The sequence below is a fragment of the Streptomyces sp. NPDC043427 genome, assembly GCF_056436655.1.
Genome location: NZ_JBWKCC010000007.1, coordinates 19,315 through 76,515, shown reverse-complemented (window position 1 = coordinate 76,515; position 57,201 = coordinate 19,315). Strand labels below are relative to the sequence as shown.

At 71.0% G+C, this 57,201-nt stretch carries 49 protein-coding genes and 3 pseudogenes (1 of these 52 only partly in view); 23 read left to right on the top strand and 29 right to left on the bottom strand.

Translation table 11 applies throughout. The annotated features are described in order from the left end of the window. The 4 genes from AC067M_RS14895 to AC067M_RS14880 form a co-directional block, all read right to left on the bottom strand. On the bottom strand, positions 1-1,992 hold the 5' portion of the coding sequence (locus tag AC067M_RS14895) for an ATP-dependent DNA helicase (RefSeq protein ID WP_478697400.1). 75 nt of this gene lie to the left of the window's left edge; only the first 1,992 of its 2,067 coding nucleotides appear in the window; it begins with the start codon at positions 1,990-1,992; its stop codon lies off the left edge, out of view. Positions 1,993-2,202: 210 nt separating this feature from the next. After that, positions 2,203-2,916 carry a GNAT family N-acetyltransferase gene (locus AC067M_RS14890; protein WP_478697399.1) on the bottom strand — a complete coding sequence of 238 codons (714 nt, stop codon included), beginning with the start codon at positions 2,914-2,916 and terminating at the stop codon, positions 2,203-2,205. A 61-nt stretch (positions 2,917-2,977) separates the two neighbouring features. Then, on the bottom strand, positions 2,978-4,897 hold the full coding sequence (locus AC067M_RS14885) for an IucA/IucC family protein (protein WP_478697398.1): 1,920 nt from the start codon (positions 4,895-4,897) through the stop codon (positions 2,978-2,980). After that, positions 4,894-6,402, bottom strand: coding sequence for an aminotransferase class III-fold pyridoxal phosphate-dependent enzyme (locus AC067M_RS14880; RefSeq protein ID WP_478697397.1), 1,509 nt, complete (start codon positions 6,400-6,402; stop codon positions 4,894-4,896). The genes AC067M_RS14885 and AC067M_RS14880 overlap by 4 nt, the downstream gene beginning before the upstream one ends. A 277-nt stretch (positions 6,403-6,679) precedes the next feature. Here AC067M_RS14880 and AC067M_RS14875 point away from each other — a divergent pair, with 277 nt between their 5' ends. Further along, on the top strand, positions 6,680-7,906 hold the full coding sequence (locus AC067M_RS14875; protein ID WP_478697396.1) for a trypsin-like serine peptidase: 1,227 nt from the start codon (positions 6,680-6,682) through the stop codon (positions 7,904-7,906). A gap of 184 nt (positions 7,907-8,090) precedes the next feature. Continuing rightward, positions 8,091-9,302 (top strand): trypsin-like serine peptidase, encoded by a 1,212-nt coding sequence (locus AC067M_RS14870; protein WP_478697395.1) that lies wholly within the window; start codon positions 8,091-8,093, stop codon positions 9,300-9,302. A gap of 67 nt (positions 9,303-9,369) precedes the next feature. Here AC067M_RS14870 and hflX read toward each other — a convergent pair whose 3' ends face one another. The 6 genes from hflX to miaA all read right to left on the bottom strand — a co-directional run bounded on the left by hflX (position 9,370) and on the right by miaA (position 17,581). After that, positions 9,370-10,863 carry a GTPase HflX gene (gene hflX, locus AC067M_RS14865; protein WP_478697394.1) on the bottom strand — a complete coding sequence of 498 codons (1,494 nt, stop codon included), beginning with the start codon at positions 10,861-10,863 and terminating at the stop codon, positions 9,370-9,372. Between the two features lie 135 nt (positions 10,864-10,998). Continuing rightward, positions 10,999-12,495 carry a M1 family metallopeptidase gene (locus AC067M_RS14860; protein WP_478697393.1) on the bottom strand — a complete coding sequence of 499 codons (1,497 nt, stop codon included), beginning with the start codon at positions 12,493-12,495 and terminating at the stop codon, positions 10,999-11,001. 121 nt (positions 12,496-12,616) lie between these two features. After that, positions 12,617-14,803 (bottom strand): RelA/SpoT family protein, encoded by a 2,187-nt coding sequence (locus AC067M_RS14855; RefSeq protein WP_478697392.1) that lies wholly within the window; start codon positions 14,801-14,803, stop codon positions 12,617-12,619. Positions 14,804-15,102: 299 nt separating this feature from the next. Further along, positions 15,103-15,996, bottom strand: a complete 894-nt coding sequence (gene dapF, locus AC067M_RS14850) for a diaminopimelate epimerase (RefSeq protein WP_478697391.1) — start codon at positions 15,994-15,996, stop codon at positions 15,103-15,105. A gap of 34 nt (positions 15,997-16,030) precedes the next feature. Next, the gene (locus tag AC067M_RS14845) at positions 16,031-16,534 is read right to left on the bottom strand and encodes a hypothetical protein (RefSeq protein ID WP_478697565.1); all 504 of its coding nucleotides are present in this window, start codon (positions 16,532-16,534) and stop codon (positions 16,031-16,033) included. Positions 16,535-16,642: 108 nt separating this feature from the next. Beyond that, the gene (miaA, locus tag AC067M_RS14840; protein ID WP_478697390.1) at positions 16,643-17,581 is read right to left on the bottom strand and encodes a tRNA (adenosine(37)-N6)-dimethylallyltransferase MiaA; all 939 of its coding nucleotides are present in this window, start codon (positions 17,579-17,581) and stop codon (positions 16,643-16,645) included. 182 nt (positions 17,582-17,763) lie between these two features. On the opposite strand from miaA, the gene AC067M_RS14835 reads away from it, so the two are divergent. After that, a complete protein-coding gene (locus AC067M_RS14835) occupies positions 17,764-18,081 on the top strand; it encodes a hypothetical protein (RefSeq protein ID WP_478697389.1) in 318 nt (105 codons plus the stop codon). A 25-nt stretch (positions 18,082-18,106) separates the two neighbouring features. Further along, a complete protein-coding gene (locus AC067M_RS14830) occupies positions 18,107-18,376 on the top strand; it encodes an antitoxin (protein ID WP_478697388.1) in 270 nt (89 codons plus the stop codon). Positions 18,377-18,459: 83 nt separating this feature from the next. Here the strand turns inward: AC067M_RS14830 and AC067M_RS14825 are convergent, their stop codons facing one another. Further along, positions 18,460-19,173, bottom strand: a complete 714-nt coding sequence (locus AC067M_RS14825) for a class III extradiol dioxygenase subunit B-like domain-containing protein (protein WP_478697387.1) — start codon at positions 19,171-19,173, stop codon at positions 18,460-18,462. Positions 19,174-19,267: 94 nt separating this feature from the next. Next, positions 19,268-20,806: a tRNA (N6-isopentenyl adenosine(37)-C2)-methylthiotransferase MiaB gene (gene miaB / locus AC067M_RS14820; protein WP_478697386.1), complete on the bottom strand. Its 1,539-nt coding sequence runs from the start codon at positions 20,804-20,806 to the stop codon at positions 19,268-19,270. Between the two features lie 336 nt (positions 20,807-21,142). On the opposite strand from miaB, the gene AC067M_RS14815 reads away from it, so the two are divergent. From AC067M_RS14815 to AC067M_RS14805, 3 genes are read left to right on the top strand one after another with little or no spacing between them, the layout of a single operon-like run. After that, positions 21,143-22,000 carry a UbiA prenyltransferase family protein gene (locus AC067M_RS14815; RefSeq protein WP_478697385.1) on the top strand — a complete coding sequence of 286 codons (858 nt, stop codon included), beginning with the start codon at positions 21,143-21,145 and terminating at the stop codon, positions 21,998-22,000. Continuing rightward, complete coding sequence (locus AC067M_RS14810; RefSeq protein ID WP_478697384.1) at positions 21,997-22,704, top strand: ubiquinone/menaquinone biosynthesis methyltransferase; 708 nt, start codon at positions 21,997-21,999, stop codon at positions 22,702-22,704. Before AC067M_RS14815 ends, AC067M_RS14810 begins: the two co-directional genes overlap by 4 nt. Positions 22,705-22,707: 3 nt before the next feature. Further along, positions 22,708-23,106: an aldehyde dehydrogenase family protein gene (locus AC067M_RS14805; RefSeq protein ID WP_478697564.1), complete on the top strand. Its 399-nt coding sequence runs from the start codon at positions 22,708-22,710 to the stop codon at positions 23,104-23,106. A 470-nt stretch (positions 23,107-23,576) separates the two neighbouring features. On the opposite strand, the gene AC067M_RS14800 is transcribed toward AC067M_RS14805, so the two are convergent. From AC067M_RS14800 to AC067M_RS14770, 7 genes are all read right to left on the bottom strand, one after another. Beyond that, the gene (locus AC067M_RS14800) at positions 23,577-23,855 is read right to left on the bottom strand and encodes a hypothetical protein (RefSeq protein ID WP_478697383.1); all 279 of its coding nucleotides are present in this window, start codon (positions 23,853-23,855) and stop codon (positions 23,577-23,579) included. Between the two features lie 21 nt (positions 23,856-23,876). Continuing rightward, positions 23,877-24,251 (bottom strand): VOC family protein, encoded by a 375-nt coding sequence (locus AC067M_RS14795; protein ID WP_478697382.1) that lies wholly within the window; start codon positions 24,249-24,251, stop codon positions 23,877-23,879. Positions 24,252-24,327: 76 nt separating this feature from the next. Then, complete coding sequence (locus tag AC067M_RS14790) at positions 24,328-25,077, bottom strand: PP2C family protein-serine/threonine phosphatase (RefSeq protein WP_478697381.1); 750 nt, start codon at positions 25,075-25,077, stop codon at positions 24,328-24,330. Positions 25,078-25,193: 116 nt separating this feature from the next. After that, the gene (locus tag AC067M_RS14785) at positions 25,194-26,477 is read right to left on the bottom strand and encodes an NAD(P)/FAD-dependent oxidoreductase (protein ID WP_478697380.1); all 1,284 of its coding nucleotides are present in this window, start codon (positions 26,475-26,477) and stop codon (positions 25,194-25,196) included. Then, positions 26,474-27,268, bottom strand: coding sequence for an amino acid ABC transporter ATP-binding protein (locus tag AC067M_RS14780; protein ID WP_478697379.1), 795 nt, complete (start codon positions 27,266-27,268; stop codon positions 26,474-26,476). Before AC067M_RS14780 ends, AC067M_RS14785 begins: the two co-directional genes overlap by 4 nt. Next, on the bottom strand, positions 27,265-28,047 hold the full coding sequence (locus tag AC067M_RS14775; protein WP_478697378.1) for an amino acid ABC transporter permease: 783 nt from the start codon (positions 28,045-28,047) through the stop codon (positions 27,265-27,267). Before AC067M_RS14775 ends, AC067M_RS14780 begins: the two co-directional genes overlap by 4 nt. Before the next feature lie 9 nt (positions 28,048-28,056). Beyond that, entirely contained in the window at positions 28,057-29,022 is a 966-nt protein-coding gene (locus AC067M_RS14770) for a substrate-binding periplasmic protein (protein ID WP_478697377.1), read from the bottom strand. A 242-nt stretch (positions 29,023-29,264) separates the two neighbouring features. Here AC067M_RS14770 and AC067M_RS14765 point away from each other — a divergent pair, with 242 nt between their 5' ends. Beyond that, complete coding sequence (locus AC067M_RS14765; RefSeq protein ID WP_478697376.1) at positions 29,265-30,458, top strand: CdaR family transcriptional regulator; 1,194 nt, start codon at positions 29,265-29,267, stop codon at positions 30,456-30,458. Between the two features lie 75 nt (positions 30,459-30,533). On the opposite strand, the gene AC067M_RS14760 is transcribed toward AC067M_RS14765, so the two are convergent. Together AC067M_RS14760 and AC067M_RS14755 are read right to left on the bottom strand one after the other, a co-directional pair. Next, positions 30,534-31,193, bottom strand: coding sequence for a response regulator transcription factor (locus tag AC067M_RS14760; protein WP_478697375.1), 660 nt, complete (start codon positions 31,191-31,193; stop codon positions 30,534-30,536). 46 nt (positions 31,194-31,239) lie between these two features. Further along, positions 31,240-31,566, bottom strand: a pseudogene (locus tag AC067M_RS14755) (sensor histidine kinase); the annotation flags it as partial. A 276-nt stretch (positions 31,567-31,842) separates the two neighbouring features. Between AC067M_RS14755 and AC067M_RS14750 the strand changes: the two are divergent. Together AC067M_RS14750 and AC067M_RS14745 are read left to right on the top strand one after the other, a co-directional pair. Beyond that, positions 31,843-32,328: a cation:proton antiporter regulatory subunit gene (locus AC067M_RS14750; protein WP_478697374.1), complete on the top strand. Its 486-nt coding sequence runs from the start codon at positions 31,843-31,845 to the stop codon at positions 32,326-32,328. Positions 32,329-32,332: 4 nt separating this feature from the next. Further along, positions 32,333-33,574, top strand: coding sequence for a cation:proton antiporter (locus AC067M_RS14745; protein ID WP_478697373.1), 1,242 nt, complete (start codon positions 32,333-32,335; stop codon positions 33,572-33,574). 68 nt (positions 33,575-33,642) lie between these two features. Here AC067M_RS14745 and AC067M_RS14740 read toward each other — a convergent pair. Next, positions 33,643-33,840 (bottom strand): annotated as a pseudogene (locus tag AC067M_RS14740) (pyrophosphohydrolase domain-containing protein); the annotation flags it as partial. Positions 33,841-34,113: 273 nt separating this feature from the next. Between AC067M_RS14740 and AC067M_RS14735 the strand changes: the two are divergent. Then, positions 34,114-35,112: a TAXI family TRAP transporter solute-binding subunit gene (locus AC067M_RS14735; RefSeq protein WP_478697372.1), complete on the top strand. Its 999-nt coding sequence runs from the start codon at positions 34,114-34,116 to the stop codon at positions 35,110-35,112. Positions 35,113-35,148: 36 nt separating this feature from the next. On the opposite strand, the gene AC067M_RS14730 is transcribed toward AC067M_RS14735, so the two are convergent. Both AC067M_RS14730 and AC067M_RS14725 read right to left on the bottom strand, forming a co-directional pair. Next, positions 35,149-36,555 carry a sensor histidine kinase gene (locus AC067M_RS14730; protein ID WP_478697371.1) on the bottom strand — a complete coding sequence of 469 codons (1,407 nt, stop codon included), beginning with the start codon at positions 36,553-36,555 and terminating at the stop codon, positions 35,149-35,151. 98 nt (positions 36,556-36,653) lie between these two features. Next, complete coding sequence (locus tag AC067M_RS14725; RefSeq protein ID WP_478697370.1) at positions 36,654-37,340, bottom strand: response regulator transcription factor; 687 nt, start codon at positions 37,338-37,340, stop codon at positions 36,654-36,656. A gap of 299 nt (positions 37,341-37,639) precedes the next feature. Between AC067M_RS14725 and AC067M_RS14720 the strand changes: the two genes are divergently transcribed. The 7 genes from AC067M_RS14720 to AC067M_RS14690 all read left to right on the top strand — a co-directional run bounded on the left by AC067M_RS14720 (position 37,640) and on the right by AC067M_RS14690 (position 43,585). Next, positions 37,640-38,416, top strand: coding sequence for an amino acid ABC transporter ATP-binding protein (locus AC067M_RS14720; protein ID WP_478697369.1), 777 nt, complete (start codon positions 37,640-37,642; stop codon positions 38,414-38,416). Between the two features lie 80 nt (positions 38,417-38,496). Then, entirely contained in the window at positions 38,497-39,339 is an 843-nt protein-coding gene (locus AC067M_RS14715) for a glutamate ABC transporter substrate-binding protein (protein WP_478697368.1), read from the top strand. A 76-nt stretch (positions 39,340-39,415) separates the two neighbouring features. Then, positions 39,416-40,081, top strand: coding sequence for an amino acid ABC transporter permease (locus AC067M_RS14710; protein ID WP_478697367.1), 666 nt, complete (start codon positions 39,416-39,418; stop codon positions 40,079-40,081). Then, on the top strand, positions 40,078-40,974 hold the full coding sequence (locus AC067M_RS14705) for an amino acid ABC transporter permease (RefSeq protein WP_478697366.1): 897 nt from the start codon (positions 40,078-40,080) through the stop codon (positions 40,972-40,974). The genes AC067M_RS14710 and AC067M_RS14705 overlap by 4 nt, the downstream gene beginning before the upstream one ends. Before the next feature lie 177 nt (positions 40,975-41,151). Beyond that, positions 41,152-42,753, top strand: coding sequence for an FAD-dependent monooxygenase (locus AC067M_RS14700; RefSeq protein ID WP_478697365.1), 1,602 nt, complete (start codon positions 41,152-41,154; stop codon positions 42,751-42,753). Positions 42,754-42,840: 87 nt separating this feature from the next. Next, on the top strand, positions 42,841-42,927 hold the full coding sequence (locus AC067M_RS14695; protein ID WP_311605579.1) for a putative leader peptide: 87 nt from the start codon (positions 42,841-42,843) through the stop codon (positions 42,925-42,927). Positions 42,928-43,075: 148 nt separating this feature from the next. Then, positions 43,076-43,585 (top strand): cupin domain-containing protein, encoded by a 510-nt coding sequence (locus AC067M_RS14690; RefSeq protein WP_478697364.1) that lies wholly within the window; start codon positions 43,076-43,078, stop codon positions 43,583-43,585. 182 nt (positions 43,586-43,767) lie between these two features. Here the strand turns inward: AC067M_RS14690 and recX are convergent, their stop codons facing one another. Together recX and recA are read right to left on the bottom strand one after the other, a co-directional pair. Then, complete coding sequence (recX, locus tag AC067M_RS14685) at positions 43,768-44,643, bottom strand: recombination regulator RecX (RefSeq protein ID WP_478697363.1); 876 nt, start codon at positions 44,641-44,643, stop codon at positions 43,768-43,770. 3 nt (positions 44,644-44,646) lie between these two features. Next, a complete protein-coding gene (recA, locus tag AC067M_RS14680; protein ID WP_478697362.1) occupies positions 44,647-45,780 on the bottom strand; it encodes a recombinase RecA in 1,134 nt (377 codons plus the stop codon). Between the two features lie 362 nt (positions 45,781-46,142). Here recA and AC067M_RS14675 point away from each other — a divergent pair, with 362 nt between their 5' ends. Next, complete coding sequence (locus AC067M_RS14675; protein ID WP_478697361.1) at positions 46,143-46,967, top strand: hypothetical protein; 825 nt, start codon at positions 46,143-46,145, stop codon at positions 46,965-46,967. A 46-nt stretch (positions 46,968-47,013) separates the two neighbouring features. On the opposite strand, the gene AC067M_RS14670 is transcribed toward AC067M_RS14675, so the two are convergent. Next, positions 47,014-48,261, bottom strand: a complete 1,248-nt coding sequence (locus AC067M_RS14670; RefSeq protein ID WP_478697360.1) for an AI-2E family transporter — start codon at positions 48,259-48,261, stop codon at positions 47,014-47,016. A gap of 60 nt (positions 48,262-48,321) precedes the next feature. Then, a complete protein-coding gene (locus AC067M_RS14665; RefSeq protein WP_478697359.1) occupies positions 48,322-48,516 on the bottom strand; it encodes a DUF3046 domain-containing protein in 195 nt (64 codons plus the stop codon). An 80-nt stretch (positions 48,517-48,596) separates the two neighbouring features. On the opposite strand from AC067M_RS14665, the gene AC067M_RS14660 reads away from it, so the two are divergent. Then, on the top strand, positions 48,597-49,541 hold the full coding sequence (locus AC067M_RS14660; RefSeq protein ID WP_478697358.1) for a hypothetical protein: 945 nt from the start codon (positions 48,597-48,599) through the stop codon (positions 49,539-49,541). Positions 49,542-49,563: 22 nt separating this feature from the next. Here AC067M_RS14660 and AC067M_RS14655 read toward each other — a convergent pair. After that, positions 49,564-49,773, bottom strand: a pseudogene (locus tag AC067M_RS14655) (AzlD domain-containing protein); the annotation flags it as partial. Positions 49,774-50,311: 538 nt separating this feature from the next. Here AC067M_RS14655 and AC067M_RS14650 point away from each other — a divergent pair. The 3 genes from AC067M_RS14650 to AC067M_RS14640 all read left to right on the top strand — a co-directional run bounded on the left by AC067M_RS14650 (position 50,312) and on the right by AC067M_RS14640 (position 57,034). Then, positions 50,312-55,264, top strand: coding sequence for an ATP-dependent helicase (locus AC067M_RS14650; RefSeq protein ID WP_478697357.1), 4,953 nt, complete (start codon positions 50,312-50,314; stop codon positions 55,262-55,264). Positions 55,265-55,364: 100 nt separating this feature from the next. Next, positions 55,365-56,207 carry an Fpg/Nei family DNA glycosylase gene (locus AC067M_RS14645; RefSeq protein WP_478697356.1) on the top strand — a complete coding sequence of 281 codons (843 nt, stop codon included), beginning with the start codon at positions 55,365-55,367 and terminating at the stop codon, positions 56,205-56,207. 62 nt (positions 56,208-56,269) lie between these two features. Then, on the top strand, positions 56,270-57,034 hold the full coding sequence (locus AC067M_RS14640) for an SDR family NAD(P)-dependent oxidoreductase (protein WP_478697355.1): 765 nt from the start codon (positions 56,270-56,272) through the stop codon (positions 57,032-57,034). The last annotated feature ends 167 nt before the right edge of the window (positions 57,035-57,201 follow it).

The window sequence follows — 57,201 nt, the reverse complement described above, 5'->3', positions numbered from 1 at the left end:
TTCCGCCCGCTTCGCCGCCGCGTCGATCGCCGCCAGCGACCTGCGGACCTGGTTGCGGTCCGTGGTGTACCAGAAGTCGGGCAGGGACGCCTTCAGATAGCTGCCGTACCGGGCCGTGGCCAACCGCTGGTCCAGTACGGCGACCACACCGCGGTCCCCGGACGCCCGTACGAGGCGGCCGGCACCCTGGGCCATGAGCAGCGCCGCGTGCGTGGCGGCGACGGCCATGAAGCCGTTGCCCCCGGCCTCCTCCACCGCCTTCTGGCGAGCGCTCATCAGCGGGTCGTCGGGGCGCGGGAACGGAATCTTGTCCATGACGACCAACTGGCAGCTGGGGCCGGGGACGTCGACGCCCTGCCACAGCGACAGCGTGCCGAAGAGACACGTCTGAGGGTCCGCCGCGAAGTTCTTGATCAGCTCACCGAGGGTCTCCTCGCCCTGAAGAAGGATCGGGAACTCGGGGATCCGCGAGCGCAACTCCTCCGCGGCGAGCTGGGCACCACGCATCGAGGAGAACAGGCCCAGGGTGCGGCCACCGGCCGCCTGGATCAGTTCGGTGAGCTCGTCGAGCATGTCCGCGCGGTCGCCGTCGCGGGCGGGGCGCGCCAGGTGCTTGGCGACGTAGAGGATGCCCTGCTTGGGGTAGTCGAACGGCGAGCCGACGTCGACGCCCTTCCACTGCGGCACGTCATCGCCCTCCGTGCCCTCGGGGGCGAGGCCCAGGGAGGCTCCGACGCCGTTGAAGTCCCCGCCGAGCTTCAGGGTCGCCGACGTCAGGACGACCGAGCGGTCCGTGAAGAGCTTCTCCCGCAGCAGGCCCGACACGGACATGGGTGCGACGCGCAGGGAAGCGCCGCTGTATCGATATGCGGCTCCGCCGCGGGGCTCATGGCGCTCGTACCAGACGACGTCCCACTCGGAGCCGTTCACGATCCGCTCCGCCACGTCGTGCACGCTCTCCACGGAGGCCAGCGCCTGCTTGCGGACGGCGTCCTCGTCCTGGACGGACTTGTCACGGGTCGCGCCGATCCCCGAGATGACGGTGCGGGCGGCGTCGCGCAGCGCCATGAGGGCGTAGCCGAGATCCTCCGGGATCTCCTCCAGGCGGCCCGGCAGCGCGAGCTCCATCAGTCGTTCGAAGCCCTCGGCGGCGGTCTGGAGCTGGTCGGCGGCCTTCTCGTTGACGAGTTTCGCCGCTCTGCGCACCGCGCGGTTGACCTGCCCCGGGGTGAGTTCTCCGGTGGCGACGCCGGTGACCCGGGAGACCAGCTCGTGCGCCTCGTCGACGATCAGCACCTCGTGCTGCGGGAGGACCGGTGCGCCCTCGATGGCGTCGATCGCGAGCAGCGCGTGGTTGGTGACGACGACCTCGGCGAGCTTGGCGCGCTCGCGGGCCGTCTCGGCGAAGCACTCGGCGCCGTACGCGCACTTGGTGGCGCCCAGGCACTCCCGTGACGAGACCGACACCTGGGCCCAGGCCCGGTCGGAGACGCCCGGGGTGAGGTCGTCCCGGTCGCCGGACTCGGTCTCGTCCGACCAGTCGCGCAGGCGCAGCAGGTCCTGGCCCAGCTTGCTGGTGGGCGCGGCCGCCTCGAACTGGTCGAAGAGGCCCTCCTCCTCGTCCTGCGGCATGCCCTCGTGGAGGCGGTGCAGGCACAGGTAGTTCGACCTGCCCTTGAGCATCGCGAACTCCGGGCGGCGGCGCAGCAGCGGGTGCAGCGCGTCGACCGTGCGCGGCAGGTCCCGCTCCACCAGCTGGCGCTGGAGGGCGAGCGTGGCCGTCGCCACGACGACCCGCTCCCCGTGCGCGAGTGCGGGCACCAGGTAGCCCAGCGACTTACCGGTGCCGGTGCCGGCCTGCACCAGCAGGTGGGAGCCGTCGTCGATCGCCTCCGCGACGGCTTCGGCCATGGTCACCTGGCCGGGGCGCTCCGTGCCGCCGACGGCGGTGACGGCGGCATGCAGGAGTTCGGGGAGTGAGGGCTTCGTCATAGCGCGACCACCCTACGACCCGGGACTGACAAACGGGTGATCACGGCGGAGGCGAGGGGTGGGATCAAGACCTTCAGTTTCTCGGTGGGATCGGATCGAGACGGTATCTGATCGGTTGGGGGGCCGGTACGGGACGTCTATGTACGTCTGCGCTCGTCCACGGGACGTCTGCGGGGCATCTACGCACGTCTACGGGACATCCACGGGAGGTCACAGCAGATCGCGCAGGGACCGGTCCCTGACCATCAGGGCGGCCCGCTTGCCGGGCAGCTCGACCTCGGCGTCGTACCGGAAGCCGGCGGCGAGGAACGCGGCGACGGAGGGGACGTTGCGCAGGTCCGGTTCCGCCACGACCCGGGCGCAGGCGGGCCGGCGGTCGAGCACGTGGTCGGCGACGGCCCTGAGCAGGGTGGCGCCGAGCCCCCGGCCGCGGTCGGCGCCGGCGCCGATCAGGAGGTGGAGCCCGGTGTCGTGCGGCCGAGCGGGATAGTGGCGGGCCAGCGGGTCGAGGTCGGCGCGGTAGACCTCCCAGTAGCTCATCGGCGTGCCCTCCAGGACGCCGAGGCACGGAACGCTGCGTCCGTCGCCCGCGAGCTGGGCGCGCAGGTACTCCTCGGTCGCGCTCCGGGGTCCGGCCAGGTCCCAGTAGGCCGCGACGGCGGGGTCGTTCATCCACCCGTGGATGAGGGGAAGGTCGCGCCCGACGCTGACGGGGACGAGGTGGAACTCGCCTACGGCGGTGAGGACCGGGCCCCACTCCTCGACCTGGTCGAGCAGCTCACCGAAGGAGGGCGCGTACTCCTCCTCCCACTGCCCCTTCCGCTCCTCCTCGATGAGCGCGAGGAATTCATCGGACAGTTGCAGATCGAGGGTGTCCTCACTGTCCGAACTGGTCGGGCTGTCCGAGTCGGCCGTGGGAGGCACGGTGGCTCTCCTCTCAGGAGGCGGGGTGGGGCATGGTCCTCGGGCGGGATCGGAGGCCGGGTCAGCTGTGCAGCGGGTTGGCGACGGTGACGTAGACGGACTGCGTGTCCACCGGACCGACGAGTTCGTCGAGACCGTGCAGGCGCGTCAGCAGATTGGCCTTGCAGCGCAGGACGGGTGAGTCGAGCAGCCGGGCGGGCAGCGTGCTGCGCAGCCGGCCGGGACCGGAGGCGGCGGCCTCGAGGAAGCGGCGGAACGCGGCGAGCAGCAGCGGTTCGTCGGCTAGGCCCTGGGATCCGAACGCGCCGACGAGGCCGAGCACGTTGTTGATCGCGAGGTAGTACGCGAAGCGTTCGTCCGTGACCTCGTCGGAGACGAAGGTGTCGCTGCGCTCTCCGATGCCGGGGAGCCGGGCGTCCAGCTCCGCGCGCCGGGACTCGCGGAAGTAATAGCCCTGGTTGTCACGGTACCGGCCGCCGGTGGGCCACCCTTCGCCGTCCAACAGGACCAGCGTGTTCTGCTGGTGCGCCTCCAGGGCGATCCCCGCCTCGCCGTCCAGCCACAGCACGGGGCGGACGACCTGCTCCAGGTAGCGCAGGAACCACTCGGCGGCGACGGCTCCGCGGGGGCGGCCGGTGCGGGCGGCGAGGCGGGTGACGACCTCGGCCAGCCGGGAACGCAGCACGGCTGACTGTCGCCGGGGCCGCGGTGAGACGAGCCCCGCGATGCAGGAGACGTCGTCGGTCGGGGCGAACGGGTTGTGCCGGATCATCACGTCGAGCCCGGTCACGGGCGTGCCGTCCGGTCCGTCCACGGCGAGCCAGGCCGGGTCGCGGACGATGTCGAAGCCCGGGTGCGCGGCCCGCCAACGCTCGGCCAGACCGGCCCGCAGCAGGCGGTGTAGCTCGACACCGCGGTGGAGCTCCTTCCGGAGGTTGTCGCGGCGCGAGTTGGTGATGCGCAGGCCCAAGGACAGCTTGAGCATGGCGGGGGCGCCGGACCGGTGCACCGTACGTACGGAGGAGGTGGGGTGCCATGGCGGGCCCTGCGCGCCGAGGTCGCGGAGCAGGCGGGCGTCGAGCATGGCCGCCACATCGGGCCGCTGCCGGACCTCACGCAGTTGCCAGGGGTGCAGGGGCAGGGCGGCGTAGCCGTCGGGCAGCGGTGGCAGACCGTCTCCGGCGAGTCGTGCCGTGAGCTGCGCCGCGGGGACGGCGCGCCCGCGCTCGGTCCAGGCCGAGTCGGTGGCGAGCACGGAGGGGGCGACGGACAGCCAGTGCAGGGGGAAGAAGCCCCGTGACTCGGGCGAGTACAGCCGTGCCTCCGCCTCGGAGAGCCCCTCGCGGCTCTTCGGGGTCGGGTGCAGCGGGTGCCCGAGCACGAGTGCCTGTTCGGCCGAGAGGAAGAGGTCGGGGCCGTCAGCGGGGCGTTCCCTGCGCTCGCTGATGAAGGTGACGGTACGGCGGAGGGAGTCGGCGACCCGGGCGACGAGGTCGGGGCCGTGGCCGGGGGCGGGTGTGGCGGATGGGGTGACGGCCGCGGAGGTACGTTCATCGGACTCGCCGGCCGTCTCCCGCGCGAGCAGCGCCGCCACCATCACCGCGTCGGCCGGCGGTGACTGCGTGGGAGCGTCGGCGAGGTGCGGGAGGCCGAAGCGGTGCCATCCGGTCGGGGACCAGTAGTGGACGGGGACGAGCAGGGCCGTGCCGCTGGCGGGCAGCGGGATGCGCAGGGTGCCGTCGCCGGGGGCGGGCAGGCCGGCCTCGCGGACCCAGCAGCGCAGCAGGTTCTCCACGGCGGCGGCCTGGGCGGCGGTGTACGGGTCGAGGTGTTCCAACAGATCGGTGACGGGACCGTGCGGCTGCTCCGCCTCCGGTGCTTCCGCCTGCTGCCGGACGGCCGGGGCGGGCACCGTCCGGGTGGCGGAGGGACTCGGAGTCGTGGTCTGGGAACGGTCGTCGTGCGTGGGGGTGAAGTTCAAGACGGTTCCTCGGAGAGTGCTTCTGGCTCGGGTGACGACGGACGGGGTGACCCCGCGGTACGGCCGCTGGGGCAGGGCGTACGTGTGTCCGCTCGGGCGTGCGGCCGGTCCCCCCGGAATCCGCGGACCGCTGCCAGCGCGTCGACGAGCCGGTCCAGGACCGCGGCCGCCTGCTCGTCGGTGATGGTCAGCGGCGGAAGCAGGCGGACGACGCTGCCGTGACGGCCGCCGACGTCCACGATCAGGCCCCTGCGCAGACACTCCCGCTGCACGGCGGCCGCGAGTGGGGGCGCGGCGGGGTGAGGCGTGCACGTGGGCTGTGCCGGGCACTGGGCCGCAACCGGGCCGACAGGCGGGAGCGGGCCGTCGGATCGAAGCAGGGAACCAGGCCGGGACATGCGTTCGGCATCCGGGTCCACCACCTCGACCCCGATCATCAACCCTCTCCCGCGCACCTCCCCCACCCACGAGAACTCCCGTGCCTGCTCCCGCAGTTGGCCGAGCATCCGGGAGCCGAGCCCCGCCGCCCGCTCGGCGAGGCGATGCGTGCGGACGTGGGCGAGCGTGGCCGTACCGGCGGCCAGGGCGAGTTGGTTCCCACGGAACGTGCCCGATGAGGCGCCCACGGAAGGGCCCGCGGAGGTGCCCGTTCGCCGCACGTCGAGGTCGTCCCGGTGCACCACCACGGCCAATGGCAGGCTCCCCCCGATGGCTTTGGACAGCACCATCACGTCAGGTGTGACGCCACTGTGCTCCACCGCCCAGAACGCCCCGGTCCGCCCCACGCCCGTCTGTGACTCGTCGGCGATCAGCGCAATGGACCGGTCGGCGGTGATCCGCCGCACGCGCCGCATCCAGGCGTCCGGTGCGGGGATGACGCCGCCCTCGCCCTGGACGGGTTCGAGGATCACGCCGGCCGGGTGGCGGACGTCGGAGTCGGGGTCGTCGAGGACGGACTCGGTCCAGCGGGCGGCGAGTTCGGCCCCCCGTTCGCCGCCGACGCCGAACGGGCAGCGGTAGTCCTGTGGATACGGCAGGCGCGCCCCGCGTGTGTCGAACGCCCCGTCGCCGGCCGTCCCGTGGTGGGCGCCGGTGAACGCCAGGATGCCGGTGCGGCCGGTCGCGTCCCGGACCAGGTCGAAGGCGGCCTCCACCGCGTCCGTACCGGCGGGTCCGCAGAACCGTACGCGCGCGTGCCCCGCGAGTCCGGGCGGCAGGGTGTGGAACAGCTCGGTGACGAAGGCGTCCTCGACGGGCGTCGCCAGGTCCAGGACGTCCAGCGGGGCGCCGGAGTCGAGGACCTTGCGGATCGCCTCCAGGACGACGGGGTGGTTGTGGCCGAGGGCGAGTGTTCCGGCGCCGGAGAGACAGTCGAGGTAACGGCGTCCGTCGGCGCCCTCGATGGTCAGTCCGCGGGCCCGCACCGGCACGACCGGCAGGGCGCGCGCGTAGGTGCGCGCCGCCGGCTCGCGCGCCGACTGGCGCCGCAGGATCCCCTCGGTCACGGCTGCTCCCTCACCCACGACTCCACCCCGCCCCGGACAGCAGGCACCCCACCGCTACAACCCCCGACGGCTCACCGGGTTACGGGTTGTTTCAAGATCCTTGCCGTGACGGAACCGTTGCCGTTCCATCGGAAGTCCCTCACAGCGAGCGCATATCGTGTGTTGCCGTTCCCGGTGGTCGTGCGGCCGGCCCGAACTCGGCGTGAGATCATCCTGAGTTCCGTCGGCGGCCCGCGGCCCCGGCGTCAAATCGGTTCACCCCAGGGGGAGTCAGATCATGCGATCCATACGGCCGTCGTCCACCGCTCGTCGAGGGAGGAACGCGCGCCGCAGAACCTCCCCCGTGCTGACCGCCGTAGCCCTTGCGTCGGCGCTCGCGCTCACCGCCACCGCCTGTGAGTCGGGCGACGACGCGGGCGCGGACGGCCAGGCCTCCGCATCCGCCGCCGCAGGCACCGGTGACGGGAAGATCAAGATCCCGGACGACATCAAGGAACAGCTCAAAGAGCACGGGATCGACCTCGACAAGTGGAAGAACGGCGCCTGGAAGAACTGGGACAAGGACGACTGGCTGCGCGAAGCCAAGGACTACGTCAACCCGATCATCGAGGGCCTGTGGGACCCGGACCGGATGCGTGAGGCCGAGGACCCGGACAAGGCTGTCGACGACAGCGACATCTCCGGTGACCAGGGCGTGACCGACCCGGAGCCGGCGCCGGTGCAGGCGAAGGCCGTATCGGCCGAGTACCACGCCAACGTCCCCGAGGCGGGCAAGGTGTTCTTCGACTCCCCCGAGGGCACGATGGTGTGCTCGGCGACGGTCGTGCAGGACCCGGCGCACCCGGGCAAGTCCAACCTCGTGTGGACGGCGGGCCACTGCGTGCACGCGGGCAAGAAGGGCGGCTGGTACCGCAACATCGCCTTCGTACCGTCGTACAACGACTCGGCGAAGACGACGGCGCAGCTGGAGAACGCCACCCAGGAAGATGTCGCTCCCTACGGCGTCTGGTGGAGTGACTGGGCGCAGACCTCGCAGCAGTGGATCGAGCAGGGCGGCCAGACGGGCGGCGACGGCGCCTCGTACGACTACGCCGTCCTCCATGTGACGCCGGAGAAGGGCGGCAACGGCAAGTCGCTGGAGGAGACGGTCGGTTCGGCGCTGCCGGTGGACTTCAAGGCCCCGGCGGTGGCGAAGGTGAAGAGCATCACCGCGACCGGCTACCCGGCGGCGCCGCCGTACGACGGCGAGACGATGTTCCAGTGCCAGGACAAGCCGGGCCGGCTCTCGCTCACCGCGTCCGACCCGACGATGTACCGCATCGGCTGCTCGATGACCGGCGGTTCGTCGGGCGGCGGCTGGGTCGCCACGGGCTCGGACGGCAAGCCGGCGCTGGTGTCCAACACCTCCATCGGCCCGGTGGACGCGGGTTGGCTCGCGGGCCCGCGGCTGGGTGACGTGGCCAAGGGTGTGTACGACTCGGTCAGCGACAAGTTCGCCAAGTAGCGATCCGACGGCGGTGGGGTGGCTGACACAGGCCCTTGTCTCACGGGAACCTTCACCATCTCACCGCTGTTCGTCCCGAATTCGCCGGGCATAGTGAGGTGTTGCTTCCGGCGGGCTCTGCCCGGAGGCCTCATCTCCATCTGACAAGCACATGACATAGCGTTTCAACGGGGGATTTCGCACCATGCGTTCCACACGTACGCCCGTCGCGCCCGCGCGCGGCCGGCGGCACACCCTCCTCGCCGCCACCGGCCTCGTCGCGGCCCTGGCGCTCACGGCCACCGCCTGTGGCGGCGGTGACGAGGACAAGGCGGGTGACAAGCCGGGTGCCACCACCTCACAGGCGGCCGACGCCGGCAGCGGCAAGGTCAAGGTTCCGGCCGACATCGCGGGCAAGCTCAAGGAGCACGGCATCGATGTCGACAAGTGGGCGAACGGCGGCTGGAAGGACTGGGACAAGGACAAGTGGCTCAGTGAGGCCGAGGACTTCGTCAACCCGGTGATCGAGGGGCTCTGGAAGCCCGACCGGATGACGTCCGCGAAGGAGGCCAACAAGACGGTCTCGACGAAGGACGCCGCGGCCGGCCAGGGCGTCAGCGACCCGGAGCCGGCGCCCGTGAAGGCCGCTGCGGAGAAGACGCCGTACCACGAGTACGCGGCCCCGGTCGGCAAGGTCTTCTTCGACTCGCCCGAGGGTGCGATGGTCTGCTCCGGCACGGTCATCAAGGACGTGAACCACCCGGGCAAGTCGAACCTCGTCTGGACGGCGGGCCACTGCGTGCACGCCGGTGGCGAGGGCGGCTGGTACCGCAACATCGTCTTCGTCCCCGCCTACAACGACCTCGGCAAGTCCGAGGCCCAGCTGCGCAACGCGACCGCCAGGGAGATATCTCCCTACGGCAACTGGTGGGCCGACTGGGCGTCGACCTCGAACCAGTGGATCCAGGGCGGCTCGGAGACGGGCGGCGCGGGTGCCGCGTACGACTACGCCGTACTGCACGTGAAGCCGGAGCAGGGGTCCAAGTCGCTGGAGGAGACGCTCGGCGGGGCGCTGGACGTGGACTTCTCGGCGCCGTCCGCCGCCGAGGTGACCAAGATGGGCGCCTGGGGCTACCCGGCGGCGCCGCCGTACAACGGCCTGAAGATGTTCAGGTGCATCGACCAGCCGGGCCGGCTGTCGCTCAGCGCGAGCCTGCCGACCATGTACCGCATCGGCTGCACGATGACCGGCGGTTCCTCCGGCGGCGGCTGGTTCCGGGTGGTGGGCGGCAAGACCAAGCTGGTCTCCAACACCTCCATCGGCCCGGCCGACAACACCTGGCTCGCGGGCCCGCAGCTGGGCCGGGGGGCCGAGGCGCTCTACGAGAACATGAGCAAGACGTACGGCGGTCGGTGACACCCACGCCCTGACAGGCCGAAGCCCCCCTCCGCGACCGGCGGAGGGGGGCTTCGCGCTTACTGGATCAGACAGCCGGCGCCGGGACGTACGGCGCGAGATCCGCCGCCAGTTCCTCGTGCACCCGCGCCTTGAGCAGCGTGCCCTCCGCCGTGTGCTCCGCGGAGATCACCTCACCCTCGTCATGGGCACGGGCGACCAGCTTGCCGTGGGTGTACGGCACGAGCGCCTCGATCTCGACGGACGGCCTCGGCAGCTCGTCGTCGATGAGCGCCAGCAGCTCCTGGATGCCGAGGCCGGTGCGGGCCGAGACGGCGATGGCGCGCTTCTCGATCCGCAGCAGCCGCTGGAGCATCAGCGGATCGGCCGCGTCCGCCTTGTTGATCACGACGATCTCCGGTACGTCGGTGGCGCCGACGTCCCTGATCACCTCGCGCACGGCGGCCAGCTGCTCGTCCGGGTTCGGGTGCGAGCCGTCCACCACGTGCAGGATCAGGTCGGACTCGCCGACCTCCTCCATGGTGGAGCGGAACGCCTCGACCAGGTGGTGCGGCAGGTGCCGGACGAAGCCGACGGTGTCGGCCAGCGTGTACAGGCGGCCGCTCGGGGTCTCGGCCCGGCGCACGGTCGGGTCGAGGGTCGCGAACAGGGCGTTCTCGACAAGGACGCCCGCGCCGGTCAGACGGTTCAGCAGCGAGGACTTGCCGGCGTTGGTGTAGCCCGCGATGGCGACCGACGGCACCTTGTGACGCTTGCGCTCCTGACGCTTGATCTCGCGGCCCGTCTTCATCTCCGCGATCTCCCGGCGCATCTTCGCCATCTTCTCGCGGATCCGACGCCGGTCCGTCTCGATCTTGGTCTCACCGGGACCACGGGTGGCGAGGCCGCCGCCCTTGCCGCCGCCCATCTGACGGGACAGCGACTGACCCCAGCCTCGCAGCCTCGGCAGCATGTACTGCATCTGCGCGAGTGCGACCTGCGCCTTGCCCTCTCGGGACTTGGCGTGCTGGGCGAAGATGTCGAGGATCAGGGCCGTACGGTCGATGACCTTGACCTTGACGACGTCTTCGAGGTGGATCAGCTGGCCGGGGCTCAGCTCACCGTCGCAGATGACGGTGTCCGCGCCCGTCTCGAGGACGATGTCGCGCAGCTCGTCGGCCTTGCCGGAACCGATGTAGGTGGCCGCGTCGGGCTTGTCGCGGCGCTGGATCACGCCGTCGAGCACAAGCGCGCCCGCGGTCTCAGCGAGGGCGGCGAGCTCCGCGAGGGAGTTCTCCGCGTCCTGCACGGTCCCCGAGGTCCAGACGCCGACGAGCACGACCCGCTCCAGGCGGAGCTGGCGGTACTCGACCTCGGTGACGTCCTCGAGCTCGGTGGAGAGGCCCGCGACGCGGCGCAGGGCCGCGCGCTCGGAGCGGTCGAACTGGTCGCCGTCCCGGCCTCCGTCGATCTCGTGGCTCCAGGCGACGTCCTCTTCCATCAGGGCATCGGCCCGAAGACCTTCGGGGTAGGCGTGCGCGAAGCGCTTGGTGTCCTGGGAAGGGGAAGAAGAGGAGGTCATTGGGTCCTTACGTCGATGGGGATTCCGATGCGGCGGTTCACTGTGTTCAACGCACGAGTACCCCGGGAGATTCCCGTGTCCCGTGCCGCGCCGACCTGAAGATGGTCGCACGGGACGGGGCGTCTCGTCACCGTGTTATTCGCCGCGCGCTTTCTTGGCCGCCACCGGCTTCCAGTCGGGGTGGCCGGGCATGGGCGGGGTCTTCTCGCCGTACAGCCAGTCCTGGAAGAACCCGCGCAGGTCGCGTCCGGAGACGGTGGATGCCAGCGCCACGAAGTCGGCCGTGGCCGCCGTGGCGTCCCGGTGGCGGCTCACCCAGGCCCGCTCCAGCTGCTCGAAGGACCTGTGCCCGATCTTCTGGCGCAGGGCGTAGAGGACCAGGGCGGCTCCGTCGTAGACGTTCGGCCGGAAGATGCTGATCTTGTGGCCGGGGTCGGGCGCCTTGGGCGCGGCGGGCGGTCCCCCGGCCGCGCGCCAGCGGTCGGAGGCGCCGTACGCCGCCTTCATGCGCGCCTCCATCGGCTTCTTCGCCTTCTCCTGCGCGTAGAGGGCCTCGTACCAGGTGGCATGCCCCTCGTTGAGCCACAGGTCGGACCAGGTGCGTGGGCTGACGCTGTCGCCGAACCACTGGTGGGCCAGCTCGTGCACCATGATCGACTCGACGTACCAGGCGGGGTAGGCGGGCTCGGTGAACAGCCCCTTCTCGAAGAGCGAGAGGGTCTGTGTCTCCAGCTCGAAGCCGGTGGAGGCGTCGGCCATGAGCAGCCCGTACGTCTCGAAGGGGTACGGGCCGACCTTGCTCTCCATCCAGGCGATCTGGTCGGGGGTCTTCTTCAACCACGGTTCGAGGGTCTTGCGGTCCTTCGTGGGCACGACGTCCCGCACGGGCAGGGCGTGGGGGCCGGTGCGGTGCAGGACGCTGGAGCGGCCGACGGAGACCTGGGCGAGCTCGGTGGCCATGGGGTGCTGGGTGCGGTAGGTCCAGGTGGCGGCTCGGCCGTCCCGGTCGACGCCGGTCGGCAGCCCGTTGGCGACGGCCGTGTAGCCGTCGGGGGCGGTGACCCGGATGGTGAACATCGCCTTGTCGGAGGGGTGGTCGTTGCACGGGAACACCAGGTGGGCGGCGTCCGCCTGGTTGGCCATGGCGAGGCCGTCCGTGGTGCGCACCCAGCCGCCGTCGCGGTCCTCGACGGACACGGGGTCGCTGGTGTGACGCACGGTGATCCGCATCCGGCTCCCCTCCGGCAACGGCCGAATGGGTGTCACCACCAGGTCCTCACCCGCTCCGGCGAAGGAGGCGGACTCCCCGTCGACCTCCACCGAGGTGACCTTGCCGTGGGCGAAGTCGAGGTTGACGCGCTCCAGGTCGGTCGTCGTCCAGGCGTCGATGGTGGTGACGGCCTGGAGCGGCTTGTCGTTGGCGCCTCGGTAGGTGAACGAGAGGTCGTACGAGGCGACGTCGTATCCGGGGTTGCCCAGGTGCGGGAAGAGCCGGTCGCCGACGCCGAGCGGGGCCACGGGGGCACTGGCGGCGACGAGACAGACGGAGACGGCGGAGGCGAGGAGCGCTGCTTTCAGGTGCCTGTGGTTCCGGCGGGCCTGGGTGCGCTGGATGCGAGCGGTGAGCGACATGGACCACGGCTATCAGCGCGCGCGTGCCTGACGGCGACGACGCGCGCCCGGCCCACTCGAAAGGGTTGCCCCGCGCTGCGTGTCCACGGCGACACACGCTCACGTCTACGCCCTTGCAGGCTCACGGCATCGTCGCGTGATGCTGCGCCCGGCTCACGTCGTACACGCCCGGTACGTTCCGCATGGCCCGCATGAGGGCGGGCAGGTGCGCCGCGTCGGGGAGTTGCACGGTATAGGTGTGGCGTACGCGCTGCTGGCTCGGGGGTTCGACCGTGGCCGAGACGATCTCGGCGCCCTCCAGGGCCATGGCCTCGGTGAGGTCGGCCAGCAGGTGGGGGCGACCGAACGATTCGGCGACCAGGGTGACCCGGCACTCGGCGCTGTCGCCCCAGCGCACGCCGACCTCCGCGCGCCCCGCGTTCCTCATCCGCGCCACCGCGGCGCACTCCACGCGGTGCACGGTCACCACGCCCCCGCGCACGGAGAAGGCGGTGACCTCGTCGGGCGGTACGGGCGTGCAGCAGCCGGCGAGCCTGACGGTGGCGCCCGGCTGGTCGACCACTACGTTCGCGGTGCCGGGTCGCGCGGCGGAGCCGTCGGGTGCCTCAGTCGTCCTGAAGGGTGTCTCGGCCGTCGCGTGCGCCGGGGCCGACGTCGCGTCCGGATCCGGCGCGCTCTCCTCCGCGTCCGTCCCCGTCGACCCCGGATGCGTCGCGAGCCACCGCTGGATGGCGATCCGGGCGGCGGGTGTGTGGGCGTGCTCCAGCCACTCTCTGGAGGGCTCGGAGGCAGGGTCGTCCTGGCCCATGAGGAGCTGGACGGTGTCACCGTCCTTCAGGACGGTGCTGAGCGTCGCCAGGCGGCCGTTGACCCGCGCGCCGATGCAGGCGTGCGCGTCCTCGCCGTACTGTGCGTAGGCGGCGTCCACGCAGGTCGCGCCCTCGGGCAGACCCAGCGTGCCGCCATCGGGCCGGAAGACGGTGATCTCGCGGTCCTGGGCGAGGTCCTCGCGGAGGGTGGACCAGAAGGTGTCGGCGTCGGGGGCGGCCTTCTGCCAGTCGAGGAGGCGGGAGAGCCAGCCGGGGCGCGTGGGGTCGACGCGCTCGCCGTCGCTCGACACGGTCTGCTCCTCCGAAGGAGGAGCGTAGGGATTGCCCAGCGCGACGACGCCGGCCTCGGCGACCTTGTGCATCTGGTGAGTACGGATGAGGACTTCGGCGACTTGGCCGTCCTCACGGGCGACGGCGGTGTGCAGCGACTGGTAGAGGTTGAACTTGGGGACGGCGATGAAGTCCTTGAACTCCGAGACGACCGGCGTCATACAAGTGTGAAGCTCTCCGAGCACGGCGTAACAGTCCGCGTCCTCGTTCACCAGCACGAGAATGCGCCCGAAGTCCGCTCCGCGCAGCCGGCCGCGTTTGCGGGACACGCGGTGGACGGAGACGAAGTGGCGTGGCCGGATGAGGACTTCGGCCGGGATGTCGGCGTCGCGCAGCACCGCGCGCATCGCCTCGGAGAACTCGGCGAGCGGGTCGTCGGCACGGGAGGCGTTCTCCGCGATCAACTCGCGCGTGTGTTCGTACTCCTCGGGGTGCAGGATCGCGAAGACGAGGTCTTCCAGCTCGGTCTTGAGTGCCTGGACGCCGAGCCGTTCGGCGAGCGGGATGAGGACGTCCCGGGTCACCTTGGCGATGCGGGCCTGTTTCTCGGGGCGCATCACACCGAGGGTGCGCATGTTGTGCAGCCGGTCGGCGAGTTTGATCGACATCACGCGGACGTCGCTGCCGGTGGCCACGAGCATCTTGCGAAAGGTCTCGGACTCGGCGGCCGCGCCGTACTCGACCTTCTCCAACTTCGTGACGCCGTCGACGAGGTAGCGGACCTCCTCGCCGAACTGCTCGCGTACCTGATCCAGCGTCACGTCGGTGTCCTCGACCGTGTCGTGGAGGAGGGACGCCGTCAAGGTGGTCGTCTCGGCGCCGAGTTCGGCGAGGATCAGGGTCACGGCGAGCGGGTGCGTGATGTACGGCTCACCGCTCTTGCGCATCTGACCGCGGTGCGAGGACTCGGCCAGGACGTAGGCGCGGCGCAGCGGTTCGAGGTCGGCGTCCGGGTGGTGGGCGCGGTGGGCCTCGACGACATGGCCGATCGCGTCGGGCAGCCGGTCACGGGAGGGGGAGCCGAGCAGCGCGACCCGGCCCAGGCGGCGCAGGTCGATCCTGGCGCGGGCCTTGCGTCGGGGCACGGCCGGCGTCATCGCGCCTGCTACCGGGCCTGGGCTCGCGGGATTCGTGGCCTCCGCACTCATGGGCACCTCCGGCTGCGTGGACCGGCGAACGGGGTGCCCCATGGCGGGCACGGCTCAGGGGATGGCAACGATTCCCCCGTCCGGGCCGGTGCTTGATGCTACCGAGCCCATCACGTGCGACTGACCGCCTCTCGCCGAGCGTGAAACGGATCACCCAATCGAGCGACGGTTTTAATGTTTACGCTTTTGCGCCACGTGACCTGGGACCTTCCGTCATGTCGAACCCTCATCCGGGCCCCGGAGGTCGTCTTGTGAACCACAGGGGCGCCGGAACCTGGGATTGCAAGCCGTCGGCCCGGTCAACGAAGCGATGTTTCCAGCCATTCGGGGGCGATCTCGCCCTCGGCGACGATCACGGCGGGACCGGTCATCTCGATCTCGCCGTCGGGCCGCTCGGTGATCACCAGGCGTCCGCCGGGGACGTCCACGGTGTACGTCGCCGGGGTTCCGGTGACGGTCGGGTCGACGCCGTCCCTGCGGGCGGCGGCCACCGCGACGGCGCACGCGCCGGTGCCGCACGAGCGGGTCTCGCCGGCGCCGCGCTCGTGCACGCGGATCGCGACGTGGGCCGGGCCGCGGTCGACGACGAACTCGACGTTCACCCCGTCCGGGTAAGCGGCGGCCGGGCTGAACGGCGGCGGGGTGTACAGGTCGCCGGCGTGGTCGAGGTCGTCGACGAAGGCCACTGCGTGCGGGTTGCCCATGTTCACGTTCCGCGCGGGCCAGCTGCGCTCGCCGACGCTCACCGTGACGTCCCCTTCGGGGAGGCGTGCCCTGCCCATGCCGACGGTGACGTCACCCGCGGCGGAGCCGCTGATGGATGCGGTCTTGGCGATGTGGACGCGCTTCACTCCTCCGCGCGTGGCGACCGCGATGTCCCCTTCGGTCACGTGCCCGGCGCGCTGGAGGTAGCGCGCGAAGACCCGCACGCCGTTGCCGCACATCTCCGCGATCGAGCCGTCGCCGTTGCGGTAGTCCATGAACCACTCCGCCTCGGCCGCCATCTCCCTGGCCTCGGGGTGCGCGGCGGACCGCACCACGTGCAGCAGTCCGTCACCGCCGATGCCCGCGCGGCGGTCGCACAGCGCGGCGACGGCGGCGGGCGGCAGGTCGATGGCGTTCTCGGGGTCCGGGACGATCACGAAGTCGTTCTCGGTGCCATGCCCCTTGAGGAAAGCGATCCGCGTGCTCATGCCTCGATCGTACGGTGCCCCTACGACAGGCAGGTCAGCGCAGCCGGGCCACGCGCCACACGGCCAGCACGACCACCGCGGCGACCACGACGACGTACGCCAGCACGACCCGCCAGTCCGGGCGGCGTCCGGAGCCCCGCTGGGACAGCCCGGGCCACGTGTAACCAACGCGGCGTGCGGCCGTCATTCCCCAGCCGGCCGCACAGGAGCTGATCAGCAGCCCCAGCATGGCGATCACGGCGCCGCTGTCACCGAAGTCGAAGGCCAGCGGGAAGGCGAACATCAGGGAGCCGATCGCGGCCAGGGCCACGATGGGCGCGAGCTGCCAGATCCGCAGCCGGCGCTGCGGGCGCAGCTCGACCTCGACCTCGGGCCCGCCGGCGAACATCTCCTCGGGTTCGGGACCGTCGGCGGTCACACCACCCTGGGTGTCGTCCGGCCCGTCAGGGCTCAGACGCACGTCCTCCGGCTCCGGTTCACCACCGCTGATGGTGACGGGCTCGGTGTCCTGTGCGGTGTCGCGAGGGCCGGCCTCCATCGCCACGCGCCCTCCCAACTCGGACTCCACTTGGTCGATCGAAGCTCGATGATGGCACGGCACCGGAGGCACGAATGGCGGCCTGAGCGTCCCGATGCCATGACGTGATCAGGCTGTAACCGGTCGTTCGACCAATGCCAGAGCGAGGTGAGGAAGTTCCGTGACATCCGCCGCCGCCCCACTCAACCAGTGCACCCGCGGATCGCGCCTGAACCACGAATCCTGGCGGCGCGCGAAGCGCTTGGTCGCACGGACGGTCTCGGCGCGCGCTTCGTCGTCCGTGCACTCCCCCGCCAGCGCGGCCAGCACCTGCTGGTAGCCGAGCGCGCGCGAGGCCGTACGCCCCTCGCGCAGCCCGTGCGCCGCCAGGGAGCGCACTTCCTCCACCAGTCCGGCCTCCCACATGCGGTCGACGCGGCGCGCGATGCGCTCGTCGAGCTCGGGGCGGGCGACGTCGACACCGATCTGCAGGGTGTCGTAGACGGAGTCGTGGCCGGGGAGGTTGGCCGTGAAGGGCTTGCCGGTGATCTCGATCACTTCGAGGGCGCGGACGATGCGGCGGCCGTTACTGGGCAGGATCGCCTGCGCGGCCTCGGGATCGGCGGCGGCGAGCCGGGCGTGCAACGCGCCGGAGCCGCGGAGCGTGAGCTCCTCCTCCAGCCGGGCCCGGACCTCGGGGTCGGTGCCGGGGAACTCGAGGTTGTCGACGGCGCCGCGGACATACAGACCGGAGCCGCCGACGAGGATCGGCCAGCGGCCCTCGGCGAGCAGCGCGTCGATCCGCTCGCGGGCGAGCCGCTGGTACTCGGCGACGGACGCCGTCACGGTCACGTCCCAGATGTCCAGGAGGTGGTGCGGGACGCCGCCGCGCTCCTCGGGCGTCAGCTTGGCGGTTCCGATGTCCATCCCTCGGTAGAGCTGCATGGAGTCGGCGTTGACGACCTCGCCGCCGAGTTGCCGGGCCAGGAATACGCCCAGATCGGACTTTCCGGCCGCGGTGGGTCCGACGACGGCGATGACACGGGGGGCGGGGGGTGCACTGCTCACCGCACCAGTCTCCCAAACGTCACGCACTGCCTCGAACGAGTTACGTGACGACACGGGTCCGGGGTCGTTGCCCGTTGCGAGGTTTCCCGCCGCCGGTTCGCAGGGGCGGCGACCCGGGCGGCGTGATCAGACGCACCGGGCGACGCGGGATTTCGTCCGCACGAGTAACGTATGGAGTTGATATGGGCGTTTTTGCGCGACTTTTCCGGAGGTCCAAGGCCACGGAGGAGACGTCGGCCGAAGCCGCACAGACCGCCGAGGCGCAGGCCGACCCCACGGCGGCCGAGCCCGCGGGGGAGACGGCCGAAGCCGACGAGCAGCCGACCCAGGCGAAGGAATCGACCAAGGTCGAGACCGAGGTCGAGGCCGACGCCGAGGACCCTTCGGAGGAAGCCGCCGAGACCCCGGCGGCCACCGCTACCGACGGCGTCGAGATCCCCAAGCAGCAGTCGGCAGGTGAGGCGGCCGACAGCGAGGCCGACGAGAGCGCCCGTACCTGACGGTCCCCGCGTGGGAAGGTGAGCCATGGGTTTGTTCCACACCATGAAGGCCAAGCTCGGCCCGGCCAAGGGCAAGGTCTCCGACCTCGCGCAGCGGCACGAGGGCCGGGTTCACCACGGCCTCGACAGGGCCGCGAAGGTCGTCGACGAGAAGACCGGGCACAAGTACAGCGGCAAGATCCGGACGAGCACCGACAAGGCCAAGGGCGCCATGGACCGTCTCGCGCACAAAGACGGTGACACGACGCGGGGCGCCCCCACCACACCGCCCGACTCGCCACCGCCGACATCCTGAACGACACATCGATCGGCGGACGGCCGCGACCCACAGGGGCTCGCGGCCGTCCGCCGTTCCGGTGTCGGGGTGCGACGGGGCGTCTACGACCAGGCCGCCACCACGTACCCCACGCCGTACGGCGCGTCCTCGTACAGGAGCGCGCCGGAGAGCCCCGCGCCCTCCGCCGCCCCCGCGAGCACCTGCCAGGCGGCGCGCCCCGATGCCTTCAGCTCCTGGGCCAGGTCGGGGTCCAGTGCCGCGACGGCCTCCACGTCGGCAGCACCCAGCGCCCGCGCGACCTCCGCGTCGAAGGGCGCCGCGCGTTCGTCGAGGTAGCCCGGCGCCTTCAACGTCCGGCACGCGCTGGCGTCGCCCATCACCAGGAGGGCCACCCGTCCGGCCTGGGCACCGATCTCCCGGCCGGCCTCGGCGCACCGCTCGGGCGCGAGGGGCTCGCCGACGCCGAGCCCCTCGATCGGGGCGTCGGACCAACCGGTCCGTTCGAGGAGCCACGCGGCCACGGCGAGCGAGAGCGGCAGCTCGCGCTCGGACGCACCGCCCGGGTTCCGGCCCAGCCGTACGTCCAGGTCCACGCCGAAGCCGCGGAACGAGCCCCGCGTGCCCTCCGGGTGCGGGCCCCGCCGGCTCTCCTCGGCGGGGCCGACGACGACGAGCCGGTCGGGCCGGGCGGCGGCAAGCACCCCGAGCGCGTCCGTGCAGGCGGCACGCGCGGCGTCCAGCTCGGGCGCGGCCCCCGCGGCGACCTCGGGCACGAGAAGGGGCGGACAGGGGCAGACTGCGGCAGCGACAAGCATGATCGGCAGGGTAACCCCGTACGCGATCCGGCAGGCAACCGAACCGAGAGCCACAGGTCCAGGTCCGGCACCGGCGGCGGCCCCGGAGTGGACCTCAGTCGCAGCCGCAGGCGCTGCCCGTGACGGCCGGGAGCGGCGCGGGGACGCCGACCTTGGGCAGCCCCAGCATGACTCCGGCCGGCTCGGCCGCCTTCGCTGCCTTTTCGACGTGCCGCTTCTCCCAGGCGTCCCCCGCGCGCGTACGGCGCACGTCGAGGACGGTGCCCTCGGCGAGGAGGTGGTGCGGGGCGGCGTAGGTGACCTCGACGGTCACCACGTCGCCGGGGCGCACCTCCTGCTCCGGCTTGGTGAAGTGGACCAGGCGGTTGTCGGGGGCGCGGCCCGAGAGGCGGTGGGTGGCGCCGTCCTTGCGGCCCTCACCCTCGGCGACCATGAGGTCGAGCTTGCGGCCGACCTGCTTCTTGTTCTCGTCCCAGGAGATCTCCTCCTGGAGGGCGACGAGACGCTCGTAGCGCGCCTGCACGACCTTCTTGGGGATCTGGTTCTCCATGGTGGCGGCAGGGGTGCCGGGCCGCTTGGAGTACTGGAAGGTGAAGGCCTGTGCGAACCGCGCCTCGCGCACCACATGGAGGGTCTGCTCGAAGTCCTCCTCGGTCTCGCCGGGGAAGCCCACGATGATGTCAGTGGTGATCGCGGCGTGCGGGATGGCGGCGCGGACCTTCTCGATGATTCCGAGGTAGCGCTCCTGGCGGTAGGAGCGGCGCATCGCCTTCAGGACCGTGTCCGAGCCGGACTGCAGCGGCATGTGGAGCTGCGGCATCACGTTCGGTGTCTCGGCCATGGCGGCGATGACGTCGTCGGTGAAGTCGCGCGGGTGCGGGGAGGTGAACCGGACGCGCTCCAGGCCCTCGATCGTTCCGCAGGCCCGCAGCAGCTTGCTGAACGCCTCACGGTCGCCGATGTCGGAGCCGTAGGCGTTGACATTCTGGCCGAGCAGCGTGATCTCGGAGACGCCCTCGGCGACCAGGGCCTCGATCTCGGCGAGGATGTCGCCGGTGCGGCGGTCCTTCTCCTTGCCGCGCAGCGCCGGGACGATGCAGAAGGTGCAGGTGTTGTTGCAGCCGACGGAGATGGAGACCCAGGCCGCGTACGCGCTCTCGCGCCGCGTCGGCAGCGTCGACGGGAACGCCTCCAGCGACTCGGCGATCTCGACCTGCGCCTCCTCCTGCACGCGGGCGCGCTCCAGCAGCACCGGCAGCTTGCCGATGTTGTGCGTACCGAAGACGACGTCCACCCAGGGCGCCTTCTTCACGATGGTGTCGCGGTCCTTCTGCGCGAGACAGCCACCGACGGCGATCTGCATACCGGGCCGCGAGGCCTTCTTCGGCGCGAGCCGGCCGAGGTTGCCGTAGAGCCGGTTGTCGGCGTTCTCGCGGACCGCGCAGGTGTTGAAGACGACGACGTCCGCGTCACCGTCCGCGCCCTCGGGCGCGCGCACGTACCCGGCGTCTTCGAGCAGCCCGGACAATCGCTCGGAGTCATGGACGTTCATCTGGCACCCGTAGGTGCGCACTTCGTAAGTCTTGGTTCCCTGAACGTCCACCACGAGACTCCGGTCGCTGCTGCTGGTCATCCCTCAAGAGTAGGCGTTCCTTGAGATGGCAACTGCAGTCCTTGTGTCTGACGCGTAGCGGTACCGCCACTACCTGTGCAAGGGGCTCCTGTTCCCAGCGCCGTTTGGCGGGCTCAGCAGGCCCTGGAGGCGCGTGTGCTCCGCGGTCACCTGCCAGAGGGAGCGCAGGATGGTGCGCAGGACAGTGCTGGAATATCAGGAACCCGGGGAGACACCGGGATCGCGCGACATCTTCCTGCCACCTGCGTTGCTCCGCCGGACCTCGGAAAGTACGACTTGTACGCGCCGGATGGAGCAAGGTACGGCCGCTCCAGCGAGCGACGCCCTGTCCGTCCGGTGCATTCCATACGGACTCCATGTCCGGCGCCGTCACCGGCAGAGCTTCCGGTCGCTGTATCCACGCCGACCGGAAGATCGCCCCCGGCAACAGGCATGACGCATCGACTCATCAAGGCTGCCCGGGATCGGGACATCCTCAGGCTGCGGTCGAACCTGCTGCACGCCATCCAATACGCCGCCCTGGACGGCAGCGAACTCTCGTACTTCGCCGTCGGCCCCAAGCGTATGGTCTTCGTCAACCGGAGCACCGCGGCTGACGTCGTCCTCTCCGACATCCACACCTTCGGCAAGCCGAACGCCGAGAACCCCCTGCGGCTGGTACTCGGGGACGGGCTGATCAGCAATCCGTTTGGGGTGTTCCTGTTCTGCTGGTACTTCGCCAAGGGCATCATGAAGAATGTCCCCGACTACGCAGGGGACAAGGCGGCCGGGCTGCGGACGATTCCGGCGCTCCTGCCGTCACAGCTCGCCGGCGCCTGGGTCGCCGCCACAGCGACCACTCTGGTGTACGCCGCGTTCCCGGTGCTCGTTCTGCTCACCGATATACCTGACCGGCTGGTGTATTCGGGCGTCATGGTGATCCCGGCCGTGGCTAACATGATCTCCATCGTCCGGGCCCGGACGCCAATCGACTACAACCTGGTCGGCCAACGGGACATGTATGTGTCCGTGGTATTTCTCAGCCTTCTGCTCTTCGGAGCGCGGCCATCAATCGGGACGGCTCTGATCGGAATCCTCGCCGTCGCGGTCATGGCCGGGGTGGACCTGTCCGGTTCGGACTCCAGGGTGAGTCACCACATCACCCGGGTTGATTCGGAGGTGGGCGTTCCCAGTGGAGGAGGGCGGAACAGGTGACGAGTGACCGCACACGTCGTGGCAAGGGCTCCGAAGTGCACGGGATCTTCCAGAAGATCGCCGGGTACTACGACCGGATGAACTTCATCATGACGCTCGGCCGTCATGAGAAATGGTGCCGGGAGGTGGCCGCACGCGTCGCACCCGCCAAGGGGGGACAGCTGCTCGACCTGGCCACGGGAACGGGTGTGATCGCTCTGGAGGCGGCCCGCAGACACCCCACCGTCACGGTGACCGGCGTCGACTTCTCGGAGGAGATGCTGCGCCGGGCCAAGGCCAAGCCCGGGGCCGGCGCGGTGCGCTGGCAGCACGCGGACGCGGCCAGTCTGCCGTTCGAGAGCGAGTCCTTCGACGGAATCACCGAGGGCTATCTCCTCAGAAACGTCGAGGACCTGGAGGGAGTGCTCCGCGAACAACACCGGGTCCTCAAGCCCGGCGGCCGCCTCGTGATCCTCGAAACGTGCCCTCCGAGTGGTCTGGTGGAGCCCGTCATGAAGTGGGGAATGCGCGTCATCGTTCCGCTGCTGGGGCAGGTCGTGGCGCGCGACCGATCGTCCTACAGCTATCTCGAATCCAGTACGCGTGCCTTCGAGTCACCGCAGAGCATCGCCGGCGCGCTGCGCGGGCTCGGGTTCAAGGACATCGGGTGGCGCAAGAAGTTCTTCGGTACGAACGTCATTCTGTGGGCCACCAAGGCGAATTGACGGCTGACAGCAGCAGACGGTCTGTACTTCGCTCCGACGGTCTTCAGCGATGTCACCGAGGACATGGACCTGGCGCAGGAGGAGATCTTCGGTCCGGTTGTCTCGATCATGGTCCATGACGGGGACGACGATGTCGTACGTCTGGCCAACTCCACGCGCTACGGGCTGCACGGTTCCGTGTGGTCCGGCAGCGACGAGCGGGCCGGCGCCGTGGCACGACGAGTGCGGTCTGGCCAACTGGAGGTCAACGGCGCGCCGTTCAACCCGGTAGCGCCCTTCGGCGGGTTCGCACACTCCGGCATCGGGCGGGAGTGCGGAGCGGAGGGGATCGACTCCTTCTGCGAGTTGCAGGCCCTGCACTACCCGGTGGAGGGCGGCCGGACCGTACGGGCCAAGGGGTAGGAGCGGCGCGCCCGGGACGTGGGTGCCTCCGCCCGGGATACGTGGAAAACCTGGTGCGTGGTGAACCGCTGCTTCGGGGGTGGGGCCGGGGCGGTGCCCCAGATACGGACCGCCTTCGACCGTGCATCCTGTACGGCCAGGGCCGAGCTGTACGCCGCTCTCAAGAAGGGCTGGGTCGCGGGTGCAGCCCTCGACGTGTCGACCAGAACTCGACGAACGTACCCGGCTCGGCCGAGGCCGGTGACGCGTTCGGCGCCCAGGTCCGGCTCGTCGACACCGACCGCGACGGCCGCGCCGAGCTGCTGGCCGCCGCCCCCGGTGAGAACACGGACGACGGCGTCGCGATCGCCTTCCCGGCGGCGACCACGGGCATCACCGCCAACGGCTCCAGGGTTTACGGCGGCGGCTCCTTCGCCACCTCGGGCACCGACGCGCGTTTCGACGCGGCGACCGACGAGTGGTACAACCGGTCAGATCTCCATCACGGCATCGCAGTCGGGGCAGACCACGGACGCGTGTTCCGCTGGGTACCAGGGCCCTCCGGGATGTTCGGAGGGCTTCCAGCGGGCCGTCTCCATGGCGAAGGTGTCCCTGCCGCAGAGGGTCCGCGGTCCCGTCGTGCCCGGTGTCCCCGGGGCGGCGGGTGCCGCGTGTACCCTGCGGACGCGCCGCTGCGCATCGCCGGGCGTTCCCGGGGGAGAGCCCGTGGCCTGCGCCTGGTCGAGCTCGTAGACGACGATCTCACTCATGCCTCCACCGTAGGGGCCCGCCTACGCGGATTCCTGCAGGACGGAGAGCACGTTGCCCGCGGGGTCGGTGAACCACGCGATCAGCGGGCCACCACCGCGGAAGATGCCCTTGTCGTCGGCCTTGAGATGGTCATAGTGCTCGAAGCTCACGCCCCTCCTGCTCAGCTCGTCGACCGCTGCCTCGATATCGTCGACGGGGAAGTTGAGAATCGTGAACGTCGCCGGGGTGTGGTCGGGCTTGGGGTAGACCAGGATGTTCCGGTCGCCCGCGATGTGCAGGGTCAGCAGGCCGTTCTCATCGGACACGCGCAACCCGAGCGTCTCTCCGTAGAACTTCCTGGCCGCGTCGATGTCGTCCACCGAGAACCCACTGAACGCCTTCGTCGTACCGAACATGATCGCCTCCCGGGCAGCTTCCTTACCTTGAGGACCGGCCGGGAGCGGGAAACTCATCGGTCGGCCCCGGACCCGCTCAGTCGTCCGCGACACGCAGGACCGCGAGCGTGATGTTGTCGGGGCCGCCCGCCTCCATGGCGGCCTTCCACAGTTCGAAGGCGGCCCGGCCGTCGTCGTGCTCCCGCATCACCTCCGCGAGCACGTCCGTCGTCACCGGGTCGGTCAGGCCGTCGGTGCAGATCAGGTAGCGGTCGCCCGGTGCCAGGGGCGCGGCCGTCACATGGGGGCTTATGGCGTGCCTGCTGGTGCTGCCGCCCAGGCACTGGGTGACGAGGGACGTGGTGCGCATGCCGGGCTCCAGGGGAGCGCTGTCGTCGACGCTCACCTGCCGCATCCCGTCGCGGGAGACCGTGAAGACCTTGCTGTCGCCGACGTTGAACGCCAGCAGCGAGTCGGACCGTATGACACATCCGGCGACCGTCGTCCCCATGGCGGTGAGCTCGCTCCCCTTGTCGCCGCCGGCGGCCTCGTAAACGACGCGGTTGCAGTCGGTCAGAGCCTCTCGGACGGCGTCCTCGCCGGTCAGGGCGGGGCCGATCGTGGCGAGCCGACGGACGACCAGGGCGCTGGCCACCTCCCCGTGAGGATGCCCGCCGAGACCGTCGGCGACGGCGACGACGAGGGGCGTTCCGAGCGGGAAGACCAGCGCCTGCGGGTTCTCGGTCACGGTGGCGCACAGCGTCCACGGCCCGGCGACGAGGCTGTCCTCGTTCCGCTCGCGGAGCAGCCCCGGATGACTCAGCGCGCTCACAGCGACGTACGACATGCGGTGCCACCGCCTTCCGGAAACGCCGACGGACTTCTGCACCGCCACGCGGCGGGTATGTCTCAAGGGTAGGCGGATGTCGGAGACGGCTTCGAGGTGTGCCGGAGAGGCAGGCGTCACCAGCGCCCCCGGTCGAAGCGGAACGGCATCAGGGCCTTGGGGCGGTGGCCGGTGCGGACGTACGCGGCGAGTTCGTGGCCGGTGACCGGGCCCAGGGTGACGCCGAGCATGCCGTGACCGGTGGCGGCGAAGGCGTTGCCGTGTCCGGGGACGCGGTCGATGACCGGCAGTCCGTCCGGGAGGAAGGGCCGCCCTCCGACCCAGGGATCGCGGATCAGGCCGACCAGGTCGTCGGGGTCGTCGAACCAGCGGCCCAGGTAGTGCCGGCTGGCGAGGGCGACCGCGACGACGCGGCGCCAGTCCAGGCGGTTGTTGTTGCCGCTCAGCTCCATCGTGCCGCCGATGCGCGTGGTCGCGCCGAGTGGGGAGGCCACGGTTCTGCGCTCGCCGAAGTAGAGCGTGTGGCGGGGCGCGGGGTCGAGGCCCACCGAGAAGCTGTAGCCCTTGCCGGCCTGGAGGGGCAGCGGATGTCCCAGCGCGCCCAGCAGGCGCGAGGAGCGGGTGCCGGCCGCGATGACGACCGCCGCGCAGGGCAGGTCGCCCTGCGTGGTGCGTACCGTGGTGACGCGCCCCCCGGCGGTGCGGAACCCGAGGGTCTCCGCGTTCTCGCGGACCTTCACCCCCGCCGCGGTGAGCGCGTCGCCGAGGCCACGGGCGAAGGCCTCCGGGTCGACGACGCCCTCCCCCTCGACGAGGTAGGCCGCGCGCACCCGGGGCGACAGCGCGTCGTCCAGGAGTCGGGCCTCGTCGCCCGTGACGATGTCGTCGGGCAGCGGGTAGCGGCCGTCCGCCATCTGACGCTGGAGGGCGAGGTGGTGGCGGGCCTCGGCCGCGGAGAGGAAGGCGTGGACCATGCCGGGGCGGGTGAGGGTCGTGTCCACCCCGGCCTCGCGCAGGCCGTCGAAGAGGTCGAAGGTGTCGTGGTTCAGCTCGGCGATCGCCGCGTAGCCGCGTCGGAAGGCGGCCGGTGTGCTGCTGCGCCAGAAGCGCCACAGCCATCGTACGAACGCGGGATCGGGCAGGGGCCGTAGGTACAGGGGCGAGTCCGGCCGCCCCAGTGAGCGCAGGGCGTAGCGCAGGACGCCCGGGGCGGGGACCGGCGTCGAGTGGCTGAGGCAGATCCAGCCCGCGTTGCCCCGGGACGCCCCCGAGGCCAGGCCGCGCCGTTCGACGACCTCCACCGGGAGGCCCGCCTCGGCCAGGTAGTACGCCGTGCACAGCCCCACGACGCCGCCCCCGACCACGACGACCGGCCCCTCGCCGCCGAGCGCGGCGGTCATGACGCCGATCCGTAGGAGGAGAGGAACTCCCGTGTTCTGGCCTGGGCGGGGTGGTCGAGGACGTCCCGCGCGGCGCCCTCCTCGACGATGCGGCCGCCGTCGACGAAGACGACGTGGTCGGACACCTCGCGGGCGAAGGGCAGTTCGTGGGTGACCAGCAACATGGTCATGCCGTCCGCGGCGAGTTCCCGCATCACGCTCAGGACCTCCCGGGTGGCCTCGGGGTCCAGGGAGGACGTGGGCTCGTCGAAGAGCAGCACCTCCGGCCTGAGCGCGAGGGCCCGGGCGATGGCGACGCGTTGCTGTTCCCCGCCGGAGAGCTGGTCGGGCCGGGCGAGGCCGCGGTGGGCCACGCCGACCCGGCGCAGCAGCGCGACGGCCACCTCCAGCGCCTCCCGCTCGGGAACGCCGGCCTTGCGCTGGGCCAGGACGACGTTCTCGACGGCGGTGAGGTGCGGGAACAGGTGGAAACGCTGGAAGACCATGCCGACGGTGCGGCGCAGCCGGGGCAGGTCGCGGCAGACGGTACGGCCACCGCTGTGCACCACTTCGCCGGCCACCTCGACCGTGCCCCGGTCGGGCTGTTCCAGCAGGTTGACGCAGCGCATCAGGGTGGTCTTGCCGCCGCCGCTCTGCCCGATGACGCTCACGATGCGGCCGCGGCCGACCTCCAGCTTCACGTCGTCGAGCACCAGTCGGCCGTCGAAGGACTTGCGCAGCCCCTCGATGCGTACGACCGCGCCCGTGCGGGCCGGTGGGGCGGCCGCTGCCTTGGTGACGGGCTCGGTCATGCCGCCGCCTCCTTCCGCTCGGTGTCTGTTGTGATGCCCGCGCCGAGCTCGGCCGCGAGGAGTTCCCGGGCCGCCCGCATCCGCCGTCGTCGCCAGGGGGAGAGGGGGACGCCCGCCCGTACCTTGCGCTCCAGGAGCAGCAGGAGCTGGGAGAGCGGGTAGCAGAGCGCGAAGTAGAGGGCGGAAATGACGAGGTACACCTCCAGCGCCCGGAAGGTGGCCGAGGTGATCAGCCGCCCCTCGGACATCAGCTCGGCGGCGGAGACGGTGACGAGCAGGGAGGTCGACTTCAGCAGGTCGACGAGCATGGTGTTGGTTCCGGGCAGGGCCTGCCGGACGGCCTGCGGCAGGACGACGTGGCCGAAGATGCCGGCCCGGCCGAGGCCCAGCGCCTGTCCGGCCTCGGTCTGCCCGTCGTGCACACCGCTGATCGCGGAGCGGAAGATCTCGGACAGGTAGGCGGCGTAGAAGACGACGAGGCTCAGGCAGCCGGCGGTGAACACGTCGAGCCGGAGCCCTGCGGAGGCCAGGCCGAAGTAGGTCAGGAAGATGATGGCCAGGAGTGGGACGTTCTTGAACACCTCGGTGTAGACGGCGGCGAGAGCACGCGCGGGCCAGGCCCGGCTCAGCCTGAGCAGCGCGACGGCCAGGCCGAGCAGTACGGCGCCCACGAAGCTGACGACCGTGTAGGAGAGGGTGCGGCCGAGGGCGTCCAGGAGGTCGTCGCGGTAGTCGGACCAGGGGACCTGGAAGACAGCGGAGAGATAGAGACCGGACATGTCATCCCCTCACTGGCCGAGCTGACCGAGCCGGCCGGCGGATGGCGGTGTCCAGTCGTCGGGCCGGTCCACGCCGCGGCGCGCCGTGGCCACGTCGGCGGCCGGCTTCAGGAACTGCTCGGGGTCTCCGCCGTACTTCTGGACGAGCTTCGCCATCTCGCCGTTCTTGTACATGGCGTCGATCTGCGCGGAGATCGCCTGCTCCAGCTTGGTCGCCTCCTTCGGGAGGTAGAAGCCGGTCTGGTACGGCTGGAAGTACTGATAGGCCGGCTTGGCCTTGACCTGGGCCGGGGTCGGGGGCGTCAGGTACTCCGTGCTGATCTTCAGCTCGGGCCGCTGTTTCTGGGCCGCGATGATGATCAGCGGGTCGAGGAAGCCGACGTCGACGCGGCCCGCGCCGAGGTCGTCGAAGACGCCGGTGGCGTCCGGATAGGCGTGCAGCTCGGCGCCGGGCACGGACTGGATGGACTTGACCCAGACGTAGCCCTCGACCGTGCCCAGGTTCAGGCCCTTGAGGTCGTCGACCGTCTTGTACGTCTTGCCGTTGCGCACGGCCATCGCGGGGGGCGAGTAGTAGGGCGGGTCGGTGAACAGGCCCTGCTTCTGCCGGTCGGCGCTCCAGGCGACACCGCCGATGGTGATGTCCACCCGGCGGGACTGGACCCCTGCGAGCATGCCGGCGAAGTCGGTGACCTGGGGCTTTATGGTGAGGCCGAGCTTCTTGGACACGTAGGTGAGGATGTCGCCGTCGAGGCCGACGATCTTGTCGCCCTGGACGCTGGTGTAGGGGGCGTACGGCTGTACGGCCACCTTGATCACGCCGGGCGTGAGGGTGCCCAGTGCCGCGGTCTTCGCGGACACGTTCGTCGGGGCATCGTCTCCGTCGCCGGAACCGCAGGCGGCGACCGAGGAGAGCAGGAGGATCGCGAACGAACTGCACACGAGGGAACGCACTCGGGAACGCACACGGATCATCGGCTTGGGCCTTCCGTCCTGGTGCCTGAAGGAACCCGCCGTTCACCGAGCTGTGCCCCCGGCGGGGATGTGATGGGCCCAAACGCTAGGGACCCGCCCGCCGGGCGTCACCGGTCACTTCGTACGAAGTTGGGGCCGAAACCGCTCGATCGCCTGTACGGTGCGTCCAGCACCCGGCCCCCTTTCCGGGTTTCCCCGGGTTTCCCCGGGCTCCCCAGCGCTTCCCCCGACGGGAGGACCCCGTGCTGAGCCCGTCACTCGCGCAGGAGATCGCCGCGGACACCTCCGCCGTGATCGGCTTCAACGTGCTGATCACCGACGGGGACGGCATGGTCATCGGAAGCGGCGACAGCAGCCGCGTCGGCACCTTCCACGAGGCGTCCGTCGAGGTCATCCGCACCAAGGAACCCGCCACGCACAACGCGTCCCAGGCGCAGCTGCTGCGCGGTGTGCGTCCCGGGGTCACCCTGCCGTTGATCACCGACGGGCAGGCGGTGGGGACCGTCGGCATCACCGGCACCCCCGCCCAGGTGCGCCGCTTCGGGCTACTGGTCAAACGCCAGACGGAGATCCTGCTGCGGGAGTCCGTGATGCTGCGCTCCCGCCTGCTCGCCGAGCGCGCCGCCGAGAAACTGCTCACCGACATCGCCTCGTACGACCCCCAGGTCGTCGAGAGCGACTTCCTCGTGTTCCGGGCGGCCGAACTCGGCTTCGACCTGCGTCTGCGACGGGTCGCGGTGGCGTTCGAGGTGACCGTGCCCGATGGTGCCGCCCGGCGCCAGGGCGCCCCCACCCGGGACATGGCGCTGATCCGCTCGGAACTGATCCGCACGGTCCGCGAGGTCTTCGCCGACCCCCAGGACATCGTGGCCGGCACGGCCCCCGGCTGGATCGGCGTCCTGCACCGGCTCCCGGCGCAGCGCTCCCCGGCCTCCCTAGCCGCCGACTGCCGACGGATCACCGACGTCATCGCCGCCCAGGACGGTCTCACCGCCCACGCCGGCATCGGCGAAGCGGGCACCTCCGTCCGCTCCCTGCACGACTCCTACCAGGACGCCTGCGACGCGCTCCGCCTGGGCGCCCGGCTGCCCGGCCACTCCCCCGTCCACCTGATCTCCGACCTGCGCGTCCACCAGGTCCTGGCTGCCGTGAGCCAGTCGGCCCGCAACCGCCTGCTCGACCTCACCACCGCCGAACTACGAGCCCAGCCCGACTGGCCCGCCCTCCGCGACACCATCACCGCCTGGTGCGAGACCGGCTTCAACCTCGTCCGCGCCTCCGCGGCCCTGCACATCCACCGCAACACCGTCGTCTACCGCATGAACAAGATCGAACAACTCACCGGCCGCTCGCTCCGGGAACACCGCGCGACCATGGCCCTTTATCTCGCCTGCCTGGCAGACCGGTTGGGCGGCGGAGTCGGACCGGTCGGGTGACGCGTCGCGGGCGGGTCATTCGTCGGCGCGCCACTACGGGGCACACACGGCCTTCTCACGGATCGACCGGCATTCTCACGGATCGACAAGGCCCGCCCGGATCGCGTACCGCGTCAGTTCCAGGCGGTCGCGCATGCCGAGTTCGTGGAGGAGGTTGGCGCGGTGGCGTTCGACCGTCTTGGCGCTGATGTGGAGGAGGCCGCCGATCTCCCTGGAGGTGTGGCCCTCTGCGACGAGCTTGAGGATCTCCTCCTCGCGCTCGGTGATGGCGCGCTCGGGCAGGCCGTCGCCGCGGTGGAGGCGGTCGAGGTAGGAGCGGACGAGGGTGCGTTCCGCGCCCGGGTAGACGAAGGGCTCGTCGCGTACGGCCGCGCGGCACGCCTCGACCAGGTCACGGTCGGCGACGGACTTCAGGACGTAGCCGCTGGCGCCGGCCTTGAGGGCCTCGAAGAAGTACTGCTCGTTGTCGTACATCGTGAGGATCAGGATCCGCAGGTCGGGCAGGCGACGGGAGAGTTCTCGGGCCGCCTGGAGGCCGGTCGTGCGGGGCATGGCGATGTCCAGGACGGCCAGGTCGATGTCCCCGGCCCGGGCCCGTTCGACCGCCTCCGCACCGTCACCGGCCTCGGCCACGACCGTCAGGTCCGGTTCACCGTCGAGGATCAGGCGCACTCCTCGGCGTACGAGGGTGTGGTCGTCGGCGAGCAGGACGCGTATCGGGGAGTCGAGTGTCACAACGGGCTCCCGGAGGCCGTGCGCGGGGATATGCGGGTGCCCGAACTCATCGTCCAGCCCCGGTCGGTAGGCGCAGGCGTACGTCCGTGCCCCGTCCCGGTGCCGGTTCCACGGTGAGCGTCGCGCCGATCAGGAGGGCGCGTTCGCGCATGCCGGTGAGGCCGGCGCCGTCGCTCGCGCCGCCGAGGCCGCTGCCGTTGTCGCGGACGAGGAGTTCGACGCCGTCCGGGGCCGGCCCGAGCCGGAGTTCGGCGCGGCCGGCGCCGGCGTGCCGGGCCGTGTTGGTGAGGCCCTCCTGGGCCACGCGGCAGACCGCCAGTTCCGTCTCCCCGGTCAGCGCGGGCAGGTCCCCCGCGAAGTCGTGGCGCACCGTCTTCGATTTCTCCGATCGCGTCCATGGCACCGCCGTGACCAGCCTCTCCGCCGTACGCCGACCCCGTCCATCCGTCACGACACCCATGTCGTCACCGTACGGGGGGATGGCAGCATGGCGGCTCGGGGCACCTGAGGAAGGACGCGTCGGACGGATGGGCCGCACATCGGCCGCACCGCACATCGGTCGGACCACACATCGGTCGGACGGCGCGTCAGACAAACGACTCGTCAGCCGAACGACGCGTCACATGGACGACCAGCAAGGGGAAGAAACGTGTCTGCTCCGCGCCTCCGGGCGACGCCGCTGCCGGGTATCGGGGTCCAGTACGACCTCGTGACGCGAGAACACCGCCACCTGTCCGTGGTGGCGCACCGGGACGGAACCCGCACGGTGAGCGTGTACCGGGCCGACGACCCCGACTCCTGCGCCCAGTCCCTGCGGCTGACCGGCGCCGAGGCTGGCTCGCTGATCGACGCGCTGAAACCGTCGCACCACAGCGCGAGCCTGCTCTACACCTCGGACCTGGGACTGGTCGCGGAGCGCGTCGAGGTGGCCGCGACCTCCCGCTGGAACGGGCGTGTGCTCGGAGACACCCGGATGCGCACGGAGACCGGGGCGTCGGTGGTGGCGGTGCTGCGGCGGGCGGAGGCGATTCCGTCCCCGGCACCGGACTTCCGGCTCGCGGGCGGTGACATCCTGATCGTCATCGGCACCCGTGAGGGTGTCGACGCGGCCGCCGCGATACTCGGGCGGGAGTGATCGCGTGCACTCCGCGGTCCTGCTGATCGAGTTCGGTTCCATCATCCTCGGCCTCGGCCTGCTCGGCCGGGTCGCCGCCCGTTTTCAGTTCTCGCCCATCCCGCTCTACCTCCTCGCCGGTCTGGCCTTCGGCGAGGGCGGGCTGCTGCCGCTCGGCGCGAGCGAGGAGTTCGTCGCCATCGGCGCCGAGATCGGCGTGATCCTGCTGCTGTTGATGCTCGGCCTGGAGTACACGGCGAGCGACCTGGTCTCCAACCTCAAGTCCCACTATCCGTCCGGCCTGGTCGACTGCGCACTCAACGCCCTGCCCGGCGCCGCCGCCGCGCTGCTGCTGGGCTGGGGCCCGGTGGCCGCGGTGGTCCTGGCGGGCGTCACCTGGATCTCGTCGTCCGGGGTCATCGCCAAGGTCCTCGGCGACCTCGGCCGGGTGGGCAACCGCGAGACCCCGGTGATCCTGAGCGTCCTCGTCCTGGAGGACCTGGCGATGGCGGTGTACCTGCCCATCGTCACCGCGCTGGTGGCCGGCGTCGGTCTCGCCGCGGGCAGCGTGACCCTGGCGATCGCGCTGGGCGTCGCGGGCCTCGTGCTGTTCGTGGCGGTGCGCTACGGACGGGTCATCTCACGGTTCGTCTCCAGCGACGACCCGGAGAAGCTGCTGCTCGTCGTCCTCGGCCTGACGATCCTGGTCGCCGGGGTCGCCCAGCAGCTCCAGGTGTCGGCCGCGGTGGGGGCGTTCCTGGTCGGCATCGCGCTGTCCGGGGAGGTCGCCGAGGGCGCGCACACCCTGCTGAGCCCGCTGCGCGACCTGTTCGCCGCGGTGTTCTTCGTCTTCTTCGGCCTGCACACCGACCCGGCGAGCATCCCTCCCGTCCTGCTGCCCGCCCTGGCGCTGGCCGCCGTCACCGCCGCGACGAAGATCGCCACGGGGTACTGGGCGGCACGGCGGGCCGGGATCTCGGTCAAGGGCCGGTGGCGTACGGGCGGCGCGCTGGTGGCACGCGGCGAGTTCTCGATCGTCATCGCCGGTCTCGCCGTCACGGCCGGCATCGAGCCGTCCCTGGGACCGTTGGCAACCGCCTACGTGCTGATCCTCGTCGTCGTGGGCCCGCTCACCGCGCGGTACACGGAGCCGCTCGCGGCCTGGTGGGGTCGGCGACGCGCGGCCGGTACGACGGACGCCGCGTCTCCTGCTCCGCCGCCCACGGAATCCGCCGGATCACGCACGCAGGCGTCCGTGAACGACTGAGCAAGCGCGGGCGGCGTCGGCCTCAACGGGGCGGCCGCCCGCCGCCGCCCCGCTCACTCCGTGCCGTCTCACTCCGCGCCGTCGGCCACCCACCCCTGGCGGCGCAGTTCGGCCGACACGTCCGGGGCCTCGTAGTGCTCCCCCTTGAGGACCTTGCCGTCGGCGCGGCGGGCTATCCGGCCGTCGGGGCCCAGCTTGGTCATGTTGGAGCGGTGGATCTCCGCGATCACCGCGTCGAGGTCGATCCCGTGGACCAGTGCCGTGCCGCAGTGATCGCACGAACAGGCGACACCCGATGTCGCCGGGAACATCCCTTCCTTGCCTCACCCTGTGGCCGCACTGTCCGGCTCCGCAGGAACACCACTGCGGCGTTCCGCCCCGCAGTCACGAGATCGGCTTCAACACCGGCGCCAAGGCCGATGCACTGCCGATGAAACCCGGTAGCGAGCGCCTGTGACAGTGCCGTCGCACCGTCCGAGACCAGGTGAGGCCCGCCTTCCCCTGGTCAGCAGCCCGCCCTGGCTGGCAGGATCGCGCCCATGTCCAGATTCTTCCCCCGCATCGGCAGGCGCCGGGCCCTGCAGGGTGCGGCCGCCGGTTTCGTCGCCCTCGGACTGCTGCTGTGGTGGCTGCTGCCGCTGGGCGAGGACCCGCCGAGCGGGACGATCACGGTCATGACGGGGACACCACGCGGCGTTTACCAGGACTACGGCCGTCGGCTGCGCAACGCGCTCGACGAGGACATGCCGGACCTGGCGGTGAAGCTCCAGACCAGCGACGGCTCCCAGGAGAACGTCGCACGCGTGGCGGCCGGCGAGGCCGACTTCGCGATCACGGCGGCCGACGCGGTGGAGACGTACGAGCTGAAGCACGGGCCCGGTGCCGACCGACTGCGCGGTGTCGCCCGTCTCTACGACGACTACGTACAGCTCGTCGTGCCGCGCGACTCGGCCATCAAGTCCCTCGATGACCTGCGGGGCAGGCGGGTGGCGATAGGGCCGCCCGAGTCCGGTGTACGGCTGATCGCCGACCGGCTGCTCAGCGCGGTGGGCATCGACGCGGAGAAGGACATCGAGCCGGAGGCCGACGGCATCGGCACGGCGCCGGGCCGGCTGCAGCGGGGCGAGATCGACGCGTTCTTCTGGTCGGGAGGCCTGCCGACGGCCGGGGTGAGGACGCTCGCCAACAACTTCGCCTTCCGGTTCGTGCCGATCGAAGCCGCCGTCGTCGCGAAGCTCCACAAGCAGGGCGACGCCACGCGCTACTACCGGGCCACCAACATGCCGGAGTCGGCCTACCCCACCATCCAGAACGGCGTCGCCGTGCCGACCATGGCAGTGTCCAACCTGCTGATCACCCGCGCGGACATGGACCCCCGGCTCACCGAGTGGGTGACCCGGACCGTGATCAGGAGCCGGGACGGCATCGGACAGCACGTCCACTCCGCACAGCTCGTCGACCTGCGCACGGCGATCTACACCGACCCGCTCCAGCTGCACAAGGGCGCCCGGAACTACTACCGCTCCGTGAAGCCGTAGGACCACCGCGGCCGCCGCGAAAGACCGCGCCGCCGCTCACGCCACGGAGGCCGACCTCGGCACCCTCACGGTCACCCGCAACCCCTGCGGTTCGTTGTGGTCGTACGCGATGGACCCACCGCCCGCCGCGAGCAGGGTCCGCGAGATGGAGAGACCGAGCCCGGAGCCCTTGATGTTCTGGTGGCGGCCGCTGCGCCAGAAGCGGTCGCCGATGCGGGCCAGCTCCTCATCGGTGAGGCCCGGCCCGTGATCGCTGACGACGACGGTCGAGGTCGTGCCGTTGGACGCGACGCCCACCTCGACGCTCTCGCCTGCGGGCGTGAACTTCACGGCGTTGTCGATCACCGCGTCCAGGGCGCTGGACAGCGTGACCGGGTCGGCCCAGGCGGTGGTGGGCGGGCAGTCGCCCACCAGTCGGACGCCCTTGGACTCGGCGGTGGGTGCCCAGGCCGCGACGCGCTCGGCGGTCAGCGCGCCGATGTCGGTGACCCGCAGGTCGGCCTCGGTGTGCTCGGCCAGCGCCAGGTCGAGCAGGTCGTCCAGCACCTGCGCCAGGCGCTTGCCCTCGTTCTGGACGGACGCGATCTCCTCGTTGCCCTCCGGAAGTTCGTAGGCGAGCAGTTCGATGCGCAGCAGCAGCGCCGCGAGCGGGTTGCGCAACTGGTGCGAGGCGTCGGCGACGAAGGCGCGCTGCTGCTCCAGCACGTCCTCGACGTTGTCCGCCATCTCGTTGAACGACCGGGCCAGCCGCCGTAGTTCCGGCGGTCCGCTCGCCACCGCGACCCGGGACTTCAGGCGACCACTCGCGATCGCGTGGGTCGTCGTGTCCAGTACGCGTACGGGTTTGAGCACCCATCCGGTCAGCTGGAGGGCCGCGCCGACGGCCAGCAGCATCGCGGCGATCTCGCCCGCCCCGATGACCAGCCAGCCGTGCAGGATCCGCGAACGCATCTGTCCCGTGGGCGAGTCGGTGACGACGACCGCGACGACGTCGCCGTCCCGGATGACGGGCGAGGCGACGACGAGACGGCCGCGCTGCCAGGGCCACACCTGCTGGGGGTCGTGGCTACGACGGCTGAGGAACGCCTCGTCGAAAGCGTCCCGCACCTCACCCTCCTCGGGGAGGTACCAGTCCGTCGGCGCGTGAGCCATGGGCGTGTCGCTGCGGTAGAAGACACCGGCGCGAATGCCGTAGACCTCGTAGTAGCTGATCAGTTCGCGGCTCAGGGTCTCGCGGCGCTCGTCCGTGGGCGTGCCGGCGGACTCGCTCGGCGTGTCGGTGACGAACTGGGCGAGGGCGGCGAACCGCGCGGTGTCGTCGATCCGGTCGACGACCACCTTCTGTTGCTGCGCCCCGGCCACGCTGACGGCCAGCGGGACACCCAGGGCGAGCAGCACGGCCGCCATCAGAACGATGAGCAGCGGCAGCAGACGTGTGCGCAAGCCGTTTCCGCCCTATCCCCGCTCACCTGTGTTCATCGGACGCCGCCGCCTTCCCTCCGACCCGATTCGCAGGACCGTCCCGATCCGCCGGACCGACCCTACGCAGCCGGGGCGACGAGCCGGTAGCCCACGCCCCGCACCGTCTCGATCAGGGCCGGCATGCGCAGCTTGGCGCGCAGGGACGCGACGTGCACCTCCAGGGTGCGTCCGGTCCCCTCCCAGCTGGTGCGCCACACCTCGCTGATGATCTGCTCCCGGCGGAAGACCACGCCGGGCCGCTGGGCGAGGAGAGCGAGAAGGTCGAACTCCTTGCGGGTCAGTTGGACGACCGAACCGTCCACGGTGACCTGGCGCGTCGGCAGTTCGATGAGCACGGAGCCGAGGCGCAGCGCGGTGTCGACGGCCGCTGCGGGGTCCTCGTGCAGGGTGCGCCGACTGACGGCGTGGATCCGGGCGAGCAGTTCCCCGGTGTCGTACGGCTTCACCACGTAGTCGTCCGCGCCGAGGTTGAGGCCGTGGATGCGGGAGCGCACGTCGGACCGCGCGGTGACCATGATCACCGGAGTGGCGGTGCGCTTGCGGATCTTGCCGCAGACCTCGTAGCCGTCCTGGTCGGGCAGGCCCAGGTCGAGAAGCACGACTCCGAAGCCGGGCCCTTCCGGGACGAGGGCCTGAAGGGCCTCCTCGCCGTTGCGGGCGTGAGTGACCTCGAAACCGTGCCGCTTCAGCACCGCGGACAGAGCCGCGGCGACGTGGTTGTCGTCCTCGACGAGGAGCAGTCGCATCCCGGCCCCCTCCGATTCATCAGCCGTATGGTGTCGTTATGTACAAAACGCGTGCACGCGCGCGCGTGCACCCTGGCAGTCACGCTGATTGACGACGACGTCGTCAAGTGGGTTCCGGTTCCGGGAGACTTCCGTTACCCGGCCGATATGCGCACTGGTTGCGCCCAGGTCACAAGTGCTACGACACGTGTCCGATTGCTATCGGATCGTGATGCTCAGATTCCCCTCAGATGTAATGACGCTGGTCGTACGGGGTTACTACTGTCCTGCGAAACCGAGGAGGACGGAGCCTTAGAGCGATGACCAAAGTATCGGTGGCCAAGGAGGACGCGGCCCCTACCGGCGACCTGGTCGTCCTGAAGAGCGTCAACAAGCACTTCGGCGCGTTGCACGTTCTCCAGGACATCGAGCTGACGATCACGCGTGGCGAGGTCGTCGTGGTCATCGGGCCCTCCGGGTCCGGTAAGTCCACCCTGTGCCGCACCATCAACCGCCTGGAGACGATCGACTCCGGTGCGATCGCGATCGACGGAAAGCCCCTGCCCCAGGAGGGCAAGGAACTGGCCCGGCTGCGCGCCGACGTCGGCATGGTCTTCCAGTCGTTCAACCTGTTCGCGCACAAGACCGTGCTCGAGAACGTGATGCTCGGCCAGATCAAGGTCCGCAAGACCGACAAGAAGCAGGCCGAGGAGAAGGCTCGCTCCCTGCTCGACCGGGTCGGCGTGGGCACCCAGGCCGACAAGTACCCCGCGCAGCTCTCCGGCGGCCAGCAGCAGCGCGTCGCCATCGCGCGCGCCCTGGCCATGGACCCCAAGGTCATGCTCTTCGACGAGCCGACGTCGGCGCTCGACCCGGAGATGATCAACGAGGTCCTCGAGGTCATGCAGCAGCTCGCCCGGGACGGCATGACCATGGTCGTCGTCACCCACGAGATGGGCTTCGCACGATCGGCTGCAAACCGCGTGGTGTTCATGGCGGACGGCCGCATCGTCGAAGAGGCTGCGCCCGACCAGTTCTTCAGCAACCCGCGCAGCGACCGCGCCAAGGACTTCCTTTCGAAGATCCTGCACCACTGACGGCGCACCCCGCGCCCCCTGTCGACCTGCGTCACCCGCTCCTGACGGACCGGATCGTCACCACTCAAAGGATGTTCACCATGAAGCTCCGCAAGGTCACCGCCGCCTCGGCCGCCGTACTCGCCCTCGCCGTGACCGCCACCGCGTGCGGTTCGGACGACAAGGACAGCAGCGGCTCCTCCGGCGGTGGCAAGACGATCACTGTCGGTATCAAGTTCGACCAGCCCGGCATCGGCCAGAAGACGCCGCAGGGTTACGCCGGCTTCGACGTCGACGTCGCCACCTACGTGGCGAAGAAGCTCGGCTACAACGCCGACCAGATCGAGTGGAAGGAGGCGAAGAGCGCAGACCGCGAGACCATGCTGCAGCGCGGTGACGTCGACTTCATCGCGGCCTCCTACTCGATCAACCCGGAGCGCGAGAAGAAGGTCGACTTCGCCGGCCCTTACCTGCTCGCCCACCAAGACGTCCTGGTCCGCGCCGACGACAATTCCATCAAGTCGCCGGCGGACCTCAACAAGAAGAACCTGTGTTCCGTGACCGGCTCGACCTCGGCGCAGAACATCAAGGAGAAGCAGAAGCTGGCGCCCGAAGCCAACCTTCAGAAGTACCCGACGTACTCTGCCTGCCTGAGCGGTCTGCAGAACAAGGCCATCGACGCGCTGACCACGGACGACTCGATCCTCGCCGGGTACGCGGCCCAGGAGCAGTTCAAGGGCAAGTTCAAGCTCGGCGGCTTCAAGATGACCAACGAGAACTACGGCATCGGCGTCAAGAAGGGCAGCGACCTCAAGGCCAAGATCAACAAGGCCCTCGAGGAGATGGTCGCCGACAATTCGTGGCAGAAGGCCGTGGACAAGAATCTCGGCCCGGCCGGCTACAAGAACGAGCCCGCGCCGAAGATCGGCGACGTCAAGAGCTGAAACAGCGCCCGACTTGTGCGCCGCCCGCTGAGGGCGGCGCACCCGGGCCAACCCACACGCGGAAGCGCGGGAGATCGTGTTCGACTTTCTTGAAGGTTACGACCTGCTGGGCGCCTTCTGGGTGACGGTGCAGCTCACGCTGCTCTCGGCCGTCGGCTCCCTGATCTGGGGAACGATGCTGGCGGCCATGCGCGTCGGCCCGGTGCCCCTGATGCGCGGCTTCGGCGCCGCCTACGTCAACATCGTGCGGAACATTCCGCTGACGGTAATCATCCTCTTCACCTCGCTGGGCCTGAACCAGACCCTGAGCATCACCCTCGGCGCGCAGGACTTCGACACCATCAACTTCCGGCTCGCCGTGCTCGGTCTGATCGCCTACACCTCGGCGTTCGTCTGCGAGGCGATCCGCTCCGGCATCAATACGGTCCCGGTCGGTCAGGCGGAGGCGGCCCGCGCGGTGGGGCTGAGCTTCACCCAGGTCCTGACGCTGATCGTGCTGCCCCAGGCGTTCCGCTCGGTGATCGGCCCGCTGACCAACGTTTTGATCGCCCTGACCAAGAACACCACAGTCGCCGCCGCGATCGGTGTGGCCGAGGCGGCCCTGCTGATGAAGGAAATGATCGAGAACGAGGCACAGCTTCTGCTGATCGCCGCGATCTTCGCGTTCGGATTCGTGTGCCTGACGCTGCCGACCGGCCTGATCCTCGGCTGGGTGAGCAAGAAGGTGGCGGTGAAGCGATGAGCGCCGTGCTGTACGACGCCCAGGGGCCCCGGGCCAAGCGGCGCAACGTCCTGTTCACGGTCCTGTTTCTGGTCGCCCTCGCCGCGGTGCTGTGGTGGGTGTACAAGAGCCTCGATGACAAGGGCCAGCTCGAGTGGGCGAAGTGGAAGCCCTTCACCGGCTCCGAGGCGTGGACCACGTACATCCTGCCCGGTCTGAAGAACACCCTGATCGCGGCGGCCCTGTCGATGGTCATCGCGCTGCCGCTGGGCGCCGTCTTCGGTATCGCGCGGCTCTCCGACCGCGCGTGGGTCAGGATCCCGGCCGGGGTGTTCGTGGAGTTCTTCCGCGCCATCCCCGTGCTGATCCTGATGATCTTCGGCTTGGCCCTGTACTCGGAGTACACCAACGTCAGTTCCGACGACCGTCCTCTGTACGCGGTCGTCACCGGCCTGGTGCTCTACAACGCCTCGGTGCTCGCGGAGATCGTCCGCGCGGGCATCCTGGCCCTGCCCAAGGGCCAGACGGAGGCCGCGCAGGCGATCGGTCTGCGCAAGACCCAGACCATGACGTCGATCCTGCTTCCGCAGGCGGTCACCGCGATGCTCCCGGCGATCGTCAGCCAGCTCGTCGTGATCGTGAAGGACACCGCCCTCGGCGGCGCGGTCCTCACCTTCCCCGACATGCTGGCCGCGGTCTCACCGATGAGCTCGTACTACGGCGCGAACACCATCGCGAGCTTCACGGTCGTGGCGTTGATCTACATTGCGATCAACTTCGCCATAACCACGTTCGCGAGCTGGCTGGAGGCACGACTGCGGCGCGGCAAGAAGTCGACAGGCGCTGTGCTCAAGGCAGACGACGCGTCGGTGGCGGGGACCTTCGGAACCGGAGCAGGCGGAACCAACGCCTGACGGACGTTCACCCGGCAGGCCCCACACGGAGGGCAGTGGCATGATCGCCACTGCCCTCCGTCGCTTGACGCGGGAACCGGCAATGGGTTGCATACGTTCTGTGATCGTGCACCCTGCTCCAACCCTTTGTTCACCCATGTCCCCGATGGCGACACCACAGGCAGGGGGCGCCACGCCGTGGACCCGGTGATCATCGTCGGAGCGGGCCCCGTCGGGCTCACGCTCGCGCTGGCCCTGGCCCGCCAGGAGGTCCCGTCGGTCGTTCTCGACGAGGGCCCGGGCAAGGACGAACCACGGCTCGCGCGCACGGTCGTGCTGCGCGAGGACACCACCGCTCTGCTGGAACGGCTGACCGGAGTCCCGCTCGGGGAGGCCGGCCTCCGCTGGGCCGGATGGCGGTCGATGCGGCGCAGGCAGGTGATGCGCGAGGTCACGTTCGACGACAACGATCCGGCCCCCCTGCACATCGCCCAGCACGCGGTGACCGGCGCCCTGCGCGCGGCCCTGGCCGGCGAACGGCTCGTCAGAATCGCCGTGGACAGCCGCCTCGACACGATCGAGCAGGAACCTTCAGGCATCAACGCCCACACCCGCGGCACCAAGGGCACCTGGTGGCGCGGCAGCTACCTGGTCGGCTGCGACGGCCCCCGCTCGACCGTGCGCAAGCTCCTGGACATCCGCTTCCCCGGCCGAACGGCGGTGGAACGGCACGCCGTCGCCGCGCTGCGCACGGAACTTCCCTGGACCGACCGGGCGTTGCTCCACCGGATGCCGCCGTGGCGGACGTCCGGCCCCTCCGCAGGGGAGATCACCGGCCGCCCGCTCCCGGACGACGTCTGGCGCCTGGACTGGCTGCTCCCGCCCGGCAAGGACCTGGTCACGCCCGAGCTGCTGGTCGCCCGCGTCCGCGAGACGCTGGCGGGCTGGAGCGAGGGCCCGACCCCGCCGTACGAGCTCCTCGACACCGGCGTCCACACCGTGCACCACCGGCTCGCCCGCCGCTGGCGCGCGGGCCGGGTCTTCCTCGCCGGGGACGCGGCGCACCTGCTGGGCACGCTCGGCACCCAGGGGCTCGACGAGGGCCTCAGGGACGCCGACAACCTCGCCTGGAAGCTGGCCGCGGTCTGGCACCACGGGCCGAACGAGGCACTCCTCGACAGCTACCAGACGGAGCGGCGCGCGCTGGTCTCCGCCCGGCTGCGCGCAGCCGACCAGGCGCTGCCCTTGCTGCGCGGCGGCGGGGGCCTGCGGGCGTACGTCCCCGGCTCGGCCCGGGGAAACGACGCGCTGCTCACCGACGGGCACCTCGGGCGCGGTCCGCTGGGCACGCCCGGTACGTACGACGACTCCCCGCTCGCGCCCCCGCCCCTGGAGGCGGAGGTCCCGGTGGCCACTGCGCCCGGTGCCCCGGTCGAGGACGTATGGGTGACGGCGGAGGACGGCTCCTTCGTACAGCTGCGCGACCGGCTCGGGCGCGGCGCGCTGCTCGTCGTCCTGATCGCACCGGGCACGGGGGTGTGGGAGCGCAGGCACTGGGTGTCCGCGGGGATCATGCCCCGGCTCGCGGCAGCGGTGACGGCGCTGCCGCACCCGGCCGAGCTGCTCGTCGCGGAGAGCTACCCGGGTGCGGCCGCCCACACCGTCCTGGTCATCCGCCCCGACGGCCACCTCGTGACGGCGCTGAACGGGGTGCGTCCGGCCGACCTGTACGCGGCAGCGGAGGCGACGCTGGGCGGACCGGTGAAGACGACGGCCACGGCGGGTTCCGGAGCGAAGTGAGCGAAGTGAGCGCACAGGCTGTCACTCTGGGGTCCACATGGTGACAGTGAGTTGACCGGTCTGCACCGTCGTGGTCTACTCCTGAGCGTGACCGACACCGATGTGCGCCTGTGGCGGAGGGTCCATATGGACCTCGTCCGCTACGCGGGCTGCGTGTGTCGCCCGTCCTGCTGAATTCGCATCCCTTTCTTCCCGCGCGCGCCGCTCTCTGCTGTCGCGCGCTCCCGCGAACGCTCTTCAGGACGGTGCCGTGTCTCTCCCTGTCTCCGAGGCCCCCTCTGTCTCCGGGTCTGCCTCCGCCTCTCGATCCGTCTCACCCCCTGTGGCCGCCCCAGCCGCCCCGCCCACGCAGGCGGACCTCCTCGCCTTCGTCCAGCGAACGGCCGCCGACGCCGAGTTGATCTCCTCACTCCCCCTCGACCCCGAGGGCCGCACCTGGGTGCGCCTTGAGGGGCCGGGCGGCAGCGAAGCCTGGCTGATCGGCTGGCCGCCCGGCACGGGCACCGGCTGGCACGACCACGCCGACTCGGTGGGCGCCTTCCTCACCGCGCAGGGTGAGTTGAAGGAGAACTCGCTGACCGCGCGGCTGCCCACCGACGGCTGGAGGACCCTGGAACTGGCGGACGACGTGGACCGGGAACGCCGACTGCCGGCCGGCCAGGGCCGCGCCTTCGGACGCCATCACGTCCACGAGGTCCTCAACGAGTCCGCCGACCAGCACGCCATCTCGGTCCACGCCTACTACCCACCGCTGCCGCAGATCCGCCGCTACAGCCGTACGGACCAGGTGCTGCGGCTGGAGCAGGTGGAGCGTCCGGAGGACTGGCAGTGAGGAAGAACTGGCAGTGACTGGTAGAAGGTGAGTGCCGGAGCGGTGCGGCGAAAGAGAAGGAGAGCCCTGAACCCGATCGGCACCCCCGCGCGTCGACCGGGTTCAGGGCTCACGATCGGCCCCCGAAAGACCCCAGGGGCGTGCCCGCCCCTGGACTCGCCCCCGTCCTAGTCGTCCCCGTCCTAGTCGTCGAGGAACTCCGTGTCCTCGCCCTCTTCCTCCAGTGCCTGCCGGACCACGCGCAGGGCCATGCCCTCGGAGTAGCCCTTGCGGGCGAGCATCCCCGCGAGGCGACGCAGGCGCTTGTCACGTTCGAGGCCGCGCGTGGCACGCAGCTTCCGGGCGACCAGTTCGCGCGCGGTCGCCTCCTCCTGCTCGGAGTCCAGCTGGGCGACGGCCTCGTCGATCAAAGCGGAGTCGACGCCCTTGGTCCGTAGTTCCCGGGCGAGTGCGCGCCGGGCCAGCCCTCGGCCGTGGTGCCGGGACTCCACCCAGGCGTCGGCGAACGCGCTGTCGTTGATCAGTCCGACCTCCTCGAACCGAGACAGCACCTCCTCGGCGACGTCGTCCGGGATCTCCCGCTTGCGCAGGGCGTCCTCGAGCTGCTTACGAGTGCGCGGGGTCCCGGTGAGCAGGCGGAGGCAGATCGCCCGCGCCCGCTCAGCCGGGTCCCCTGGAGGTGCCCCCTGCTCGGCCCTCGACGAGGAGGGGGAGCCTCCGTCTTCACCGGACGGCGCTTCGAAGCCACGGCGACGGCGTCCTCGCCCACCGCGTGAACCGCCCTCGCCACGCCGCCCGCGATCCCCTCGGCGCCGACCGTCACCGCTCGTGCCCTCACCGCCCTGGTGGGGGTCGCCGTCGCCGCGGTAGGAGTCGCCGTCCTGCCGCCGGTTGTCACCACGGCGAGAGCCGCCGTACTGCCACCCGTCGCCACCGCGGTACGCGCCGCCGTCCGGCGGGACCTCGCCGTCCCGGGCGAAGCCCCCGTCCCCCTCCGGCCCCGGCTGCCCCGGGGTGCCGGAGTGGGTGTACTCGGCCCAGTCGGTTCGTCGCGTCACGGATCAGCTCTTGGCGGCCGCGGCCTTGGTCTTGGCGGTCTTGGCCGCCGCAGGGGCGGGCACCGCCTTCGCGGCCTCGTCCGACGCACCGGCCGTGGAGACCGCCGCGTCCGCACCCGGCTCGGCCGGGGTCTCCTCCGGACGTACGCCGACGCCCAGCTTCTCCTTGATCTTCTTCTCGATCTCGTTGGCCAGGTCGGGGTTGTCCTTCAGGAAGTTGCGCGCGTTCTCCTTGCCCTGACCGAGCTGGTCGCCCTCGTACGTGTACCAGGCGCCGGCCTTGCGGACGAAGCCGTGCTCCACGCCCATGTCGATCAGGCCGCCCTCGCGGCTGATGCCCTGGCCGTAGAGGATGTCGAACTCGGCCTGCTTGAAGGGCGGCGCGACCTTGTTCTTGACGACCTTGCAGCGGGTGCGGTTGCCGACCGCCTCCGTGCCGTCCTTGAGAGTCTCGATGCGGCGGATGTCGATACGCACCGAGGCGTAGAACTTCAGCGCCCGGCCACCGGTCGTGGTCTCCGGGGAGCCGAACATCACGCCGATCTTCTCGCGGAGCTGGTTGATGAAGATCGCGGTGGTCTTGGACTGGTTGAGCGCGCTGGTGATCTTCCGCAGGGCCTGGCTCATCAGACGGGCCTGCAGACCCACGTGCGAGTCGCCCATCTCACCCTCGATCTCCGCGCGCGGCACGAGCGCTGCGACGGAGTCGATGACGATCAGGTCGAGGGCGCCGGAGCGGACCAGCATGTCCACGATCTCCAGGGCCTGTTCGCCGTTGTCCGGCTGGGAGAGGATCAGGTTGTCGATGTCCACACCGAGCTTGCGCGCGTACTCGGGGTCGAGGGCATGCTCCGCGTCGACGAAGGCGACCTGGCCGCCGGCCTTCTGCGCGTTGGCCACGGCGTGCAGGGTCAGGGTCGTCTTACCGGAGGACTCCGGGCCGTACACCTCCACCACACGGCCGCGCGGCAGGCCGCCGACTCCGAGGGCGACGTCCAGTGCGGTCGACCCGGTGGGGATGACCTCGATGGGCTCGTTCGGCCGCTCGCCCATGCGCATGACCGCGCCCTTGCCGAATTGCCGTTCAATCTGTGCGAGCGCGGCATCCAGGGCCTTCTCGCGGTCGGTTCCTGCCATGGGTTCCACCCGATTTGCTTGAGTCGATCGCTTCACGTCAAAGACGCTAACGCCTGCCACTGACAATGCGTCCCGACGCCGGTCCGGCCTGTGGACAACTGGGGTGCTTCTCCATCGAAACCGGGGCGAAACGCCCTGCCAGAGCCTCGCCGGAGTTTCCATAAGAACGGATGTTCGATTTTCGTGTCAAGCGCACCACGCAGCACACCCGAGACTACGCTCGCGGCCTGACAAGGGGCCTGAAACCGGGCCAACCGGACCGGGTGGGGGCGGTCGGCACCAACGCCTGCTTCCCCCGGCGTACCGCGCCCGCCTCCACCCGTACGACGACAGCGCCTGGCCGTTCCCGCGAGGCTCGCTCCATGGACGACGTGAGGACATCCCTGGAGGACCGCGGGACGGTCCACCCCCGATCCGCGGTCACCGGACGGACAGCCGTAGCCGCGCCACCGCCCCGGCTCGTGGATCGCTTCTGCCGTGCGACGGGCCTCCTCCTGGTCCTCTCCGGCCTCGCCCATCTGCTGGTGTTCGCCGTGGACGGTGGTCCGTGGGACGGGCCCGTCTCCTGGCGCAAGCCGGTGACCTTCGGACTCTCCTTCGGGGTGACGCTCCTCGCGGTCGCCTGGGTCACGTCGTATCTGCGCGTCGGCCCACGGCTGCGCACCGTACTGCTCACGGTGTTCGCCGCCGACTGTGTGGTGGAGGTCGGCGGTATCACCCTCCAGGCCTGGCGCGGGGTGCCCTCGCACCTCGACATGGAGACGCCCTTCGACACGGCGGTGTCCATGACCCTCGCGATGGGCGGCGGTGTCCTGGTCGTGGTGCTCACCTGGTTCGCGGTCGCGTCCTTCCGGCACCGGCCCACGGGTCCCGAGGGGATGGCGCTCGCGGTGCGTTCCGGGTTCGCGATCCTGTTGGTGGCTCTGGCCTCGGGCGCGGTGATGATCGCGCGCGGCGTGGTGCTCACCCGAACCGGTCACCAGGAGGCCGCCTACCACTCGACGGCCCCGCTCAAGCCGCTGCACGGCGTGAGCCTGCACGCCGTGCTGGTGCTGCCCGCACTGGCCTGGCTGCTGTCCCGCACGTCCTGGAGCAGGGGGACACGGAGGCGGATCGTGACCGGAGCGGTCGTCTGCTACGCGTCCGCGGTCGCCGCAGCCGGCGTATGGGCTGTCCTCACGTACTGAAGCGGCAGGCGCGCGCCCACGCACCGCCGCGACCGTTGTTCCCAGGTCAGGAGGAGTCCTCCCCCGACCCGTCCGACCGTCGCTTCTCGAAGACGCGCCGCGCGCGCGTGAGCAGGTTCTTCCCGGCCTCCCTGGTGCGGTGGCCGTGCACGCGGGGATCGTCCGTGACGGCGTACCGCTTCACGTACACCCCGAGGAACGCCTGGAGCGTGGCGACCGCGGGGATGGCGATCAGCGCGCCGACGGCGCCGAGGAGAGCGGTTCCCGCGACGACCGACCCGAAGGCGACGGCGGGGTGGATGTCGACGGTCTTCGAGGTGAGCTTGGGCTGCAGCATGTAGTTCTCGAACTGCTGGTAGATCACCACGAAGATCAGCACCCACAGCGCGTACCAGGGATTGACCGTGAAGGCGATCAGCATGGGCAGGGCGCCCGCGAGATAGGTGCCGATGGTGGGGATGAACTGCGAGACCACGCCCACCCACAGGGCGAGCACGGGCGCGTAGGGGATGCCCAGCACCTGCAGGATGACGTAGTGCGCCACAGCCGAGATCAGTGCCATCAGTCCGCGTGAGTACAGATAGCCACCGGTCTTGTCGACGGCGATCTCCCACGCGCGCAGCACTTCGGCCTGCCGGCTGGGCGGCAACACGGAGCACACCGCGCGCCGCAGCCGAGGTCCGTCGGCGGCGAAGTAGAACGAGAACAGCGCGATCGTCAGCAGCTGGAAGAGGCCGCCCAGTACCTGTGCGGACACGTCGAGGACACCGGTGGCGCTGTTCTGGACGTACTTTCTCAGCCAGTCGGAGTGCACCAGGCTGTCCTGGATGTCGACGCGTCTGAGCTCGGTGTGGAACGTGGTGTTGACCCAGTTGATGACGGAGTCGAGGTACTCGGGGAAGCCCTCGATCATCTTGATGACCTGCCCGGCGAGCATCGAGCTGAGCAGGGTGACGAATCCGGCGGCGGCGATCAGCAGGCCCACGAACATCAGGAAGGTGGCGAATCCCCGGCGCATGCCGTGAGCGGCCATCCTGCTCACCGCGGGCTCGATGGCGAGAGCGAGGAAGAACGCGATGAGGATGTTGATCAGCAGCCCGATCAACTGGTGGAAGGCCCAGGTGCCCAGCTGGAACGCGGCGAGGAGCGCGAGCGCGAGCACCATGGCGCGCGGCAGCCACCGCGGCATGCCCGCGCCCGGCGTGGCGCCGGGGGCCGGGGGCCGTTCGGGCGGCGTCGTGCCGGAGGAGGATGCGTGCTGGGCGACCTGCCCGGTCTCGTCAGTGGGTGCCACGGTCCAAGTCTCGCCCACCCGCCTGACAATCGGCCGACCTGGGGCGATCTTCGTGACAGATCAGCGCTTCTCCTGCGGAACGTTCATCACCGTGCAGACCACACGCCACACGTCCTTGGCCTCCCAGCCCGACGCCAGCGCCCCCTGCACCGTATGTCCGCCGAGCTCGGACATCACGTGATCGCGTGCGAAGGTTTCGGCGTACCCCGCGCCGAAGTGCTCGTCCATCCGCTGCCAGAAGACCGTCAACCGCATGACACCAGTATCCCGCCCCTGAGGGTGGGCCCGAGCCGGGACCGCCTGTCGAGAACGCTTTCCGCCCTACGGTCTGACGCATGGCCGAAACCGGAGCATCCCCACTCCCTCCTACGCCCCCGGCGCGCTCCCCGCTCTTCCGAGCCGAACACTTCGTCTGGCTCACCGCGCGCGTGCTGGAACAGCGCCTCTTCGCCCACCACTTCCTCAACGGCGGCGCCGACCCGGTGGAGACGGCACTGGACGCCTACCGCAACGCCGACGGCGGGTACGGGCACGCGCTGGAGCCCGATCTGCGCGGCCCTGTGAGCCAGCCACTGCACACCGCTCACGCCCTGCGCGTCCTGGACGCCGTCGGACGCTGCGGCGGGCAGCGCGTGGAGCGCGTGTGCCGCTATCTGACCTCCGTCTCCACTCCCGACGGGGCCCTGCCGGCGATCCATCCCGGCCAGCGCGGCTACCCGGCGGCGCCCTTCATCCCGATCGTGGACTATCCACCCGGCGAACTCCTCGCCACCGGCCCGGTGGTGGGCCTGCTGCACCGCAACGAGGTGTGGCACGCGTGGTTGTTCCGGGCCACGGACTTCTGCTGGCAGCGCATCGAGTCGCTGGAGCAGTCCCACCCGTACGAGATCGAGGCCGCCGTCGCCTTCCTGGACTCCGCCCCCGACCGCTCCCGCGCGGAGGCCGCCGCCGACCGCCTGGGTCGCCTGGTGCGCGAACACCGGCTCGCGGCGCTGGACCCGAACCACCTGGACGCGTACCCGGTCGCGCCGGGCTACGCCCCCGGCGAGCACCACTTCCCGCACGACTACGCCAGAACCCCGCGTTCCCTCGCGCGCGCGTGGTTCACGGACGACGAGATGACCCGCTCGCTGGACTTCCTGGCAAGTGAGCAGCAGGAGGACGGCGGCTGGCCCATCCGCTGGCGCCAGTGGGCCCCGGGCCCCGCACTGGAGGCCCGCCCGATCGTGACGATCGAGGCGCTGCGCACCCTGAGGGTCTACGGCCGCGCCATCGGCTGACCGACCGCGCCTCAGCCCCACCGACGGCCGCCGCCACGACCAGCAGAATCGGTGCCCGCAGCACCAGCGCGACGGCGGCTGCGCCCACCTCCTCGGCCCTGGCGTCCAGCACCAGCGCGGCAAACCGCTTCACCAGGGGCTTCTCAAGGACTCTCTCGGGGACGAGAAGCCCCACGAGCTCGACGGCGTAACAAACAACAACGGTCACACCGATCGCGATCCACACGTTCAACGATCTCCCCCCTCGCCCCCCGCCGACGCCACCAACCCAAAGAGGCGAGGCGTTGCGCACCCTCAGGAAGAAGGTCCGCCGCCACAACGACGGGATGGCTGCCCACGCACGGGAGCGGGCCGCGGTGGTGCGTCGCAGCCCGCCGCTTGGCTGGTCCCCACGCCGCCCGCTGTGGCAACAGGCAGAGGGGCGCGACCCGCGGCGGGCTCGACGCACCACCGCGGCCCCGACCCACGACGCACCGCAGGAACCAGCACACCGGCACCGCGCACCCCGCACTCGCCGGGCCCAGCTCGGGCCTAGGGTCTTTCGTTTGGATCAGGCCGGATCAGGGAGCGGGGCCCGGTGCCGTGCATCGCAAGGCGGTGTACGGCGGCAGGGCGGAGCCCTGCCAACCGACGACAACGCGGCGAGGCGCGGCACCGGGCCCCGCGAGCCCGGCATGATCCAAACGAGAGGCCCTAGGCCTGCGGTGCCGGCCCGGCCGGCGAACCCGCAGGTCAGCACGTTTGTCAGTCCCCGGGTGCAGGATGGACGCATGGTCAGCTCCGCACACCGAGCCCTGGACGGCTTCTCCCCCGCGACCCGCGGCTGGTTCACGGGGGCTTTCTCCGCGCCCACGGCGGCCCAGGCCGGCGCGTGGCAGGCCATCCGCGAGGGCTCGGACGTGCTGGTGGTCGCCCCGACCGGCTCCGGCAAGACCCTCGCCGCCTTCCTCGCCGCCCTGGACCAGCTCGCCTCCACCCCACCCCCCGCCGATCCCAGGAAGCGCTGCCGCGTCCTGTACGTCTCCCCGCTCAAGGCCCTCGCCGTCGACGTGGAGCGCAACCTCCGCAGCCCCCTGACCGGCATCCGCCAGGAATCCGTACGCCTGGGCCTGCCCGAACCCGAGGTCAAGGTGGGCATCCGCTCCGGCGACACCCCCGCAGCAGAGCGCCGCGCGCTGTCCACGCGCCCCCCGGACATCCTGATCACGACCCCCGAGTCCCTGTTCCTCATGCTGACGTCGGCCACGCGTGACGCCCTGACCGGCATCGAGACGGTGATCCTCGACGAGGTCCACGCCGTGGCAGGCACCAAGCGCGGCGCCCACCTGGCCCTCTCCCTGGAGCGCCTGGACGAACTCCTGCCGAGGCCGGCCCGCCGCATCGGCCTCTCCGCCACCGTGCGCCCCGTCGACGAGGTCGCCCGCTACCTCTCCCCGCGCCGCAAGGTGGAAATCGTCCAGCCGAAGTCGGGCAAGGAGTTCGACCTCTCAGTCGTCGTCCCGGTCGAGGACCTCGGCGAACTCGGCGGCTCCCCGGCCGCCAACGGCGCGGGCGGACCGGACGGTGCCGCAGGCGCTGAGCGCCCGTCGATCTGGCCGCACGTCGAGGAGCGCATCACCGACCTCGTCCAGGCCCACCGCTCGACGATCGTGTTCGCGAACTCCCGCCGCCTCGCGGAACGCCTCTGCAACCGTCTGAACGAGATCGCCTACGAGCGGGCCACCGGCGAACCCCTCGACGAGCACCACGCTCCGGCCGAGCTCATGGGCGGCTCGGGCGCCGCCCAGGGTGCCCCAACGGTCATCGCGCGGGCCCACCACGGCTCGGTCTCCAAGGAGCAGCGCGCCCTCGTCGAGGAGGACCTCAAAGCAGGCCGACTCCCCGCCGTCGTGGCGACCTCCAGCCTGGAGCTCGGCATCGACATGGGCGCTGTCGACCTCGTCGTCCAGGTTGAATCGCCCCCCTCCGTTGCCTCCGGCCTCCAGCGCGTCGGCCGCGCGGGCCACCAGGTCGGCGCCGTCTCAACAGGTGTGGTCTTCCCGAAGTACCGGGGCGACCTCGTCCAGGCAGCCGTGGTCACCGAACGCATGCGCACCGGCTCGATCGAGTCCCTGCGGGTCCCCGCCAACCCCCTCGACGTACTGGCCCAGCAACTCGTCGCGATGACCGCACTGGACACCTGGCAGTTCGACGACCTGCTCGCCATGGTCCGCCGCGCCGCCCCCTTCGCCTCGCTCCCGGAATCCGCCTTCACGGCCGTCCTCGACATGCTCGCCGGCCGCTACCCCTCCGACGCGTTCGCGGAGCTGCGCCCGCGCGTGGTGTGGGACCGCGTCGCCGGTACGATCACCGGCCGTCCCGGTGCCCAGCGCCTCGCCGTCACCTCCGGCGGCACGATCCCCGACCGCGGTCTCTTCGGGGTCTTCCTCGCCGGTGCCGACCCCAAGAAGGGCGGCGGCCGTGTCGGCGAGCTCGACGAGGAGATGGTCTACGAGTCCCGCGTGGGGGACGTCTTCACGCTCGGCACGAGTTCCTGGCGTATCGAGGACATCACGCGCGACCGCGTCCTCGTCTCCCCCGCCCCCGGTGTCCCCGGCAGGCTCCCCTTCTGGAAGGGCGACCAGCTGGGCCGCCCTCTCGAACTGGGCCGCGCGGTGGGCGCCTTCCTGCGTGAGGTCGGCTCCCTCACCAAGGAGGACGCCCGCCTGCGCCTGCTGACGGCGGGCCTGGACGCCTGGGCGGCGGACAACGTCCTGTCCTACCTGGACGAGCAGCGAGAGGCCTGCGGCCACGTCCCGGACGACCGCACGATCGTCGTGGAGCGGTTCCGTGACGAGCTCGGCGACTGGCGGGTCGTCGTGCACTCCCCCTTCGGCGCCCAGGTCCACGCCCCGTGGGCGCTCGCCCTCGGCGCCAAGCTCTCCGAGCGGTACGGCATGGACGCGCAGGTCATGCATGCCGACGACGGCATCGTCCTGCGCCTGCCCGACGCCGACCTGATGGGGCTGGACCTGCTCGACCAGGAACCGACGAAGATCGGCAGGGAGTACGACGCGGACCAGGCCCCGGTGGGCGCGGCGGACGTCGTGTTCGACAAGGGCGAGGTCGACCAGATCGTCACCGACCAGGTGGGTGGCTCGGCCCTGTTCGCGTCCCGGTTCCGCGAGTGCGCCGCCCGCGCGCTGCTGCTGCCGCGCCGCACCCCCGGCAAGCGCACCCCGCTCTGGCAGCAGCGTCAGCGCGCCGCCCAACTGTTGCAGGTGGCCAGCGAGTTCGGGTCGTTCCCGATCGTCCTGGAGGCGGTCCGCGAGTGCCTCCAGGACGTCTTCGACGTGCCCGGACTCGTCGAGCTGATGGGCGACCTGGAGTCCCGCAAGGTGCGCCTCGTCGAGGTCACCACCCCCGAGCCGTCCCCCTTCGCGCGCTCCCTGCTCTTCGGTTACGTCGCCCAGTTCCTCTACGAGGGAGACTCGCCGCTCGCCGAGCGCCGTGCCGCCGCGCTCTCCCTGGACTCGCGGTTGCTGGCCGAGTTGCTCGGCCAGGCGGAGCTGCGCGAGCTGCTCGACGCCGAGGTGCTGACCGAGCTGGAGCGGGAACTCCAGTGGCTCACCGAGGACCGCCGCGTCAAGGACGCCGAAGGCGTCGCCGACCTACTGCGCCTCCTCGGCCCGCTCACCGAGGCCGAGCTGGCCGAGCGGGGTGCCGAACCGCAGTGGGCGCGGGAGCTGGCCGGCGCCCGCCGCGCGATCCGCGTCCGTATGGCCGGCGCCGACCACTGGGCGGCGATCGAGGACGCGGGCCGACTGCGCGACGCGCTCGGCACAGCGCTGCCGGTCGGCGTCCCGGAGGCGTTCACCGAGCCGGTGAAGGACCCCCTCGGCGATCTCCTCGCGCGCTACGCCCGCACCCACGGTCCGTTCACGTCGGCCGCAGCGGCGGCCCGCTTCGGCCTGGGCGTCGCGGTCACCGACGGCGCGCTCCAGCGGCTCGCGGCGAGCGGGCGGGTCGTACAGGGGGAGTTCCATCCCGCCGGAATCGGCCAGGAGTGGTGCGACGCGGCCGTGCTACGACGGTTGCGCCGCCGCTCCCTCGCCGCTCTCCGGCACGAACTGGAGCCGGTATCTCCGGCCGCGCTCGCCCAGTTCCTCCCGCAGTGGCAGCACATCGGCAAGGGCCACTCCCTGCGTAGTGTGGACGGCCTGGTGCGTGCCATCGAGCAGTTGCAGGGCGCGTCCGTGCCCGCGTCCGCCCTGGAGAAGCTCGTCCTGCCGTCCCGCGTCAGGGACTACGCCCCGGCGATGCTGGACGAACTCACCGCCGCCGGAGAGGTGGTGTGGGCCGGAGCCGGCGCGCTCCCCGGCAAGGACGGCTGGGTCTCGCTGTACGTGGCCGACGCGGCCCCGCTGCTCCTGCCGCCCCCGCACCCCCTGGAGCTCACGTCCCTCCACCAGTCCGTCCTGGACGCCCTCAGCGGGGGCTACGGCCTGTTCTTCCGTCAGATCGCCGACCAGGTCCGCGCCACCACCCACCCCGACGCCACGGATCCCCAACTGGCCGACGTCCTCTGGGATCTGGCCTGGTCCGGCCGACTCACCAACGACACGCTCGCGCCCATGCGCTCCCTCCTGGGCTCGGGCCGCACCGCGGGCTCCACGGCCCACCGCGCCAAGCGCACGGTCCCGCGCGGGCGCTACGGCTCCCTGACCGCCGCCGCCCGCCCCACGTCCCGCAGCGGCCCGCCCACCGTCGCCGGCCGCTGGTCACTGCTCCCGGGGCGCGAACCGGACACCACCGTGCGCGCCCACGCGCTGGCCCGCACCCTCCTGGACCGGCATGGCGTGGTGACCCGGGGAGCGGTCTCCGCCGAGGGCGTCGAGGGCGGGTTCTCGGCGACGTACCGCATCCTGTCCGCCTTCGAGGAGACCGGTCAGGCCCGGCGCGGCTATGTGGTGGAGGGCCTCGGGGCCGCGCAGTTCGCGATGGACGGCGCCGTGGACCGCCTCCGCGCGGTCGCCAACGCCCGTGACCGGGGCGACGCACCACCCCCCACCTTCGGAAACAGCACCCCTGACGGCTTCGGCCCGCCTGACGGCTTCGGCTCACCCGACGGCCACGCCCGAACCGACACCTTCGGCACACCCCCACCCGACCAAGCGGGGCCCTCCACCACCTGGACCGCGTCCGACGCCGCCTCCGGCAAGCCGCCGTACGACTTCCCCGACCTTGACGGCGCCTTCCCCGACCTCGACGGCGACTTCCTGGACGCCCCCAGCGCACCAGGCGCTCACCGCACCCCCGCCTTCCCCCCACACCGCACCCGCCCCACCCCCGCGTCCCGAGCTGTCGTCCTCGCGGCCGCCGACCCCGCAAACGCGTACGGCGCGGCCCTTGCCTGGCCCGAGCCGCCGACGGGGGCGGGGCACAAGCCGGGCCGCAAGGCGGGCTCTTTGGTGGTGCTCGTCGACGGCGAGCTGGCCCTCTACATGGAGCGCGGCGGCAAGACGCTCCTGGCCTGGCCCGCCGAACCCGACACCACGGCCACGGAGGACCCACGCCTGCAGGCGGCCGCGGAGACCCTCGCGGAGGCCGCACGCGCGGGTTCCCTCGGCACGGTCACGGTGGAGCGCGTCAACGGCGCCTCTGCCCTGACGTCCCCCATCGGCACCCTCCTGGAGGGAGCCGGCTTCATCGCCACCCCGCGCGGCCTGCGCCTACGGGCGTGACCTTGCGGCCCCAAGCATTCCCGAGCGCCAAGTACTCCCGGAGCTCCAAGAGCCCCACAAGGGTCAAGCCCTCACCCGCCCCGCATGCCACCCTTGACCCATGCCCGAAGGAGACACGGTCTGGCAGACCGCCAAGCGTCTGCACGGCGCGCTGGCCGGCAAGGTGCTGACCCGCTCCGACCTCCGGGTGCCCAAGTACGCCACCGCCGACCTCACCGGCCGTACCGTCCTGGACGTCACACCGCGCGGCAAGCACCTCCTCACCCGCATCGAGGGCGGCCTGACGCTCCACTCGCACCTGCGGATGGACGGCTCCTGGAAGGTGTACGCCGTCGGCCAGCGCTGGAGCGGCGGCCCCGCCCACCAGATCCGCGCGATCCTCGGCAACGCCGACCACACGGCCGTCGGCTACCGCCTCCCTGTCCTGGAACTGCTGCACACCGCCGACGAAGACCGCGCCGTCGGCCACCTCGGCCCGGACCTGCTGGGCCAGGACTGGAATCCCGAGCAGGCCCTCGCCAACCTCCTCTCGGACCCCGCCCGCCCCCTCGGCGAGGCGCTGCTCGACCAGCGCAACCTCGCCGGCATCGGCAATGTCTACAAGAGTGAGCTCTGCTTCCTGCTGGGCGCCACCCCGTGGCTGCCCATCGGCGCCCTCCCCGCCGACCGCGTCGCGAAGCTGCCGGCGCTCGCCAAGAAGCTCCTGGAGGTCAATCGCGACCGTCCGATCCGCGCCACGACGGGCCGCCGGGGCCAGGACCTGTTCGTGTACGGACGCGCGCGGCGCCCCTGCCTCCGTTGCCGTACGCCGATCCGAGTGGCCGACCAGGGTGACGGCTCCCGCGAGCGCCCCACCTACTGGTGCCCGACCTGCCAGACGGGCCCGGTCCCTGCCCCGGGCAGCCCCGCGGCCCGCAGATTCCGCCCCCGCACGACCAGCTGATGGACCACTCATGGCCGGACCCCTAATTGACGGGGCGTCAGAAACGCTCGTACCGTCATTTCATGCCCGTCAAGGCGTACGACCTCACCGGACGCACCGCATTCGTCACCGGCGCCGCGAGCGGCATAGGGCGCGCGAGTGCGGTCCTGCTCGCGGAGGCGGGCGCGACCGTGCACTGCGCGGACCGTGACGGGCAGGGCCTGCACGAGACGGCGACCCTGATCAAGAATCGTGGCGGCACGGCCCGCACCCACCGCCTCGACGTCACCGACCGGGACCAGGTCAGACAGGCCGTGGAGAGCTGCGAGCACCTCGACGTGCTGGCCGCGGTCGCCGGGATCATGCACAGCAGCCCGGTCCTGGAGACCCGTGACGAGGACCTCGACCGGGTGCTGAACGTCAACTTCAAGGGCGTGCTGTACGCCTGCCAGGAGGTGGCGCGCCTGATGCTCACTCGGAACGTGCCCGGGAGCATCGTGACCATGGCCTCGGGCGCCGTCGACACCGGCGGCCCCGGCCTGCTCTGCTACGGCGTGGCCAAGGCGGCCGTCGTCCAGTTGACGAAGACGCTGGCGACGGAGCTGGGCCGGCACGGCATCCGGGTCAACGCGGTCGCCCCGGGCTGGATCCGCACCCCCATGACCGACCGCCACGACTCCGATGCGCAGGCGCATACCGAGGCGCTCATGTCCCGCATGTCACCGCTGGGCCGCGTCGGAGAGCCGGAGGACGTCGCCCACGCTGTCCTGCACCTGGCCTCGGACGCGTCAGCCTTCACGACGGGCCAGATCCTCCGCCCCAACGGCGGCGTGGCGATGCCTTGGTAGTCGCGTCACCACGATCCCCGTCCGCGCCACCGCGCTCCCCCTCGACGCCACGACGACCCCCGCCTGCCCCATCACGATCCCCGTCCGCGCCACCGCGCTCCCCCTCGACGCCACGACGACCCCCGTCTGCGCCACCACGACCCCCGTCCGCGCCACCGCGCTCCCCC

Bases quoted from the DNA above. Each gene is read 5' to 3' on its own strand.
- hflX (WP_478697394.1), bottom strand. From the start codon at position 10,863: ATGACCTCCTCTTCTTCCCCTTCCCAGGACACCAAGCGCTTCGCGCAC.
- AC067M_RS14665 (WP_478697359.1), bottom strand. From the start codon at position 48,516: ATGCGGTTGACGGTCTTCTGGCAGCGGATGGACGAGCACTTCGGCGCG.
- AC067M_RS14720 (WP_478697369.1), top strand. From the start codon at position 37,640: ATGACCAAAGTATCGGTGGCCAAGGAGGACGCGGCCCCTACCGGCGAC.
- AC067M_RS14780 (WP_478697379.1), bottom strand. From the start codon at position 27,268: ATGACCGAGCCCGTCACCAAGGCAGCGGCCGCCCCACCGGCCCGCACG.
- AC067M_RS14705 (WP_478697366.1), top strand. From the start codon at position 40,078: ATGAGCGCCGTGCTGTACGACGCCCAGGGGCCCCGGGCCAAGCGGCGC.
- AC067M_RS14860 (WP_478697393.1), bottom strand. From the start codon at position 12,495: ATGTCGCTCACCGCTCGCATCCAGCGCACCCAGGCCCGCCGGAACCAC.
- AC067M_RS14875 (WP_478697396.1), top strand. From the start codon at position 6,680: ATGCGATCCATACGGCCGTCGTCCACCGCTCGTCGAGGGAGGAACGCG.
- AC067M_RS14650 (WP_478697357.1), top strand. From the start codon at position 50,312: ATGGTCAGCTCCGCACACCGAGCCCTGGACGGCTTCTCCCCCGCGACC.
- AC067M_RS14830 (WP_478697388.1), top strand. From the start codon at position 18,107: ATGGGTTTGTTCCACACCATGAAGGCCAAGCTCGGCCCGGCCAAGGGC.
- AC067M_RS14735 (WP_478697372.1), top strand. From the start codon at position 34,114: ATGTCCAGATTCTTCCCCCGCATCGGCAGGCGCCGGGCCCTGCAGGGT.
- AC067M_RS14785 (WP_478697380.1), bottom strand. From the start codon at position 26,477: ATGACCGCCGCGCTCGGCGGCGAGGGGCCGGTCGTCGTGGTCGGGGGC.
- AC067M_RS14640 (WP_478697355.1), top strand. From the start codon at position 56,270: ATGCCCGTCAAGGCGTACGACCTCACCGGACGCACCGCATTCGTCACC.
- dapF (WP_478697391.1), bottom strand. From the start codon at position 15,996: ATGAGCACGCGGATCGCTTTCCTCAAGGGGCATGGCACCGAGAACGAC.
- AC067M_RS14855 (WP_478697392.1), bottom strand. From the start codon at position 14,803: ATGAGTGCGGAGGCCACGAATCCCGCGAGCCCAGGCCCGGTAGCAGGC.
- AC067M_RS14775 (WP_478697378.1), bottom strand. From the start codon at position 28,047: ATGTCCGGTCTCTATCTCTCCGCTGTCTTCCAGGTCCCCTGGTCCGAC.
- AC067M_RS14725 (WP_478697370.1), bottom strand. From the start codon at position 37,340: ATGCGACTGCTCCTCGTCGAGGACGACAACCACGTCGCCGCGGCTCTG.
- miaB (WP_478697386.1), bottom strand. From the start codon at position 20,806: ATGACCAGCAGCAGCGACCGGAGTCTCGTGGTGGACGTTCAGGGAACC.
- AC067M_RS14870 (WP_478697395.1), top strand. From the start codon at position 8,091: ATGCGTTCCACACGTACGCCCGTCGCGCCCGCGCGCGGCCGGCGGCAC.
- AC067M_RS14675 (WP_478697361.1), top strand. From the start codon at position 46,143: ATGGACGACGTGAGGACATCCCTGGAGGACCGCGGGACGGTCCACCCC.
- AC067M_RS14795 (WP_478697382.1), bottom strand. From the start codon at position 24,251: ATGTTCGGTACGACGAAGGCGTTCAGTGGGTTCTCGGTGGACGACATC.
- AC067M_RS14660 (WP_478697358.1), top strand. From the start codon at position 48,597: ATGGCCGAAACCGGAGCATCCCCACTCCCTCCTACGCCCCCGGCGCGC.
- recA (WP_478697362.1), bottom strand. From the start codon at position 45,780: ATGGCAGGAACCGACCGCGAGAAGGCCCTGGATGCCGCGCTCGCACAG.
- AC067M_RS14825 (WP_478697387.1), bottom strand. From the start codon at position 19,173: ATGCTTGTCGCTGCCGCAGTCTGCCCCTGTCCGCCCCTTCTCGTGCCC.
- AC067M_RS14645 (WP_478697356.1), top strand. From the start codon at position 55,365: ATGCCCGAAGGAGACACGGTCTGGCAGACCGCCAAGCGTCTGCACGGC.
- AC067M_RS14770 (WP_478697377.1), bottom strand. From the start codon at position 29,022: ATGATCCGTGTGCGTTCCCGAGTGCGTTCCCTCGTGTGCAGTTCGTTC.
- AC067M_RS14715 (WP_478697368.1), top strand. From the start codon at position 38,497: ATGAAGCTCCGCAAGGTCACCGCCGCCTCGGCCGCCGTACTCGCCCTC.
- AC067M_RS14790 (WP_478697381.1), bottom strand. From the start codon at position 25,077: ATGTCGTACGTCGCTGTGAGCGCGCTGAGTCATCCGGGGCTGCTCCGC.
- AC067M_RS14835 (WP_478697389.1), top strand. From the start codon at position 17,764: ATGGGCGTTTTTGCGCGACTTTTCCGGAGGTCCAAGGCCACGGAGGAG.
- AC067M_RS14845 (WP_478697565.1), bottom strand. From the start codon at position 16,534: ATGGAGGCCGGCCCTCGCGACACCGCACAGGACACCGAGCCCGTCACC.
- AC067M_RS14800 (WP_478697383.1), bottom strand. From the start codon at position 23,855: ATGAGTGAGATCGTCGTCTACGAGCTCGACCAGGCGCAGGCCACGGGC.